Source organism: Leclercia sp. LSNIH8 (assembly GCF_002920195.1).
In the GTDB taxonomy this organism is placed as follows: domain Bacteria; phylum Pseudomonadota; class Gammaproteobacteria; order Enterobacterales; family Enterobacteriaceae; genus Enterobacter.
Genome location: NZ_PQJY01000010.1, coordinates 57,127 through 114,797 on the forward strand (window position 1 = coordinate 57,127; position 57,671 = coordinate 114,797).

The following is a 57,671-nucleotide window of genomic DNA, read 5'->3' on the forward strand; positions in this document are numbered from 1 at the left end:
CTGCCGTGGAGTCAGCACGAAACAATGTACTCCTCGAACGCCCGATTTTGAAGCGTTGGCAGAAGAAGATTTTGTGCATTGCTGACGGTTTGCTCTGAATCTTTTAACTATTTTTAAAGGGGTTAATCACTTTATTGTGTGTATTTTGGGGGATTGCTGGTGTTTTGTCCTGTTGCGGGTGTTTTTATATGGATTTTACGCTGTAAAAAAGGCGTGAATTGAGCGGCTTACGCTGGCGGTGCTACAGTTTACTGTAGTGATTTTTCGTAAAAGCTGAATGAAACTCACTGCTATTCGCTTTCCTGCCTTTTTATATTAACGTTGCTCATGTGAAATTAATGTTAAGTATTATTAATCATTAAGTCCGGTTTCAATTATTGTTTATTTCTAAATAAAGACGAAATCGCAACTTTCGTTAATATAAATAAAATTAGTTTAGCTAGTTACCATTCAGGTTAAATCAAAGGACTTGCAATAAGGCTTATAAAGAAAAAGGTTTTAGGGTAAGATGTATGCCGGGTTTAGCGATGAAAGATAACAGGTCACAGCAGGCCTTGATGCCTGGACCTTTAATAGTTTATTGTAATTGCTAGAATTATCTCTGCCTTGAGAAGTTAAGCGATACCATTGCCGCTCAACCTGTACTGCGATAAAGTTGACGTTGGATATGCATCTTCTTTAATCGAATTTACATCATCCGGCAAATACCTATATATCTCGAACGATTTTGAGAATAAAAATAACGTCAGATAAGTTGTTTCTGACCACTGATATAACCAGCAAAATTACATTATGCAGGCCCCTGCCAGACCGGGACGTCAGCGGATTTCGTTCAGAAGGAACTGTATTACTTTTACGCACACAGCTTAAACCCGGGGCAGCTCCGTACGAGCAACCTGTAAGTGAAAAGATATGATTAATGCAAATCGTCCGATACTGAATCTCGACCTCGATCTGCTGAGAACCTTTGTGGCGGTCGCCGATCTGAACACCTTTGCTGCTGCGGCGGCGGCAGTTTGCCGTACCCAGTCCGCAGTGAGCCAACAAATGCAACGACTGGAGCAACTGGTCGGTAAAGAGCTTTTTGCCCGTCATGGTCGCAATAAGCTGTTAACGGAGCATGGTATTCAGCTCCTGGGTTACGCCAGAAAAATTCTGCGCTTCAATGATGAAGCATGTTCATCATTAATGTTTAGCAACCTGCAGGGTGTCTTAACATTAGGCGCCTCTGATGAGTCGGCCGATACCATTCTGCCGTTCCTGCTCAACCGCATCAGTTCGGTTTACCCGAAACTTGCTCTTGATGTCAGAGTGAAACGCAACGCCTTTATGGTTGATATGTTGCAGGAGCAGGAGGTCGATCTGGTGGTCACCACCCATCGTACCAGCCAGTTCGAATGTCTGACGCTACGCACCTCGCCGACACACTGGTACTGCGCCGCCGAGTTCACGTTGCAGCGCGGCGAGCCGGTGCCGTTAGTCCTGCTGGACGATCCCAGCCCGTTCCGCGACGTTGTGCTGGCTACGCTCAACGCCGCCAATGTGCCATGGCGCCTGGCCTATGTTGCCTCCACGCTGCCTGCGATCCGCGCCGCGGTAAAAGCAGGGCTCGGCGTAACGGCTCGTCCGGTTGAGATGATGAGCCCCGATTTGCGTGTGTTAGGCAAAGCGGATGGATTGCCCGCGCTGCCGGATACGGAATATCTGTTGTGTCATAATCCGGCCAGTAACAACGAGCTTGCGCAGACCATCTTTAGCGCCATGGATGATTACCATAACCCCTGGCAGTACAATACTGTTACTCAACAAGGAGGGGATGACTCGGTAATCATTGAAAGCGATTTCGAGTAAACGAATCCCTAATAATCTGATAACAATTCGCTCAGACGATGACGAACCACTGCCGCTGCCTCTGCGCACAGTGGTTCTTTTTTTGCATGGGCACCAGAGGGGTTTGACTTAAGTCATTGCCAATTTTCTGTTTTATCAATCTGATAGATATCCTGCCTTTCTCTAAAATCCCGCTATACTTGTTCTTTCTAATGTCAATGGGCATGTTAAAAAAGCAGCAAAGATGTTGCCGTTTTTTTGATTGAATTAACAAAAGCGTGTCACAGATCAAGAAAATACTCCTCTTTGGGGGGAGGAATCGACGGCAATTCCTGTCAAAATAGGCGGGTAATCTTTGTATTAGTACATTACGGACACGATTCAACACCCCCACGCAGGTACGCGCCTCACATTTAATGAGGGTTAAGGGCATTAAATGTTAATGAAGTTCGATCAATGTAATTTAATGTGAAGAAACTTTTGTTAAAGTTGACAAAAGGTTATAGAAAGGAGTAAAAAACCACATCATTTTGCTGTCTATGTCTCATTTTCGACAGTTAGTGTACGGTTATTTGTTCCTCCCCATGAATCGATGTGATGCCCATCTGCCAGTAAGAGCAGTGTTCCAGGTATCACTTTTGATGAGTAAGCAATGAGTATGTCAACATCCACAGAAGTCATCGCTCATCACTGGGCATTCGCAATCTTTCTTATCGTTGCCATTGGCCTGTGCTGCCTGATGCTAGTCGGCGGCTGGTTCCTGGGCGGTCGCGCCCGCGCAAGGCACAAAAACACGCCATTCGAATCGGGTATCGATTCGGTAGGTACCGCGCGTTTACGCCTGTCTGCCAAGTTCTATCTGGTAGCCATGTTCTTCGTCATTTTCGACGTGGAAGCGCTTTACCTGTTCGCATGGTCGACCTCCATTCGTGAGAGTGGCTGGGTAGGCTTTGTCGAGGCCGCAATTTTCATTTTAGTGTTACTGGCCGGTCTGGTTTATCTGGTGCGTATTGGCGCGCTGGACTGGACACCTGCACGTTCACGCCGTGAACGTATCAACCCGGAAAACAGTATCCCTAATCGTCAGCAGTAACAGCGAGGCAATAAGATGGATTATACGCTCACCCGCATAGATCCTAACGGTGAGAATGACCGTTACCCCCTGCAAAAGCAGGAGATCGTAACCGACCCCCTGGAGCAAGAAGTCAACAAAAGCGTGTACATGGGCAAGCTCGAGCATGCCATGCACGATATGGTCAACTGGGGTCGTAAGAACTCCATCTGGCCATACAACTTTGGCCTTTCTTGCTGCTACGTTGAAATGGTGACGTCATTCACTGCGGTGCATGACGTTGCGCGTTTTGGTGCAGAAGTACTGCGTGCATCTCCGCGTCAGGCTGACCTGATGGTGGTAGCGGGCACCTGCTTTACCAAAATGGCACCGGTCATTCAGCGTCTGTACGACCAGATGCTCGAGCCGAAATGGGTTATCTCCATGGGCGCTTGTGCCAACTCTGGCGGCATGTACGACATCTATTCCGTCGTACAAGGTGTAGATAAGTTTATCCCGGTTGACGTGTATATCCCGGGCTGCCCACCGCGTCCGGAAGCCTACATGCAGGCGCTGATGCTGTTGCAGGAGTCGATTGGCAAAGAACGCCGCCCGCTCTCCTGGGTTGTGGGTGACCAGGGCGTGTACCGCGCTAACATGCAGTCTGAGCGCGAGCGTAAACGCGGTGAACGTATCGCAGTGACCAATCTGCGGACACCAGACGAAATTTAATTTGCGCCTGTGGGCATGGAGATAACCTTCGCATATCACTATTCAAATAGCGCGAAGCCACGCCCGACAGTCACCACGGACCTTTTGCAATGGTGAACACTATGACCGACTTAACCGCGCAAGACGCCGCCTGGCAAACACGGGATCATCTGGATGACCCGGTCATCGGCGAACTGCGCAACCGTTTTGGGCCGGATGCCTTTACTGTTCAGGCCACCCGCACCGGGGTACCCGTTGTTTGGGTGAAGCGTGAGCAGTTACTGGAAGTGGTTGATTTCCTCAAGAAATTGCCTAAACCTTACGTCATGCTGTTTGACTTACACGGCATGGACGAACGTCTGCGTACTCACCGCCAGGGTTTACCCGCGGCGGATTTTTCCGTTTTCTACCACCTGATCTCAATAGACCGCAACACGGATATCATGCTCAAGGTGGCATTGTCTGAAAACGACATGCATCTGCCGACGATCACCAAACTCTTCCCGAACGCTAACTGGTATGAGCGTGAAACCTGGGAAATGTTTGGCATGACCTTCGATGGCCACCCGCATCTGACGCGCATTATGATGCCGCAGACCTGGACCGGCCACCCGCTGCGTAAAGATTACCCGGCGCGCGCCACCGAATTCGACCCGTTTGAGCTGACCAAAGCCAAGCAGGATCTGGAGATGGAAGCGCTGACCTTCAAGCCGGAAGACTGGGGCATGAAGCGCAGCACCGACAACGAGGACTTCATGTTCCTCAACCTCGGTCCAAACCACCCGTCTGCGCACGGTGCGTTCCGTATTATTCTGCAGCTTGATGGTGAAGAGATCGTCGACTGCGTGCCAGACATCGGCTACCACCACCGTGGCGCTGAGAAGATGGGTGAGCGTCAATCCTGGCACAGCTACATTCCGTACACCGACCGTATCGAGTACCTCGGCGGCTGTGTGAATGAAATGCCGTACGTGCTGGCCGTTGAGAAACTGGCAGGCATCACCGTGCCGGATCGCGTTAACGTGATTCGCGTCATGCTGTCTGAACTGTTCCGTATCAACAGCCACCTGCTCTACATCTCCACCTTCATTCAGGACGTCGGCGCGATGACCCCGGTCTTCTTCGCCTTTACCGACCGTCAGAAGATTTACGATCTGGTGGAAGCGATCACCGGTTTCCGTATGCACCCGGCCTGGTTCCGTATTGGCGGCGTCGCGCATGACCTGCCGCGCGGCTGGGATCGCCTGCTGCGTGAGTTCCTCGACTGGATGCCGAAGCGTCTGGCCTCTTACGAGAAAGCCGCGCTGCGTAACTCCATCCTGAAGGGCCGTTCCCAGGGCGTTGCTGCCTACGGTGCGAAAGAGGCGCTGGAGTGGGGCACCACCGGTGCTGGCCTGCGCGCCACCGGTATCGATTTCGACGTGCGTAAAGCCCGTCCTTACTCCGGCTATGAAAACTTCGACTTTGAAGTCCCGGTTGGCGGCGGTGTTTCCGACTGCTACACCCGCGTGATGCTGAAAGTGGAAGAGCTGCGCCAGAGCCTGCGCATCCTTGAGCAGTGCCTCAACAACATGCCGGAAGGCCCGTTCAAGGCGGATCACCCGCTGACCACGCCGCCACCGAAAGAGCGCACGCTGCAGCATATCGAAACCCTGATCACGCACTTCCTGCAGGTTTCCTGGGGCCCGGTCATGCCGGCACAAGAATCCTTCCAGATGATCGAAGCGACCAAGGGTATCAACAGTTACTACCTGACCAGCGACGGCAGCACCATGAGCTACCGTACCCGTGTACGTACGCCAAGCTTCCCGCACCTGCAGCAGATCCCGTCAGCCATTCGCGGCAGTCTGGTCTCTGACCTGATTGTGTATCTGGGTAGTATCGATTTTGTTATGTCAGATGTGGACCGCTAATTATGCACGAGAATCAACAACCACAAACCGAGGCTTTTGAGCTGAGTGAAGCAGAGCGTGCCGCCATTGAGCACGAGATGCACCACTACGAAGACCCGCGTGCGGCGTCCATTGAAGCGCTGAAAATCGTACAGAAACAGCGTGGTTGGGTGCCGGATGGCGCGATCTATGAGATCGCAAAAGTGCTGGGTATTCCGGCGAGTGACGTCGAAGGCGTGGCTACGTTCTACAGCCAGATCTTCCGTCAGCCGGTAGGCCGTCACGTGATCCGCTACTGCGACAGCGTGGTATGCCATATCACTGGTTATCAGGGCATTCAGGCTGCGATTGAGAAGAAGCTCAATATCAAGCCGGGCCAGACCACCTTTGACGGTCGTTTTACCCTGCTGCCAACCTGCTGCTTGGGTAACTGCGACAAGGGGCCGACCATGATGATTGATGAGGACACTCACAGTTATCTGACGCCGGAAGCCATTCCTGACCTGCTGGAGCAGTACAAATGAAAACTGTAATTCGTACTGCTGAGACACATCCGCTGACCTGGCGTCTGCGTGATGACAAACAGCCGGTATGGCTCGAAGAGTACCAGAGTAAAAACGGTTATGCCGGGGCGCGTAAAGCCCTCTCCGGCATGGCGCCGGATGAGATCGTTAACGCGGTTAAAGACGCTGGCCTGAAAGGGCGCGGCGGCGCAGGCTTTTCCACCGGTCTGAAGTGGAGCCTGATGCCAAAAGACGAATCCATGAACATCCGTTACCTGCTGTGTAACGCCGATGAGATGGAGCCGGGCACCTATAAAGACCGCCTGCTGATGGAGCAGCTGCCGCACCTGCTGGTGGAAGGCATGCTGATCTCCGCCTTCGCCCTGAAAGCCTATCGCGGCTACATCTTCCTGCGCGGGGAGTACATCGAAGCGGCAGAGAACCTGCGTCGCGCGATTGCCGAAGCCACTGAAGCGGGTCTGCTGGGCAAAAATATTCTTGGCACCGGTTTCGACTTCGAACTGTTCGTGCATACCGGGGCAGGGCGTTATATCTGCGGGGAAGAGACCGCGCTGATTAACTCCCTGGAAGGCCGTCGCGCCAACCCGCGTTCTAAGCCGCCATTCCCGGCCAGCTCCGGCGTGTGGGGTAAACCGACCTGCGTAAACAACGTCGAAACCCTGTGTAACGTCCCGGCGATCCTCGCCAACGGCGTGGAGTGGTATCAGGGCATCTCTAAAAGTAAGGATGCCGGTACCAAGCTGATGGGCTTCTCCGGTCGCGTGAAGAACCCTGGCGTCTGGGAACTGCCATTTGGCACCACCGCACGTGAGATTCTGGAAGATTACGCCGGCGGCATGCGCGATGGTCTGAAATTCAAAGCCTGGCAGCCGGGTGGGGCAGGGACTGACTTCCTGACCGAAGCCCACCTCGACCTGCCGATGGAATTCGAAAGCATTGGCAAAGCAGGCAGCCGTCTGGGTACGGCGCTGGCGATGGCCGTCGACCACGAGATTGGCATGGTATCGCTGGTGCGTAACCTGGAAGAGTTCTTCGCCCGCGAGTCCTGCGGCTGGTGTACACCGTGCCGTGACGGTCTGCCGTGGAGCGTGAAGATCCTGCGTGCTATTGAGCGTGGCGAAGGCCAGCCTGGCGATATCGAGACACTTGAGCAACTGTGTCGATTCCTGGGTCCAGGTAAAACCTTCTGTGCGCATGCGCCAGGTGCGGTCGAGCCGCTGCAAAGCGCGATTAAATATTTCCGCGACGAATTCGAAGCAGGCATCAAGCAGCCGTTCAGCAATACCCATTCAATCAATGGTATTCAGCCGAACCTGCTGAAAGCGCGCTGGTAATTCCTTACGCAAAATCATTCAGTCTGCGTCAAGGCGGCGACTGAGTGAGGACCAGGAGCTTACATCAGTAAGTGACTGGTGTGAGCGAGGGAAGCCAACGCAGAGGCAGCCTGAAGGATGAAGCGTAAAAAGAATTTTGATTAACGCTCGATTTATTCGAGACAACTGGAAGCATGCTAATGGCTACGATTCATGTAGACGGCAAAGAATATGAGGTCAACGGGGCGGACAACCTGCTGGAAGCTTGTCTGTCTCTCGGCCTTGATATTCCGTATTTTTGCTGGCATCCGGCGCTGGGCAGCGTCGGTGCTTGCCGCCAGTGTGCGGTGAAGCAATATCAAAACGCGGAAGACACGCGTGGTCGCCTGGTAATGTCCTGTATGACGCCAGCCGCCGAAGGCACATTTATTTCTATCGACGATCTGGAAGCGAAACAGTTCCGCGAAAGCGTGGTGGAGTGGTTGATGACCAACCACCCGCACGACTGTCCGGTCTGTGAAGAGGGCGGTAACTGCCACCTTCAGGATATGACCGTCATGACCGGTCACAGCTTCCGTCGCTATCGCTTTACCAAGCGTACCCACCGTAACCAGGATCTGGGGCCGTTCATCTCTCACGAAATGAACCGCTGCATCGCCTGCTACCGCTGCGTGCGTTACTACAAAGACTACGCGGATGGTCAGGATCTGGGCGTTTATGGCGCGCATGACAACGTCTACTTCGGTCGTCCGGAAGACGGTACGCTTGAGAGTGAATTCTCCGGTAACCTGGTAGAGATCTGCCCGACTGGTGTGTTCACCGACAAAACCCACTCCGAGCGTTACAACCGTAAGTGGGACATGCAGTTTGCGCCAAGCATCTGCCAGCAGTGTTCGCTGGGCTGTAACACCAGCCCGGGTGAACGTTACGGCGAACTGCGTCGTATCGAAAACCGTTACAACGGTACCGTGAACCACTACTTCCTCTGCGACCGCGGTCGTTTCGGCTATGGCTATGTGAACCTGAAAGACCGTCCCCGTCGTCCGGTTCAACGCCGTGGCGACGACGTCATTACCCTGAACGCTGAACAGGCGATGCAGGGCGCGGCAGACATTCTGCGCCAGTCGAAGAAAGTGATCGGTATCGGCTCCCCGCGCGCCAGCATCGAAAGCAACTTCGCGCTGCGCGAGCTGGTGGGTGCGGATAACTTCTACACCGGTATCGCCCAGGGCGAGCAGGAACGTCTGCAGCTGGTGCTGAAAGTGCTGCGCGAAGGCGGTATCCATACCCCGGCGCTGCGCGAAATCGAATCCTATGATGCGGTACTGGTATTGGGCGAAGATTTGACCCAGACCGGCGCTCGCGCAGCCCTGGCGGTTCGTCAGGCGGTGAAAGGGAAAGCGCGTGAAATGGCAGCGGCACAGAAAGTGGCTGACTGGCAGATCGCGGCTATTCTCAACATCGGCCAGCGCGCGAAGCATCCGCTGTTCGTGACCAACGTTGATGACACCCGTCTGGATGACATCGCCGCCTGGACCTACCGCGCGCCGGTGGAAGATCAGGCCCGTCTCGGCTTTGCTATTGCTAACGGCCTCGACAGCAGTGCCCCGGCCGTTGAACTGGATCGCGATCTGCAGAACAAAGTTGACGTGATCGTGCAGGCGCTGGCCGGTGCGAAGAAACCCCTGATTATCTCCGGTACCAACGCTGGCAGCAGCGAGATCATTCAGGCGGCAGCGAACGTGGCCAAAGCGCTGAAAGGCCGTGGCGCCGACGTTGGCGTGACCATGATTGCCCGTGCGGTAAACAGCATTGGTCTGGGTATGATCGGCGGCGGCTCTCTGGAAGAGGCGCTGAGCGAGCTGGAATCTGGCTCTGCGGATGCCGTTGTCGTACTTGAAAACGATCTCCACCGCCATGCTTCTGCCGCACGCGTAGACGCTGCGCTTTCTAAGGCGCCGCTGGTGATGGTTATCGACCATCAGCGCACCGCCATTATGGACAAAGCGCACCTGGTGCTCTCTGCGGCAAGCTTCGCGGAAAGCGACGGGACGGTGATTAACAACGAAGGCCGCGCCCAGCGCTTCTTCCAGGTTTATGACCCGGCCTACTACGACAACACCACCCTGATGCTGGAAAGCTGGCGCTGGCTGCACTCCCTGCACAGCACCGTGCTGAGCCGTGAGGTGGACTGGACGCAACTCGACCACGTGATCGACGCCGTTATTGAAAAGCTGCCGCAGCTGGCAGGCATCAAAGATGCGGCGCCGGAAGCGAGTTTCCGTATTCGCGGCCAGAAACTGGCGCGTGAACCGCATCGCTACAGTGGCCGTACTGCAATGCGCGCCAACATCAGCGTACACGAACCGCGTCAGCCGCAGGATAAAGACACCATGTTCGCCTTCTCGATGGAAGGGAACAACCAGCCGTCTGCGCCACGTTCGCAGATCCCATTCGCATGGGCGCCAGGCTGGAACTCCCCGCAGGCATGGAACAAATTCCAGGCTGAAGTGGGTGGTTCCCTGCGCCACGGCGATCCGGGCGTACGCCTGATTGAAGCCAGCGAAACCGGTCTGGCGTTCTTCTCCACCGTTCCGGCACGCTTCCAGGCAGAAGAAGGCAACTGGCGTATTGCGCCGTACTACCATCTGTTTGGTAGCGACGAGCTGTCACAGCGTTCCCCGGTCTTCCAGACCCGTATGCCGCAGCCGTACATCAAGCTCAACCCGGCGGATGCCGCGAAGCTTGGCGTCAACGCAGGCGCGAACATCAGCTTTAGCTATGAAGGCCAGACAATCAGCCTGCCGCTGATTATCTCTGAAGGTCTGACAGCAGGGCAGGTGGGTCTGCCGATGGGTATGCCTGGCATTGCCCCGGTGCTGGCCGGCGCGCGTCTTGATAACCTGCAGGAGGCAAAAGCATGAGTTGGTTAACGCCTGATCTTATCGACATCCTGCTGAACATCCTGAAAGCGGTTGTTATCCTGCTGGTGGTGGTCACCTGCGGTGCGTTCATGAGCTTCGGTGAACGTCGTCTGCTCGGTCTGTTCCAGAACCGTTACGGACCGAACCGCGTGGGCTGGGGTGGTTCACTCCAGCTGGTCGCGGACATGATCAAGATGTTCTTTAAAGAGGACTGGATCCCACGCTTCTCGGATCGCGTGATCTTTACTCTGGCACCGATGATCGCCTTTACCTCGCTGCTGCTGGCGTTTGCTATCGTTCCGGTCAGCCCGACCTGGGTGGTGGCTGACCTGAACATCGGCATTCTGTTCTTCCTGATGATGGCAGGTCTCGCGGTTTACGCGGTGCTGTTCGCAGGCTGGTCCAGTAACAACAAATACTCCCTGCTGGGTGCGATGCGTGCTTCCGCGCAGACGCTCAGCTACGAAGTGTTCCTGGGTCTCTCCCTGATGGGCGTGGTGGCGCAGGCCGGTTCATTCAACATGACCGACATCGTCAACAACCAGGCCGACATCTGGAACGTCATCCCGCAGTTCTTTGGTTTTGTTACCTTTGCTATCGCGGGCGTGGCGGTGTGTCACCGTCACCCGTTTGACCAGCCAGAAGCCGAGCAGGAACTGGCCGACGGTTACCACATTGAATATTCCGGTATGAAGTTCGGTCTGTTCTTCGTGGGCGAGTACATCGGTATCGTCACCATTTCCGCGCTGATGGTCACGCTGTTCTTTGGTGGCTGGCATGGCCCGTTCTTACCGCCGTTCATCTGGTTCGCGCTGAAAACCGCGTTCTTCATGATGATGTTCATTTTGATTCGCGCTGCATTACCACGTCCGCGTTATGACCAGGTAATGTCCTTCGGCTGGAAAGTGTGCCTGCCGCTGACGCTCGTCAACTTGTTGGTAACGGCGGCTGTCATTCTCTGGCAGCAGCCATAAGGGGCTTTGAGATCATGACCTTGAAAGAATTATTGGTAGGCTTTGGCACCCAGGTACGCAGTATCTGGATGATCGGCCTGCACGCGTTTTCTAAACGCGAAACCCGGATGTATCCGGAAGAACCGGTATATCTGCCGCCGCGCTACCGTGGCCGTATCGTGCTGACGCGCGATCCGGACGGTTCGGAGCGCTGCGTTGCCTGTAACCTGTGTGCGGTAGCCTGTCCGGTTGGCTGTATCTCTCTGCAGAAAGCAGAGACGGTGGACGGTCGCTGGTACCCGGAGTTCTTCCGCATCAACTTCTCACGCTGCATCTTCTGCGGCCTGTGTGAAGAAGCGTGCCCGACCACGGCGATTCAGTTGACCCCCGATTTCGAACTGGGTGAATTCAAACGTCAGGATCTGGTGTACGAGAAAGAGGATCTGCTGATTTCCGGTCCGGGCAAATACCCGGAATATAACTTCTACCGGATGGCGGGTATGGCAATCGACGGCAAAGATAAGGGCGAAGCAGAGAACGAAGCCAAGCCTATCGACGTCAAGAGCCTGTTACCGTAAGGAGAGGGGCAATGGAATTCGCTTTTTATATCTGTGGCCTGATCGCCATCCTGGCTACGCTGCGAGTGATTACGCACACCAACCCGGTGCATGCGCTGCTCTATTTAATCATTTCGCTGCTGGCTATTTCCGGGGTGTTCTTTGCGCTGGGCGCACACTTTGCCGGTGCGCTTGAAATCATCGTTTACGCCGGGGCCATCATGGTTCTGTTCGTCTTCGTGGTGATGATGCTGAACCTGGGCGGCTCTGAAATTGAGCAGGAACGTCAGTGGCTGCAACCGCAGGTGTGGATTGGCCCGGCAATTCTGTCGGCCATCATGCTTGCGGTGATCGTTTATGCCATTCTGGGTGTGAACGACCAGGGTATCGACGGCACGCCAATCAGCGCCAAAGCGGTGGGTGTCACCCTGTTTAGGCCATACGTACTGGCGGTGGAACTGGCCTCGATGCTGCTGCTGGCAGGCCTGGTCGTGGCTTTCCACGTAGGTCGCGAAGAGCGCATGGGTGAAGTGCTGAGCAACCGTAAGGACGACAGCGTGAAAAGAAAAACGGAGGATCACGCATGATCCCTTTACAACACGGACTGATCCTCGCCGCGATTTTATTCGTGCTGGGCTTAACCGGTCTGGTTATCCGCCGCAATCTGCTGTTTATGCTGATTGGCCTGGAGATCATGATCAACGCTTCCGCGCTGGCCTTTGTGGTTGCCGGTAGCTACTGGGGCCAGACCGATGGTCAGGTGATGTACATTCTCGCCATCAGCCTCGCGGCTGCGGAAGCGAGTATTGGCCTGGCGCTGTTGCTGCAGCTCCATCGTCGCCGCCAGAACCTGAACATCGATTCAGTAAGTGAGTTGCGTGGATGAACATGCTTGCCTTAACCATTATTTTTCCGCTGATTGGCTTCCTGCTGCTGTCGTTCTCACGCGGCCGCTGGTCTGAAAATCTCTCTGCGACCATCGGCATGGGCTCTGTGGGCCTGGCCGCACTGGTAACAGCGTATGCGGGGATCGACTTCTTTAACAACGGACGTCAGGCTTTCAGCGTTCCACTCTGGACCTGGATGTCGGTGGGTGATTTCAACATCGGTTTTAACCTGGTGCTGGATGGTCTCTCTCTGACCATGCTCTCCGTGGTTACCGGTGTCGGCTTCCTGATCCACATGTTCGCCTCCTGGTATATGCGCGGTGAAGAGGGTTACTCCCGCTTCTTCGCCTACACCAACCTGTTTATCGCCAGCATGGTGGTACTGGTGCTGGCGGATAACCTGCTGCTGATGTATCTCGGCTGGGAAGGGGTGGGTCTCTGCTCTTACCTGCTGATCGGGTTCTACTACACCGATCCGAAGAATGGCGCAGCGGCCATGAAAGCGTTCGTCGTAACCCGTGTGGGTGACGTCTTCCTCGCCTTCGCGCTGTTCATTCTCTACAACGAACTGGGCACGCTGAACTTCCGCGAAATGGTGGAACTGGCGCCGGCGCACTTCGAAGCCGGCAACAATATGCTGTGGTGGGCAACCCTGATGCTGCTGGGTGGTGCTGTGGGTAAATCTGCACAGCTGCCGTTGCAGACCTGGCTTGCCGACGCGATGGCGGGTCCAACCCCTGTCTCCGCGCTGATCCACGCTGCTACCATGGTTACCGCCGGTGTTTACCTGATTGCGCGTACCCACGGCCTGTTCCTGATGACCCCGGAAATTCTGCATCTGGTAGGTATCGTTGGTGCGGTGACGCTGGTGCTGGCAGGCTTTGCCGCGCTGGTCCAGACCGACATCAAACGCGTTCTCGCATACTCCACCATGAGCCAGATCGGTTACATGTTCCTGGCGCTGGGCGTACAGGCGTGGGACGCGGCGATTTTCCACCTGATGACGCACGCGTTCTTCAAAGCGCTGCTGTTCCTCTCGTCTGGTTCGGTGATCCTGGCCTGCCACCACGAGCAGAACATCTTCAAAATGGGCGGACTGCGTAAGTCCATCCCGCTGGTTTACGTCTGCTTCCTGGTGGGCGGCGCGGCGCTGGCGGCACTGCCGCTTGTTACCGCGGGCTTCTTCAGTAAGGACGAAATCCTGGCGGGTGCCATGGCGAATGGGCATATCAATCTGATGGTTGCGGGTCTGGTCGGTGCGTTTATGACCTCCCTGTACACCTTCCGTATGATTTTCATCGTCTTCCACGGTAAAGAACAAATTCACGCTCACGCAGGGAAGGGGATCACCCACCACCTGCCGCTGATTGTGCTGCTGGTACTCTCCACCTTCGTTGGCGCGATGATTGTGCCACCGCTGCAGGGCGTACTGCCAGACACCACCGAGCTTGAGCACGGTCGCGTTCTGACGCTTGAAATCACCTCCGGTGTGGTCGCTATCGCGGGCATCCTGATCGCGGCATGGCTGTGGCTGGGCAAACGACAGCTTGTGACTGCCGTTGCCAACAGTGCGCCGGGCCGTCTGCTGGGCACCTGGTGGTATAACGCGTGGGGCTTCGACTGGCTGTACGACATGATCTTCGTGAAACCGTTCCTCGGCATTGCGTGGCTGATCAAACGCGATCCGCTGAACGCGGTAATGAACATCCCGGCACTCCTTTCTCGCCTGGCCGGTAAAGGCCTGCTGTTCAGCGAGAACGGGTATCTGCGCTGGTATGTAGCGTCCATGAGCATCGGCGCGGTTGTGGTGCTGGTGCTGCTGATGGTGTTGCGTTGATCGTTAAGTGAATTTTATTCGAATTCGTTGAAAATCAGGCCCCTTCTGGGGGCCTTAAAAAGGAATGCAAATCGCCATGTTACTACCCTGGCTAATATTAATTCCCTTTATCGGTGGGTTCCTGTGCTGGCAGACCGAACGCTTTGGCGTGAAGATGCCGCGCTGGATTGCGCTGATCACCATGGGATTGACGCTCGCGCTTGGCCTGCAACTCTGGTTGCAGGGCGGCTATTCACTGACCCAGTCTGCGGGCATTCCGCAGTGGCAGTCTGAATTCATTTTGCCGTGGATCCCGCGTTTCGGTATTACCATTCACCTGGCGATTGACGGTCTGTCGCTGCTGATGGTGGTGCTGACCGGTCTGCTCGGCGTTCTGGCGGTACTGTGCTCCTGGCGAGAAATCGAAAAATACCAGGGCTTCTTCCACCTGAACCTGATGTGGATCCTGGGCGGCGTAATCGGCGTGTTCCTTGCCATCGACATGTTCCTCTTCTTCTTCTTCTGGGAGATGATGCTGGTGCCGATGTACTTCCTGATCGCGCTGTGGGGCCATAAGGCGTCCGACGGTAAAACGCGTATCACGGCGGCAACCAAGTTCTTCATCTATACCCAGGCGAGTGGTCTGGTGATGTTGATTGCCATCCTGGCGCTGGTGTTTGTGCACTACAACGCGACCGGCGTCTGGACCTTCAACTATCAGGACCTGCTGAAGACCCCAATGTCTCACGGCGTTGAATACCTGCTGATGCTGGGCTTCTTCATTGCGTTTGCGGTGAAAATGCCGGTGGTGCCGCTGCACGGCTGGCTGCCGGATGCGCACTCCCAGGCACCAACGGCGGGTTCCGTTGACCTGGCGGGCATCCTGCTGAAAACCGCGGCCTACGGTCTGCTGCGTTTCGCGCTGCCGCTGTTCCCGAATGCCTCTGCAGAGTTTGCGCCGATTGCCATGTGGCTCGGTGTGATCGGTATCTTCTACGGTGCTTGGATGGCCTTCACGCAGTACGACATCAAGCGTCTGATTGCCTACACCTCCGTGTCCCACATGGGCTTCGTGCTGATTGCTATCTACACCGGCAGCCAGCTGGCCTACCAGGGCGCGGTGATCCAGATGATTGCCCACGGTCTCTCCGCAGCCGGTCTCTTCATCCTGTGTGGTCAGCTGTACGAACGTCTGCACACCCGTGACATGCGTCAGATGGGTGGTCTGTGGAGCAAAATCAAATGGCTGCCAGCGATGTCGATGTTCTTCGCGGTTGCCACGCTGGGGATGCCTGGGACCGGTAACTTCGTTGGCGAATTTATGATCCTGTTCGGCAGCTTTAAAGTGGTGCCGACGATCACCGTGATCTCCACCTTCGGTCTGGTGTTCGCCTCCGTTTACTCGCTGGCGATGCTGCACCGCGCTTACTTCGGTAAAGCGAAGAGTGACATCGCTGCCAAAGAACTGCCGGGGATGTCGCTGCGCGAGCTGTTCATCATCCTGCTGCTGGTCGTACTGCTGGTGCTGCTGGGCTTCTTCCCGCAGCCGATTCTGGATACCTCGCACTCCGCGATGGGTAACATCCAGCAGTGGTTTGTTAATTCTGCTTCTACTACAAGGCCGTAAATCGCCATGACAATAACTCCACAACAACTGATTGCGCTGCTACCGCTGCTGATCGTCGGATTGACGGTGGTGGTTGTGATGCTCTCCATTGCGTGGCGACGCAATCACTTCCTGAATGCCACGCTGGCGGTTCTGGGTCTGAACGCTGCGTTAGTCTCCCTCTGGTTTGTTGGCCAGGCGGGTGCGATGGACGTCACGCCGTTGATGCGCGTTGACGGCTTCGCCATGCTCTACACCGGGCTGGTGCTGTTAGCCAGCCTGGCGACCTGTACCTTTGCTTACCCGTGGCTGGAAGGCTACAACGACAACAGAGAAGAGTTTTACCTGCTGGTTCTGATTGCTGCCCTGGGCGGTATTCTGCTGGCGAATGCTAACCATCTGGCGGCGCTGTTCCTCGGTATTGAGCTCATCTCACTGCCGCTGTTCGGCCTGATTGGTTATGCCTTCCGCCAGAAGCGCTCTCTGGAAGCGAGTATCAAGTATACGATCCTGTCTGCTGCTGCTTCGTCCTTCCTGCTGTTTGGTATTGCGCTGCTCTACGCTCAGTCCGGTAACCTCTCGTTTGAAGCACTCGGCAAGAGCCTCGGCGACGGCATGCTGCACGAGCCGCTGCTGCTGGCGGGTCTGGGCATGATGATTGTTGGCCTCGGCTTTAAACTCTCTCTGGTGCCGTTCCACCTGTGGACGCCAGACGTCTACCAGGGTGCGCCAGCGCCGGTATCTACCTTCCTGGCGACGGCGAGCAAAATCGCTATCTTCGGGGTGGTGATGCGTCTGTTCCTCTACGCACCGGTAGGTGACAGCGAAGCGGTTCGCGTGGTGCTCGGCGTGATCGCCTTCGTCTCCATCATCTTCGGTAACCTGATGGCGCTGAGCCAGACCAACATCAAGCGTCTGCTCGGTTACTCCTCCATCTCGCACCTCGGCTATCTGATGGTGGCGCTGATTGCCCTGCAGAGCGGTCAGATGTCCATGGAGACCGTGGGCGTCTATCTGGCCGGTTACCTGTTCAGCAGCCTCGGCGCCTTCGGCGTGGTGAGCCTGATGTCCAGCCCGTACCGTGGCCCGGATGCCGACTCGCTCTTCTCCTACCGTGGTCTGTTCTGGCACCGTCCGATCCTCTCCGCGGTGATGACCGTGATGATGCTGTCGCTGGCGGGTATCCCGATGACGCTCGGCTTTATCGGTAAGTTCTACGTGCTGGCAGTGGGTGTGCAGGCCGGTCTGTGGTGGCTGACGGCGGGTGTCGTTATCGGCTCCGCGATTGGTCTCTACTACTACCTGCGCGTTGCCGTGAGCCTCTATCTGAGTGCGCCTCAGCAGCTCAACCGCGATGCGCCAGGCAACTGGCAGTACAGCGCGGGCGGTATTGTGGTGCTCATCTCCGCGCTGCTGGTGCTGATCTTCGGTATCTATCCGCAGCCGCTGATCACCATCGTGCAGCATGCGATGCCGCTGATGTAAAAACGCCAGAAACAAAAAAACCCGCTTCGGCGGGTTTTTTTATTGCCGGGTGGCGCTGCGCTTACCCGGCCTACAAAACCGTAGGCCCGTGCAAGCGAAGCGCCGCCGGGCTTAAGCCAGCTGCTTACGGCTAATCAGCGGCCCGTCAATTTTTTTGTTTGCGCGCTCCAGCACCTCTTCAATCACCGAAGAGAGCTCGTTCAGCTCGAACTTTGCCACGTAGCCATCGGCTTTCACCTTGCGGATATGATCTTCGTTGGCGTTGCCGGAAAGGGAAGAGTGGATCACCACCGGGATCTCCTTCAGGATGGCGTCGGTTTTGATTTTGCGCGTCAGGGTAAAGCCGTCCATCTCCGGCATCTCAAGGTCGGTCAGCACCAGCGAGATCTTATCGGTAATGGGCACCCCTTCCGCCTGGGCCTGCGCGGCCAGCACGCCGATCTTCTCCCATGCCTCTTTACCGGTGATATGCAGCTGCGCCGGGATCTGCATCGCCTGCAGCCCTTTTTCCAGCATTGAGCGCGCCACTTTGGAGTCTTCTGCCACAATCGCCACTGCACCCGGCTTGATATTGAATTTGGTGATCTGCAGATCGGTAGCATGCAGGTCGTGGTTGGCCGGGGTGATGTCATAGAGGATCTGCTCAACGTCCAGCACCATCGCCAGATCGTTGGTATCCGTTTTCTCATCCAGACAGGCGATACTGGTGATATAGCGTCCGCTGACCGCGGTTTCCGCCGCATGCACCTGCTTCCAGTCCAGGCGCATGATATTTTCGACCGACTCCACGGCAAATGCCTGGACGCTACGGGCATACTCGGTGATCAGCAAAATGTTCAGCCCCGTCGTTGGCTTGCAGCCTGCCACCGCGGCCAGGTCGATAACCGGGATCACCTGATCGCGAATATTAACCATACCCATCAGGGGCGACTTCATCCCCGCCGGTTTGGTGAACGAGGGCATGGGCACAATCTCGCGAAGCTTAAAGACGTTGATGCCGAACAGCTCAGATTTGTTTTCATTCATTGAGCGGCCAAGACGAAACAGCAGCAGCTCAAATCGGTTCGACAGAGTAAGATTTGCCCTGTCATCAATGTCTTTCTGGAAGTTATCCATGTTTGCCCCTCAGTGAAAAATACCGGCCTGATAGGGTTATCGGCAGTTTCGGGGAAAACCAGAGCATTAAACGCGCACGGTAGCAAAATCTTCTGCCAACTGGCTGTCGGCAAACAGAGCGCGGCACTCGGCCAGCAGCATGGCGCAGCCTTCGGCGTCGTAACGGGAACTGACGTGGGTGACGATCAGTTTTTTTACCTGCGCGTCGCGGGCAAGCCTGGCCGCCTGATGCGTTGAGCTGTGGCCGCGGCTGTTGGCTTTTTCCTCCATCGCTACCTCCAGCGTGGCCTCATGCACCAGCAGATCGACGCCCTGAGCCAACGCAAGGGCGTTCTCGCAGGGGGCGGTATCCCCGAAGATAGCCAGCTTCTTACCCGGACGGGGTGGGGAGAGATACGCCGCGCCGTTGATAGTCCGGCCATCTTCCAGGGTGATGCTTTCGCCGCGTTTTAGCTGCTGAAACAGCGGGCCGAAGGGCACTCCCGCGGCGATCAGCGCGGCACCGTCCAGCGCGCCGGGTTTATCCCGCTCTTCAATGCGAAAACCGTAACACTCCACGGGGTGATTGAGCGCCGCAGCGGTCACCGTGTAGGCATCATCTTTGAACACCACGCCCGGTTTGATCTCAATAATCTCGAGGGAATAATCTGTCCATGAGCCGCTGATCCGCAGGCTGGTTTCAACAAACTCCCGGATACCGGGCGGGCCGTAAATGGTCAGCGGCTGGATATTTCCCGCCATCGAGCGGCTGCAGAGCAGCCCCGGCAGGCCAAAAAGATGGTCGCCGTGCAGGTGAGTGATGAAAATTTTATCCAGCTTGCCGGGATGCGCGGCGGTGCGCAGCAGCTGGTGCTGCGTGCCTTCGCCGCAGTCAAACATCCACAGCCCGCCGCGGGTGGGGTGCTGGAGATCCAGCAATATTGAGGTGACGTTGCGCGTACGGGTCGGTACGCCAGCGGATGTTCCTAAAAAAAACAGCTCCATAATGCACTCAGCCTCTGCACCGGGGACGAAAAGTCATTAGTATAACGGCTCCCCTCACGATAAGGAGACCTCAATGATCCAGTGGCAAGATCTGCACCATAGCGAGCTGACCGTTCCTGTGCTTTACGCCTTACTTCAACTGCGCTGTGAGGTGTTTGTTGTTGAACAAACCTGCCCCTATCAGGACATTGACGGCGAAGACCTGGTGGGGGAGAACCGCCATATCCTCGGCTGGAAAGATAACCAGCTGGTGGCGTATGCGAGGATTCTGAAAAGTGACGACGATTTCTCCCCCGTTGTGATTGGCCGCGTGATTATCAGCCGCGAGGTGCGGGGCGAGAAGCTGGGCTATGCCCTGATGGAGCACGCGCTGCGTTCCTGCGAAAATAACTGGCCCGACAAGGCGTTATACCTCGGAGCGCAGGCGCATCTGCACGCCTTTTATGCCCGTTTTGGCTTTGTGCAGGTGACGGATATCTACGACGAAGATGGCATACCGCACATGGGTATGGCGAAAGAGGTACAACAAGCGTAGCAGGCGGAATCGTCAAGCATTGTCTATAGTTACGGAACTGATGCAACCACATGGAGAACACTATGTCTTATCAATCATCGGATAACCATGTAGATGACGATCTGACCCTGCTGAGTGAAACCCTGGAGGAGGTCTTACGCTCTTCCGGCGATCCGGCCGATCAGAAATACATTGAACTAAAAGCGCGTGCTGAGCAGGCTCTGCATGATGTGAAAACGCGCGTGGGTCATGCGTCCGATCAATACTATTACAAGGCCAAAAAAGCGGTCTATCGTGCGGATGATTATGTCCGTGAAAAGCCATGGCAGGGGATTGGCGTAGGCGCCGCCGCTGGTCTGGTGTTGGGTATTTTACTCGCCCGCCGTTAACAACACAGCACGAACGCTTCTCCCTGCCAACTCGGGGGTACTGCTTTTTCTAATTAGTACCCCTTATAATGTGAGGTTTTTGAGCTGGGAGAAGTTCGCGTGCACTCGATTTCCACCGCGCTGAAAGGCCTTTGCCAACAATTAGCCGACGATTTTCCCGATACCCCTGGCCTGCATTATCTCGATGTCTCCTTTGCCCTCAACGACGCGTTTGATCCGCTCGGCTGGCTGAATGCTCAACACATCTACCCGCAGTTCTACTGGCAGCAGCGCAATGGCGATGAAGAGTATGCTGCTCTCGGAGCGATAACGCATTTCCCCTCGTTATCCGCCGCCCGTCAGTTTTTAAACCGTTATCCGCACGCACCCGACCTGAAAGTGGTGGGCGTTAATGCCTTCGACCCAAAGCAGGGCAATCTGTTCCTGCCGCGCCTTTTGTGGCAGCGCTTCGGCGGGACCGCAACGTTGCGCCTGGTGCTCTGGAGCGACACCTCCCTGAAAGCGGAGGTCCAGCGCGCGCGGGAGTTTATGCAGACCCTGGCGGAGAGCCAGCCTGTCGCCCCGGTCACGCAAGCGGTGGTGAGCGAAACGCATCTCCCTGACCGGGCCGGCTGGCTTCAGCTGATTACCCGGGCGACAGAGGCTATCAGCCGGGGGGCATTCGATAAAGTAGTGCTGGCCCGGGCGACAGATTTGCAGTTTAACGAGGCGGTAAACCCCGCCGCGCTGATGGCGGCCAGCCGCCAGGTCAACTTCCAGTGCTACCACTTCTTTATGCGCACTGATGCCAGCCGGGCGTTTCTCGGCTCGTCGCCGGAACGGCTGTGGCGGCGGCGCGGTTTGCTGCTGCGCACCGAAGCGCTGGCCGGAACCGTTGCCAGCCACCCGGACGATGCCCATGCCGCGCGGCTGGGTAACTGGCTGATGAACGACGATAAAAACCAGCGGGAAAATATGCTGGTGGTTGAGGATATCTGCCAGCGCCTGCAGCGGGAAAATGGGGTACTTGATGTCCTCCCGCCGCAAATCGTGCGTTTGCGTAAGGTTCAGCATTTACGCCGCTGCATCTGGACCGCGCTGGAACAGCCGGACGATGAACAGTGCCTGCTGCGCCTGCAGCCCACCGCGGCAGTTGCCGGTCTGCCGCGCCAGGCGGCGTGGGATTTCATCGCCCACAATGAACCCTTCGACCGGAAGTGGTATGCCGGTTCTGCCGGGTATCTCTCGTTAGCACAAAGCGAGTTCTGCGTGGCGCTGCGTTCGGCAAGCGTTGAGGCGTGCTGTGTGCGCCTGTATGCCGGGGCGGGGATCGTCAGCGGTTCTGACCCCGATCAGGAGTGGCAGGAGATTGAAAATAAAGCTGCCGGGCTGCGCTCTCTGCTCCTAAAGGATTAATACTGAGTCATACATTCCCGATTCATATCAAAATTACATCTTTCTCTATTATTTATACTACGTCGCAATATTGATACCGGACAATTCCATGTCAGTGAGTTCCTTTAACCGGCGCTGGGCGGCGGTGATCCTTGAAGCCCTGACCCGCCATGGCGTCAGGCATGTTTGCATTGCGCCCGGCTCGCGCTCAACGCCGTTGACCCTGGCCGCCGCCGAAAACCGCGCCTTTATTCATCACACCCATTTTGATGAGCGCGGTCTCGGCCATCTGGCGCTGGGGCTGGCAAAAGCCAGCCATGAGCCGGTAGCGGTGATTGTCACCTCCGGCACGGCGGTGGCGAACCTCTATCCCGCATTGATCGAAGCCGGTCTGACCGGTGAAAAACTGGTGCTGCTGACGGCGGATCGTCCTCCGGAGCTGATCGACTGCGGCGCCAATCAGGCCATTCGCCAGTTGGGGATTTTTGCCTCCCATCCGACAGAAACCCTGTCGCTGCCGCGTCCGACCCGCGATATTCCCGCCCGCTGGCTGGTTTCGACGGTAGATAACGCCCTGGGCGGGCTGCGTGTCGGGGCGCTGCACATCAACTGTCCGTTTGCCGAGCCGCTGTATGGCGAAATGGATGAGACCGATCTTGAGTGGCAGCAGGCGCTGGGCGACTGGTGGCAGAGCGATAAGCCCTGGCTGCGCGCCCCGGCGGCGCTTTCTAGCCCGCAACAGCGCGACTGGTTCTTCTGGCGGCAGAAACGCGGTGTGGTTATCGCGGGCAGGATGAGCGCCGAGGAAGGTAAGCAGGTAGCGCAGTGGGCGCAACGGCTTGGCTGGCCGCTGATTGGCGACGTGCTCTCCCAGACCGGCCAGCCGCTGCCGTGCGCGGATCTCTGGCTCGGCAACGCCAGAGCCGTGACCGAACTGGAGCAGGCACAGATTGTGGTGCAGCTTGGCGGCAGCCTGACGGGTAAACGTCTTCTGCAGTGGCAGGCCACCTGCAGGCCGGAAGAGTACTGGCTGGTCGATCCGCGGGAAGGGCGGCTGGATCCCGCGCACCATCGTGGCCGTCGGCTGGTATCCAGCGTGGCCGAGTGGCTGGAGCTGCATCCGGCGGAAAAACGCGCCCCTTGGGCAACCGACATTCCTGAACTCTCTCGCCAGGCCTGGGAACTGACGGCGCAACACAGCGACGCATTCGGTGAATCGCAGCTGGCCCACCGTATCCATCGCTATCTGCCCGAACAGGGGCAGTTGTTTGTGGGCAACAGCCTGGTAGTGCGTCTGATTGACGCCTTCTCCCGTCTGCCAGCGGGCTACCCGGTATACAGTAACCGTGGCGCCAGCGGTATCGATGGGCTGATTTCAACCGCAGCAGGGGTTCAGCGCGCGAATGCCCGTTCGACGCTGGCGATCGTCGGCGATCTCTCGGCGCTCTACGATCTGAACGCGCTGGCGCTGCTTCGTCAGGCTTCGGCGCCCTTTGTGCTGATGGTGATCAACAACAACGGCGGCCAGATTTTCTCCCTGCTGCCGACGCCGCAGAGCGAACGGGAACGCTTTTATCTGATGCCGCAGAACGTGCAGTTTGAACATGCGGCGGCGATGTTCAGCCTCAAGTATCAGCGCCCGGAAAACTGGGCGGAGCTGGAGAGCGCGCTCAGCACGGCGTGGAGCAAACCCGGCGCCACGCTAATCGAGGTGGTGGTAAACGACAGCGACGGGGCGCAGATGCTGCAAAACCTGCTGGCGCAGGTAAGCCATCTATGATCCTCGCGGGAACCCAGCGTAAAGGTCAGTTGGATAAACCCTGGCTGGTTTTCCTGCACGGTTTTTCCGGCGATTGCCGCGAATGGCAGGTGTCAGGAGAGCGCCTGAGCGATTATTCCCGCCTCTATCTCGATCTGCCGGGACACGGAGAGTCGGCCTCCATTGTGGTGAGTGATTTCCATCATCTCAGCGGCTTGCTCAATCGCACCCTTATTAGTTACAACATACTAAATTACTGGCTGGTGGGGTACTCCCTCGGCGGCCGCATTGCGATGTATCACGCCTGCCAGCGGCCCGCGGGGCTACAGGGGCTGATTGTGGAGGGGGCGCATCCGGGGTTGAGCGATGAAGACGCGCGGACGAGCCGTCGCGCCTCCGATGCGCAGTGGGCGGCACGCTTGCGCCATGAACCTCTGGCGTCGGTGTTTGCCGACTGGTATCAGCAGCCGGTATTTGCCTCGCTAACCCCCGCGCAGCGCGAACAGCTTGTCGCCCTGCGTAGCCAGAATAATGGTCCAGCTCTGGCCGCCATGCTCCAGGCGACGTCGCTTGCCGAACAAGCCGATTTACGCCCTGAGCTCGCCTCGTGCGCACTTCCTTTTTTCTATCTCTATGGCGAGCAGGACCCTAAGTTTCGGGATATTGCCCGGCAGCTTACCGCCACCCGCCATGAAATTCCCCACGCCGGACATAACGCCCATCGGGAAAACCCCGCTGCGGTGGCTGAGCGTCTGGCCCAGATACTCCGTCTTTCAATTAAGGACACTCTATGATCTACCCTGATGAAAACATGCTCTATGCACCGGTGGAATGGCTGGACTGCTCCGAAGGCTATACCGACATTCGCTACCACAAGTCCACTGACGGCATCGCCAAAATCACCATTAACCGTCCTGAGGTGCGTAACGCGTTTCGCCCGTTAACCGTTAAAGAGATGATTCAGGCCCTGGCGGATGCCCGTTACGACGACAACATCGGCGTTATCGTCCTGACCGGCGAAGGCGAAAAAGCGTTCTGCGCCGGGGGCGACCAGAAAGTGCGCGGCGACTACGGCGGATATCAGGATGACTCCGGTGTTCACCACCTAAACGTGCTCGACTTCCAGCGTCAGATCCGCACCTGCCCGAAACCGGTTGTCGCAATGGTGGCGGGCTTCTCTATCGGCGGTGGTCACGTGCTGCATATGATGTGTGACCTGACCATTGCCGCGGAGAACGCCATCTTCGGCCAGACCGGACCAAAAGTCGGTTCCTTCGACGGCGGCTGGGGTGCCTCTTATATGGCGCGCATCGTCGGGCAGAAAAAAGCCCGTGAGATCTGGTTCCTCTGCCGTCAGTACAACGCTCAGGAAGCGCTGGACATGGGCCTGGTGAACACCGTGGTGCCGATTGCCGACCTCGAAAAAGAGACCGTTCGCTGGTGTCGTGAAATGCTGCAGAACAGCCCGATGGCGCTGCGCTGCCTGAAGGCTGCCCTGAACGCCGACTGCGATGGTCAGGCGGGGCTGCAGGAGCTGGCAGGCAATGCCACTATGCTCTTCTACATGACCGAAGAGGGCCAGGAAGGACGTAACGCCTTCAACGAGAAGCGCCAGCCGGACTTCAGCAAATATAAACGAAATCCGTAATGCGCAGCGTGCAGATCTACCGCTGGCAGATACCGATGGATGCGGGTGTGGTACTGCGCGAGCGGCGGTTAAAAACCCGCGACGGTCTGTTCGTCCATCTGCAACTGGACGGTCGGGAAGGGTGGGGAGAGATCGCCCCCTTACCGGGCTTCAGCCGTGAAACGCTGGAGGAAGCCGAAACGGCAGTGCGGGCATGGTCTGGCGCGTGGCGCAACGGCGAGGCGCCGCTGTTGCCAGGTTTGCCTTCGGTAGACTTTGGCATCAGCTGTGCGCTGGCGGAACTGGACGGCAGCCTGCCGGAACAGGCGGACTATCGCGCCGCACCGCTCTGCACCGGCGATCCCGATGAGCTGTTTGCTGCACTGGCGGCGATGCCGGGCGAAAAAGTGGCGAAAATCAAGGTGGGTCTGTATGAAGCGGTGCGCGACGGGATGGTGGCGAACCTGCTGCTGGAAGCCATCCCGGATCTGCGCCTGCGTCTGGATGCTAACCGCGCCTGGACGCCGCTGAAGGCGCAGCAGTTCGCGAAGTATGTCAATCCGGCCTGGCGCGATCGCATTGCCTTTCTGGAAGAGCCCTGTAAAACCCGCGCGGACTCGCTGGCCTTCGCCCGCGAGACAGGGATCGCCATCGCCTGGGATGAAAGCCTGCGCGAGGACGATTTTGCATTCGTTGCCGAGCCGGGAGTCAGAGCGGTGGTCATAAAACCCATGCTCACTGGCAGCCTGACGAAGGTGCATGAGCAGGTAAACGCGGCCCATGCCCTGGGGCTGACCGCGGTGATCAGCTCGTCCATTGAGTCGAGCCTCGGTCTGACCCAACTGGCGCGCATTGCCGCGCAGTACACGCCGGATACAGTACCCGGGCTGGACACCCTGAGCCTGATGCAGGCGCAGCTGCTGCGATCCTGGCCGGGCAGCGCCTTGCCATGTCTGGGCCGTGAAGCGCTGGAGCCGCTGCTATGACTTTTTCTGACTGGCCATGGCGGCACTGGTGCGCGTACAAGGCTGACCAACCGGCGCTGCGGCTTAACGGCGAATGCCTGAGCTGGCGCGAGCTCTGCCAGCGTACCGATGCGCTGGCGAGCGGCTTTGTGCAGCAGGGGGTAAGGGAAGGCGATGGGGTGATGCTGCAGGCACATAATCATCCCGACACGCTGCTGGCCTGGCTGGCGCTGTTGCAGTGCGGAGCGCGGATCCTGCCGGTGAACCCGCAACTGCCGCGATCGCTGCTGGAGATCATGCTTCCGCCCCTGACGCTGCGGTTTGCATTGATTCTCAACGGTGCGGGCGGTTATGCCAGCCTTTCTGATCTGACGCTTACCCCGCAGCAGGGAACCGCAGGCGCCCTGTGGCAACCAGATCGGCTGGCGACGATGACCTTAACCTCAGGCTCGACCGGGCTGCCGAAAGCGGCGGTGCATACCTGTGCTGCCCACCTTGCCAGCGCCGAAGGGGTGCTGTCCCTTCTGCCCTATACCGGCGAGGACGACTGGCTGCTCTCCCTGCCGCTGTTTCACGTTTCCGGACAGGGGATCCTCTGGCGCTGGCTGCTGGCCGGTGCCCGCCTGACCGTCTGTGAAAAACAGCCTCTGGAGCAGATGCTGCAGGGCTGCACCCACGCCTCGCTGGTTCCGACGCAGCTCTGGCGCCTGCTCAACGGCGGGGACGAGGTGGCGTTAAAAGCGGTGCTGCTGGGCGGCGCGGCGATCCCCGTTGAATTAACCCAGCGAGCCGCAAGCCGGGGCATTCGCAGCTGGTGCGGCTACGGCCTGACGGAGTTTGCCTCCACGGTGTGTGCCAAAGAGGCGGATGGCCTGGCGGATGTCGGCTACCCGCTGCCGGGTCGGGAAGTGAAGCTGGTGGAGGGCGAAGTGTGGCTGAAGGCCCCCAGCATGGCCAGCGGCTACTGGCGTGACGGCAAGCTGGTCAGTATCACCAACGCGCAGGGTTGGTTCGCTACCCGCGATCGCGGTGAAATGGTTGACGGACGCCTGACGATCCTTGGTCGCATGGATAACCTCTTTTTCAGCGGCGGGGAAGGGATCCAGCCGGAAGAGCTGGAGCGGGTGATCGTGACCCATCCGCAGGTGAGCCAGGTGTATGTGGTTCCCCTGGATGATGCCGAGTTTGGCCAGCGGCCGGTGGCGGTGGTCGAATGCGAGGCGGGAGCGGATATCAAACAGCTTCCGCACTGGCTCAGCGACAAACTGGCGCGCTTTCAGCAGCCAGTGCACTGGCTGGTGCTCCCGGCAGAGTTGAAAAATGGCGGGATTAAGATCTCCCGTCGCGCCCTGCAACAGTGGGTTCACCAGTCGTTAAGAGGCTGATTTGCGAGCCTGCTCGGGAAAGGAGGTCAACAATCTTACCTGCAGCAGGCGCTGTGCTATTTTCCGGCAAAAGGAACTGGCGCAAGGGAAAATATGCACAGCCCATCAACACCCAACCCGCATGACGCGGTGTTTCGTCATATTCTGTCGCAGCCGGAGACGGCACGTGATTTTTTAACGATCCACTTGCCTGAACAATTACGCGCACTCTGTGATTTATCATCATTGCGGCTGGAGTCTGGCAGCTTTGTCGAAGAGGATCTTCGCCAAAGCCATGCCGATCTCCTCTGGTCCGTTAATACTTCTAACGGCGAGGGGTATATTTATGTGCTGATCGAGCATCAAAGCTCCCCGGATCGGCACATGGCCTTTCGCCTGATGCGCTACGCGATTGCCGCCATGCAGCGACATCTCGACAAAGGCCACCGCGAGCTGCCGCTGGTGATCCCGCTGCTGTTTTATCATGGTCGGATCTCACCTTATCCAGGGTCGTTGCGCTGGCTCGATGGCTTTCTGATGCCTGAACAGGCCGAATCTCTTTATACCGGCCCCTTTCCCTTGGTTGACATCACCTGCCTGCCGGACGAAAGCATCATGCAGCACCGCCGGATTGCGATGCTGGAACTGCTGCAAAAGCATGTTCGGCAACGGGACATGCTGGAACTTCATGAGCATCTGGTCAGGATCCTGGCGCTGGGATACACTGGCAACGCCCAGCTAAAAACGTTGCTGAACTATCTTCTTCAGGCCGGTCATACCGCCGATCCCGCAGCGTTTTTGCAGGCATTAGCACACAGGACGAAGGATCATCAGCATAAGGAGACATTAATGAATATCGCGCAATATCTCCGGGAAGAGGGCATGGCTCAGGGATTAAGTCAGGGCATAGCTCAGGGATTAAGTCAGGGCAGAGCGGAGGGCGTTGAACAGGAAGCGCTTCGTATCGCGAAGACCATGCTGGAGAAGGGCCTGCAGCCTGAGATGGTCACCCAACTCACCGGGCTGGCACCCGAGATTGTCGAGCAGGCCAGACATTATTTTTGAAAAACGGGAGCCTGGGCTCCCGTTAGTTTTTTACTTCTCTTCCGCCAGGCGCACGAGTGCCGCCTGGACACCTGCTCCATAGTGCGGGTGGACTTCGCTGAAAAGGGCAATCTGACGCGCCTGAATGAACGCTGGCACATCCTTCATATCCCCGGCGATGCGGTCAAACATACGCTGATGCTCTTCCGGGCTCAGGAGTTCAAACAGCTTGCGCGGCTGGCTGAAGTAGTCGGTATCTTCCCGATGGTTCCAGTGGTCAGCGGCACCTTCAAGGGACAATGGCGGTTCACTGAAGTCAGGCTGTTCCTGGAAGACGCCAAAGCTGTTTGGCTCATAGGTGGCGCCGTTGCCGCTGTTGCCGTCCACACGCATGGCACCGTCACGATGATAGTTGTGGAACGGGCAGCGCGGGGCGTTAACCGGAATTTGATGGTGGTTGACGCCTAAGCGGTAGCGGTGTGCATCACCGTAGGAGAAGAGGCGCCCCTGCAACATACGATCCGGTGAGAAGCCAATCCCCGGCACCACGTTAGCAGGCGACATCGCCACCTGCTCAACTTCCGCAAAGTAGTTATCCGGGTTACGGTTCAGCTCCAGCACACCCACTTCCATCAGCGGATAGTCGCCGTGCGGCCAGACCTTGGTCAGATCGAACGGGTTGTAAGGCACCTTCGCGGCATCGCTTTCCGGCATGATTTGCACATAAAAGGTCCAGCGCGGGAAGTCCCCTTTTTCGATAGCGGTGAACAAATCACGCTGCGAGCTCTCGCGATCTTCCGCGACCAGGCGTTTGGCTTCATCGTCCTGCAGGTTCTCAATACCCTGCTGCGATTTGAGGTGGAATTTCACCCAGAAGCGTTCGTTGTTATGGTTGATAAAGCTGAATGCGTGGCTGCCGAAGCCGTGCATGGTGCGATAGGAGCGCGGCAGGCCGCGATCGCTGAAATCAATGGTCAGCTGGTGCAGCGTTTCCGGCAGCTGGGAGAAGAAATCCCATTTGTAAGTCGGGTTACGCAGGTTGGTACGCGGATCGCGTTTCACGACGTGGTTAAGATCCGGGAACTTTAGCGGATCCCGCAGGTAGAAAATCGGCGTGTTATTCCCGACCAGATCCCAGTTGCCTTCCTCGGTGTAAAACTTGATCGAGAAACCGCGGATATCACGTTCCGCATCCGCAGCGCCACGTTCGCCAGCCACAGTGGAGAAGCGCACAAAAAGATCGGTTTTTTTACCGACGGTGGAGAACAGCTTCGCACGGGTAAAGGCGGTGATGTCCTGGGTGACGGTAAAGGTGCCGTATGCGCCTGAGCCTTTAGCGTGCATGCGACGTTCCGGGATCACTTCCCTGTCGAAATGGGCCAGTTTTTCCAGGAACCAGACATCCTGCAGCAGCATCGGTCCACGCGGGCCTGCGGTGGCAACGTTGTTGTTATGGGGGACGGGGCAACCGGATGCGGTGGTTAAACCTTTTTTGCTCATATTGTCTTCCTTCTTTATCAGTATTGGTGGGTAATTCCGTTTTGAGCGCAGATTAATCTAAGTAAATTAGGGTGGGTGATTATTGATCGAGCACAATGTTACCGGGTGTAACCTGTTTCCCTGGCTTTAACATTGTTAAAACCTGTAAGTATCAACTCGTTACAATCTAATTTTTTATTACATCACGTCGTCGTTGATCGCTGGCCCACGCACGTTAAAATCACGCGCTTTGGGGCTTTCTATAAAATTGTGCGGGATCACGACAATGAAAAAAGTGGCATTACTGGGCTTAGGCCTGATGTGTGTATCGGCAGCGGCCAACGCTATTTCCTTCAACGGCTCGGCGGGCGAGGATTATACCCACCTGGGCTTTGGTCTTGGCACGGATAGCGCAGGCCTGGCGATGACCGGCGGCTGGACGCATAACGACGACGATGGCGATGCGGCAAGCCTGGGCCTCGGTTTTAACGTTCCGCTTGGTCCATTCCTGGCGACCGTCGGCGGTAAAGGCATTTACACCAACCCGAACGACGGTGACGAAGGTTACGCGGCGGCTGTGGGCGGCGGACTGCAGTGGAAAATTGGCGACAGCTTTGGTCTGTTCGGCGAGTACTACTACTCTCCGGACTCCCTCTCCAGCGGCATCGACAGCTATGAAGAGGCGAATGCTGGTGCGCGCTGGACCATTATGCGTCCGATTACCATCGAAGCGGGTTATCGCTACCTGAACCTGGCGGGCAAAGAGGGCAACCGCGACAACGCCCTTGCTGATGGCCCGTACGTGGGCGTGAGCGCAGGCTTCTGATCCCCCGGCGCGGCCTCCTGCCGCGCCTGTTTCTCTTTCTCCCTCCGCCGATTGCGTTATAGTGTTTTCACCACCTAAGCGGGAGAACACAATGATAAACGTGGAGATGCTGTCCACTGGCGATGAAGTGCTGCATGGACAAATTACCGATACCAATGCGGCCTGGCTGGCTGATATTTTCTTTGAACAGGGATTACCGTTAACGCGCCGTAATACGGTGGGCGATTCGCTGGACGCACTGGTCAATATTTTGCGCGAGCGCAGCGAACAGGCGGATGTCCTGATTGTGAATGGCGGGCTTGGCCCAACCAGCGATGACCTGAGCGCGCTGGCCGCCGCCACGGCAAAAGGTGAAGAGCTGGTGCTGCACACCGAGTGGCTCAGCCATATGGAGCGTTTCTTCAGCGATCGCGGCAGGGTGATGGCTCCCAGCAACCGCAAGCAGGCGGAAATCCCGGCCAGCGCGGAGCTGGTGGATAACCCGGTCGGCACCGCCTGTGGTTTTGCCATTCAGCTTAACCGCTGCCTGATGTTCTTTACCCCCGGCGTCCCGTCCGAATTTAAGGTGATGGTGGAAAAAGAGATCCTGCCGCGTCTGCGCCAGCGTTTTACCTTACCTGAACCCCCGATCTGTTTACGTCTCACTACTTTTGGCCGCTCGGAGAGCGACCTGGCGCAGAGCCTGGATCACCTGAGCTTACCGGCAGGGGTGACGATGGGGTATCGCTCTTCCATGCCGATTATCGAGTTAAAGCTCACCGGCCCGGCCACGGAAAAAGCCGCGATGCTGGCCTTGTGGCCTGAGGTGCAGCGCGTGGCGGGCGAAAGCCTGATCTTTGAAGGCACCGAAGGGCTCCCGGCGCAGATTGCCCGCGATCTGCAGGCCCGTCAGTTGAGCCTGACCCTGAGCGAGCAGTTCACCGGTGGCCTGCTGGCGTTACAGCTCTCGCGAGTAAGCGCTCCGCTGCTGGCAAGCGAAGTGGTGCCGTCCCAGGAGGAGACCCTGGCACAAACTGCCCACTGGGTTGCCGAGCGGCGCGTAAAACATTTTGCCGGTCTGGCACTGGCGGTGTCGGGTATGGAAGAGGATCATCTTAACGTTGCCCTGGCTACCCCGGAAGGCACCCATGCCCTGCGCGTTAAGATGAGCGCGGCGCGCTACAGCCTGGCGGTGCGTCAGGAAGTCTGCGCCATGATGGCGCTAAACATGCTGCGTCGCTGGCTGGCAGGTAAAGAGGTGGCCAGCGAGCACGGCTGGATCAATGTGGTGGAATCGCTGTTCGTTGAGTAACCGGTTTGCCGGGGCGGCGGCCCCGGCGATACCTAACCCAGCGCCTTCGCCAGCAGCGTGATGGGATGTTCGCAGCGCTTGCGGGTGGACATCTCTATCTGCCACTTGCAGGTTTCGCAGTCGGACACCACGATATCGGCGCCGCTCTCATCAATCTGGCGGAACAGCGGCGCGCCAATCGCCTGTGATGTTTCGTAGTTTTCACGCTTAAAGCCGTACGTCCCCGCAATGCCGCAGCAGCGCGAATCCAGCACCGTCAGCGCCAGCCCCGGAATTAACCGCAACAGTTCCAGCGTGTAAAGCGACCAGCCCATTTTTTCCATATGGCACGGCGTATGGTAGACCACTTTCAGGGGTAAATTTTTCAGCGGTAGCGTCTGTCCGCTGTCCAGCTTGCGCCACAGGAAACGGGTTGCCAGCTCGATATGTTCGCGCAGGCCGGTATTATCTACGTCCAGCAGGTGCGGATACTCATCCCGCAGCGTGAAGGTGCAGGTCGAAGAGGTGGCCAGCACCGGAATGCCTTTATCGACGATGGCCTCGCGCAGCGACGAGACGTTGCTTCTGGCCTGCCTGCGCGCTTTATCGGTAAACCCGTTGGCGATCAGCGGCACGCCGCAGCATTTCTCCTTGCTCAGTAACTGCACCCCTGTACCCATGGCGTTGAGTACCTTCAGCAGATCTTTGCCCAACTGCGGGTGGTTGTAGTTCACGTAGCAGCCGTGGAAGAACGCCACCTGATCGGCGTACCGCGCCTGTTCTGCCGCCACCGATTTGTACCAGCGGCGGAAGGTGCCGTGAGAATATTTGGGCAGACTGCGGTGATGGTCGATCTTCAGCGTGGCATCCAGCAGCTGGCGCACCGGTTTCAGCGAGGTCGCGGTGTTCACCAGCGGGGCAAACGGCGTGGAGACGCTGCCCATCAGATCGGTATGGCTGAGGATGGCATCGCGCAGCGACGGTTTTTGCGTACTGTAGCGCGCGCGGGCACGCTGAATAATATCGCCGATTTTCACATCCGACGGGCAGGCGACTTCACAGCGTTTGCAGTTGATGCAGTATTTCAGCGCGTCATCGTACAGCGCGCCGTCCTTCAGACGCAGGCGCTCGCCGTCCGGCCCGGCCTGTTTCGGCCCCGGATAGCGTGGGTTAACGCCGCTGACCGGGCAGACGGTGGTGCAGACCGTGCATTTGATGCAGCTTTCAAAGCGGGTGTCGTTCATTGTGCAGCCTCCGTGCGCTGGCAAATCTGCTCTGCCACAGAGAGCGCCGTTATGGCGCAGACGCCACCGCCGCAGCCCTGGGCGATAGGATCGTATCCGCCCAAAAGCGAGCCGATGGCGTAAAGATTTGGAACTGACTTTCCTGAAAGTTGCGGATGCAGCTGGTTATCCACGATTACGCCGAACTGCTGCCAGGGCTGCGGGGTGAAGAAATCGCTCTGATACCAGTCCGAGCGAGAGGCGCTCTGGCGGACGTCCAGCCCCATAATCGCCTCGCGAATGCCGTCCCGGCTGCTCAGCAGGCCGTTGCTGAAGAAACTGCCGCTTGCCAGCACCGCGTAACGCGTACGAAGCGGAATGTCGTCGTGGTTGCGGGTCCAGATTTCGCTCACCGCGCCGTCAGTCAGGGTGATTTTTTTCACCTCATCGCCCGCCATCCATACGCCACCCTGGGCCACAAACTGGCGCTGAAGCTGGGTATGCAGGCGAATGCCGGGCACGGACGGGGGAAGCGTTGGCAGCAGGCCGAGCGAACAGGGCAGGCGGTCGGAGAGCCAGCGCCACAGAAGGTTGTCCTGTAAGCCAAAACAGGCGGGCATAAAGAGCGCATCGTATCCCTCTGCAAGCGGTTTGAGCGCCTCAAGCAGCTGGGGCCATTTCTCTTCGTTATCGAGGAAACGGGCAATATTTACCGCGCGAAACTCGCTGGGGTTATCGCGCAGAACATCCAGCTCAGGAAGGTCAATCTCTGCCGTTTCAGCGTTGATACCCTGACGGCTGAGCGAGGCGGCCGCCAGATGGGGCTGAAAATCCAGAAAACCGCTAATACCCACCACCCGCACACGCGTGGCATTGAACGGGGCAACGGGGATCTCTTCCGGGCTGAGCCAGGCGGAGCGGAGCGTACCGAGCGGGGTCACCCGCTGGTGATTGCGCTGCGCGCTGCCCTGCATTCGGGCGCCACACTCAGCCAGCAGCGCTTCGGCTTCCAGCGCAAAGCGCTCAACATTATGCACGCCTGTCAGATGATAGGGGTGCTCCGGCGGCAGCGTATCGCGGTAAGTTTCGTCCAGCAGATCCAGCGAGCCCGACGAGAAGTGCAGGGCGCTCTGGCCCCGGGTGATAATGGCGCAGCGTAGCCCCTGCTTCGTGAGTTTGATGCCACAGAGCAGACCCGCCAGCCCGCCGCCGACGATCACGGTGTCAAATTTCATCGCGTTGCTCCTTCTCCAGACCGCAAAGCCCCTGGTACACCCAACGGGTAAATTCGCTTTCACGCAGGGCATCGCCCCAGGCGACAGGCTGAATGCCTTTCCAGCGCTCGTTTAAAAAATCGCTGAGCTGATCGAGCGACTGGGTGGCGGTGGTGGTATGAAAACGCTGCAACAGCCCGGCGGCACGGCAGGCACACAGCTCCCCCTGACAGGTGCCCATCCCGACGCGGGTGCGGCGGCGGAGATCGAGCAGGCTATTCACCGTCAGATTCTCTACCGCGTATTGCACTTCCCCGGCGGTAACGGCTTCGCATTCGCATACCAGACTGCGGCTCAGCCGTCCTTCGCCCAGCCAGACAGGTGTTCTGTCGCCATGGCGATAGACAGCCGAACCACGCAGGGGGGCGGGCAGGGAGATAATTTTTTGCAGCGTTTTCTCGGTGGACTGGCGCGAGCCGGGCAGGGGCTGGTCTGCGGTCACGCACGGTGCGGTATTGCCCAGTTTGCGGCAGACGGCATCCGTCGCCCATTCGGCCATCAGACGGTAGGTCATCAATTTGCCCCCGGTGATGGTGATAAACCCGTCCAGCCCGTCGCGCGCGGCATGGTCAAGCATCACGATGCCGCGGCTGACGTTGCGTCCGCTCGGATCGTCATCGCTGGCGACAAGCGGACGCACACCCGCGTAGGCGCGCAGAATACGCGTCTGGGCCATCACCGGCGCCAGTTTTTCCCCTTCACGCAGCAGGATGTCCACCTCTTCTGCGGTGACCCGATTGTAATCAATCTCGCTGTAGTCCACGTGCGTGGAGGTGGTGCCGATTAACGAAATGGTATCGCCCGGTACGAGGATGTCGGCATCAGACGGTTTGCGGCAGCGGTTGATGACATGGTTATTAATGCGGTGGTCGAGGATTAACAGCGAGCCTTTGGCCGGAAACATGCGCACAGATAAATCGGCGTATTCCGCAATGCGCTGCCCCCAGATCCCCGCCGCGTTGACCACCACGGCGGCATACAGCTCGCTCTGTTCGTTGTAGTGCATATCCAGGACCCGCACGCCTTTGATGCGATGCCCCTCACGGATAAGCCCGGTGACCTGATGGCCGGTCAGGATCCGCGCGCTATGCTCGCGGGCGTCCAGCATGTTGGCCGCCGTCAGGCGAAACGGATCTACGGTGCCGTCCGGGACCTTTACTGCACCCGTCAGTGCCGGATTAACCGAAGGCTCGATACGGCGCGCGAGGGCTGGGTCAATGGCTTGCGCCTGAATGCCTGCGGCCTGGCAGGCGGTAATGAAGGTTGACTGAAAGGCAAGATCGTCTTCGGGAAGCGTAATAAAGAGCCCGTCGGTGGGCTCAATGCAGTGACGGGCAATGCGCCGGAGGATCTGGTTTTCGGCGATACATTCGCCTGCCGATTCGCCGTCGGTGACGGCGTAGCGGGCGCCGCTGTGCAGCAGACCATGATTGCGTCCGGTTGCGCCCGTTGCAATATCATGGCGCTCCAGAAGCGTGACGCTCAGCCCCCTGAGCGCGCAGTCGCGGGCGATGCCTGCGCCGGTCGCGCCCCCGCCAATGATAATCACATCGCTATAGCGTGGATCGTGAATTGTCATTGCCAACCCTCTGTGTTCGTTTTATCTCATTTAGCCACATAAAAACTGTGGTTTGTTTGATATCGAACACAAACGAGCGAAATTCGAAAGTGAAACGTGATTTCATGCGCTTTTTTGCGCATTCTGTCATATTTCTGTAACAATCTGTGCGTTGATTCACAGTAACAATTACCGTGATTTCTTAACATCCCCGCCTCTCTGGCCGGGCGCGTGTTGTCCGGTCATTTTTTGAAAGGCCACGGAGGCTGTTATGCTCAGTATCTTTAAACCTGCGCCACATCGGGCGCGACTGCCAGAGGCAGAGATAGACCCTCTTTACCGCCGTCTGCGTTGGCAAATCTTCATGGGGATTTTCTTTGGCTATGCGGCGTACTATCTGGTACGTAAAAACTTCGCGCTTGCCATGCCGTACCTGGTGGAACAGGGCTTCTCACGCGGCGATCTCGGTTTCGCGCTGTCGGGGATCTCTATCGCCTACGGTTTTTCGAAATTCATTATGGGGTCAGTGTCGGATCGCTCCAATCCGCGCGTGTTCCTGCCCGCCGGTCTGATCCTGGCGGCAGCGGTCATGCTGTTCATGGGCTTTGTGCCGTGGGCGACCTCCAGTATCGCCATTATGTTTGTGCTGCTGTTCCTCTGCGGCTGGTTCCAGGGGATGGGGTGGCCACCGTGCGGACGCACCATGGTGCACTGGTGGTCGCAGAAAGAGCGCGGCGGTATCGTGTCGGTATGGAACTGCGCCCATAACGTGGGCGGCGGGCTTCCGCCGCTGCTGTTCCTGCTGGGGATGGCCTGGTTCAACGACTGGCACGCCGCGCTCTATATGCCAGCCTTTGGGGCAATCCTGGTGGCGATTATCGCCTTTGCGCTGATGCGCGACACGCCGCAGTCCTGCGGTTTGCCGCCGATTGAAGAGTACAAAAACGACTATCCGGATGATTACAGCGAGAAGCATGAAGAAGAGCTGACGGCAAAGCAGATCTTCATGAAATACGTGTTGCCGAACAAACTGCTGTGGTACATCGCGGTGGCGAACGTGTTCGTCTACCTGCTGCGTTACGGCATCCTCGACTGGTCACCGACCTACCTGAAAGAGGTGAAGCACTTTGCGCTGGATAAATCTTCCTGGGCCTACTTCCTCTACGAATACGCCGGGATCCCGGGGACGCTGATTTGCGGCTGGATGTCGGACAAAGTGTTTAAGGGCAACCGTGGGGCGACGGGCGTCTTCTTTATGACCCTCGTGACCATTGCCACCGTCGTCTACTGGCTCAACCCGCCGGGCAACCCGGGCGTGGACATGGCCTGTATGATCGTCATCGGCTTCCTGATTTATGGCCCTGTTATGCTGATTGGTCTGCATGCCCTGGAACTGGCACCGAAAAAAGCGGCAGGTACGGCGGCAGGCTTTACCGGTCTGTTCGGCTACCTGGGCGGTTCAGTGGCGGCGAGCGCCATTGTGGGCTATACCGTTGACTTCTTCGGCTGGGATGGCGGCTTTATGGTGATGATCGGCGGCAGCGTGCTGGCGGTACTGCTGCTGATTGTGGTCATGATCGGTGAAAAACGTCACCACGCGGAAGTGCTGGCGCGTCGTCAATAAGGAGCATTGCCATGAAAGTAACGCAAATCGCGACCGGTCTGCTGCTGGCGGGCCTGATGACCGGCTCCGCCCTGGCGGCGGATAAAATCGTTATTGCCCATCGCGGCGCAAGCGGCTATCTGCCGGAGCATACGCTGCCGGCGAAAGCGATGGCCTATGCGCAGGGGGCTGATTATCTGGAGCAGGATCTGGTGATGACGAAGGACGACCAGCTGGTCGTCCTGCATGACCACTATCTTGACCGGGTGACCGATGTGGCGGATCGTTTCCCGTACCGCGCCCGAAAAGATGGCCGTTTTTACGCCATTGACTTCACTCTGGATGAAATCCGCTCTCTGAATTTTACCGAGGGCTTTGAGATTGAAAACGGCAAGAAGGTGCAGGTTTACCCCGGACGTTTCCCGATGGGTAAATCGGACTTTCGCATCCATACCTTCCAGGAGGAGATTGAGTTTGTTCAGGGACTGAACCACTCGACCGGCAAACATATCGGTATCTACCCGGAAATCAAAGCGCCGTGGTTCCACCATCAGGAAGGGAAGGATATCGCCACGAAAACGCTGGAGGTGCTGAAACAGTACGGCTACACCAGCAAGAAGGACAAAGTTTACCTCCAGTGTTTTGACGCCGCGGAACTGAAGCGCATCAAAACCGAGCTGGAGCCAAAGATGGGGATGGATCTCAATCTGGTCCAGCTGATCGCTTATACCGACTGGAATGAAACCCAGGAGAAACAGGCAGACGGCAAGTGGGTAAACTACAACTACGACTGGATGTTTAAGCCGGGCGCGATGAAGCAGATCGCGCAGTACGCTGACGGGATCGGGCCGGATTACCACATGCTGGTAGCGGAAGGTTCAACCCCGGGCCACGTGAAGCTGACGGCGATGGTGAAAGAGGCTCACGCCAACAAGATGCAGGTGCATCCGTATACGGTGCGTGCTGACCAGTTGCCGCCGTATGCCACGGATGTGAATCAGCTTTACGAGGTGTTATATAAGCAGGCGGACGTGGACGGGTTGTTTACGGACTTCCCGGATAAAGCGGTGAGCTTTTTGAAGAATTAACGCTGAAATTGCCGGGTGGCGGCTGCGCCTTACCCGGCCTACGGACTGCGGTTTTGTAGGCCGGGTAAGCGAAGCGCCAACCAGCACAATCACATCTCGATCTCTATATCCCCTTTTGCCCGGCAGCAGCAGGGCAAAATTTCACCGTCGCTGATGAAGGCCAGCGGTTCGGTTATCCAGTCAACCTGACCGGTCACCAGACGACAGCGGCAGGAGCCGCAATAGCCCTCGCGGCACTGGTATTCAACGGCAATCTGGTGGGATTCCAGCGCAATAAGCAGGGAGGGGTGCTCTTCCTGGCACAGAAGCTCTGTGCCAGAAAGACGAAGCGTTACGCGGCTCATCAGAGCTGGAAGTCGCTCAAATCGTCGGTGTTGACTTCGGAGTCAATCTGACCGACCAGGTAGGAGCTCACTTCCACTTCCTGTGGGGCAACCTGCACGTTGTCAGAGACCAGCCAGGTGTTGATCCACGGGATTGGGTTGGAGCGGGTCTGGAACGGCAGATCCAGGCCGACCGCCTGCATGCGGATATTGGTGATGTACTCTACGTACTGGCAGAGAATATCTTTGTTCAGGCCGATCATGGAGCCGCCCTGGAACAGGTATTCCGCCCACTCTTTCTCCTGCTGTGCCGCCTGAACAAACAGGTCATAGCTCTCCTGCTTGCACTCTTCCGCAATCTCGGCCATCTCCGGATCGTCAGCGCCGCTGCGCAGCAGGTTCAGCATATGCTGGGTGCCGGTCAGATGCAGGGCTTCATCGCGGGCGATGAGGCGAATGATTTTGGCGTTGCCTTCCATCAACTCGCGTTCCGCGAAGGCGAAGGAGCAGGCGAAGCTGACGTAGAAGCGGATCGCTTCCAGCGCGTTCACGCTCATCAGGCACAGGTAGAGCTTTTTCTTCAGTTCACGCAGGTTCACGGTGACGGTTTTGCCGTTCACGCTGTGCGTACCTTCGCCCAGCAGGTGCCAGTAGCTGGTCATCTCGATCAGATCGTCGTAGAAGTGGGAGATGCCTTCCGCACGCTTCAGGATCTGTTCGTTGGTGACGATATCATCGAAGACAATCGCCGGATCGTTGACGATGTTACGGATGATGTGGGTATAGGAGCGGGAGTGGATCGTCTCGGAGAACGCCCACGTCTCGACCCAGGTCTCCAGCTCCGGGATGGAGATCAGCGGCAGCAGCGCCACGTTCGGGCTACGTCCCTGAATGGAGTCCAGCAGCGTCTGATACTTCAGGTTGCTGAGGAAGATGTGCTTTTCGTGTTCCGGCAGCGCCTGGAAATCGATGCGGTCGCGTGAAACGTCAACTTCTTCCGGACGCCAGAAGAAAGAGAGTTGCTTTTCAATCAGCTTTTCGAAGATGTCATATTTTTGCTGATCGTAGCGCGCCACGTTGACCGGCTGGCCGAAGAACATCGGCTCTTTGAGCTGGTCGTTTTTCGTCTGTGAAAAGGTGGTGTATGCCATGAGTATGTCCTGTGAGAGATTTTGTAGATCGGGCAAACAAAATCGTAGGCCGGGTAAGCGTAGCGCCACCCGGCATTTACATTAAATCTTACATGCGCCGCTTTCGCAGCCATCATCCTGAATAGAGGGTGCCAGATCGTCCTGCGCATCTTCCGCACCGTCGCGGGTGTTTTGATAGTACAGGGTCTTCACGCCAAATTTGTAGGCGGTGAGCAGGTCTTTCAGCAGCTGCTGCATCGGCACTTTTCCGGACGGGAAGCGTGACGGATCGTAGTTGGTGTTGGCAGAGATCGACTGGTCGATAAACTTCTGCATGATCCCCACCAGTTGCAGGTAGCCGTCGTTATTTGGCATCTCCCACAGCAGCTCGTAGTTGTTTTTCAGCAGCTCATAATCCGGCACCACCTGGCGCAGGATCCCATCTTTCGACGCTTTGATGCTGACATGACCGCGCGGCGGCTCAATACCGTTGGTAGCGTTGGAGATCTGCGAGGAGGTCTCGGACGGCATCAGGGCAGAGAGCGTGGAGTTACGCAGGCCGTGGGTCTTGATGGACTCGCGCAGGCCTTCCCAGTCAAGGTGCAGCGGCTCGTTGGCGATCGCATCCAGGTCTTTCTTATAGGTGTCGATCGGCAAAATGCCTTTGGAATAGGTGGTTTCATTGAACCACGGGCAGGCGCCTTGCTCGATAGCCAGTTCGTTCGAGGCTTTCAGCAGGTAGTACTGAATGGCTTCGAAGGTCTGGTGCGTCAGGTTGTTGGCGCTGCCGTCTGAATAACGCTTGCCATTTTTTGCCAGCCAGTAGGCGTAGTTGATCACGCCGATGCCGAGGGTACGACGACCCATTGCACCGCGTTTTGCCGCCGGGATTGGGTAATCCTGGTAATCCAGCAGCGCATCCAGGGCACGAACCGCCAGCACCGCCAGCTCTTCCAGTTCGTCCAGGCTATTGATCGCACCCAGGTTGAACGCGGAGAGCGTACACAGCGCGATTTCGCCATTTTCGTCGTTCACATCTTCCAGCGGTTTGGTCGGCAGGGCGATCTCCAGACACAGGTTGGACTGGCGCACTGGCGCAACGACCGGATCGAACGGGCTGTGGGTGTTGCAGTGGTCAACGTTCTGGATGTAGATACGGCCGGTAGAGGCGCGTTCCTGCATCATCAGGGAGAACAGTTCAACCGCTTTCACACGCTGTTTACGGATGCTGTCGTCTTTTTCATATTTGCTGTACAGACGCTCGAACTCATCCTGATCGGCAAAGAAGGCGTCATACAGGCCCGGGACGTCGGACGGGCTGAAGAGGGTAATATCTTCACCTTTCAGCAGACGGGTATACATCAGCTTGTTGATCTGTACGCCGTAGTCCATGTGACGCACGCGGTTGCCTTCCACGCCACGGTTGTTTTTCAGCACCAGCAGGCTTTCTACTTCCAGATGCCACATCGGGTAGAAGAGGGTGGCTGCACCGCCACGCACGCCGCCCTGAGAGCAGGATTTTACCGCGGTCTGGAAGTGTTTGTAGAACGGGATACAGCCGGTGTGGAACGCTTCGCCGCCACGAATCGGGCTGCCCAGCGCACGAATGCGACCGGCGTTAATGCCGATACCGGCACGCTGGGAAACGTATTTCACAATGGCGCTGGAGGTCGCGTTGATGGAGTCCAGGCTGTCGCCGCACTCGATCAGCACGCAGGAGCTGAACTGGCGGGTTGGGGTGCGAACGCCGGACATGATTGGCGTTGGCAGAGAAATCTTGAACGTGGAAACCGCATCGTAGAAACGCTTCACGTATTCCAGACGGGTTTCACGCGGGTAGTTCGAGAACAGGCAGGCCGCCACAAGAATGTAGAGGAACTGGGCGCTTTCGTAGATCTCGCCGGTCACGCGGTTCTGGACCAGGTATTTCCCTTCCAGCTGTTTCACCGCGGCGTAGGAGAAGTTCATATCACGCCAGTGATCGATAAACCCGTCCATCTGCTTGAACTCTTCTTCCGTATAGTCTTCCAGCAGATGCGTGTCGTACTTGCCAAGCTCGACCATCTTCACCACATGATCGAACAGCGCTGGCGGCTCAAACTGACCGTAGGCTTTTTTACGCAGGTGGAAAATCGCCAGACGGGCAGCGAGGTACTGATAATCCGGCGCGTCGCGGGAGATGAGATCCGCCGCGGCTTTGATAATGGTTTCGTGGATATCAGACGTTTTGATGCCGTCATAGAACTGGATATGGGAGCGCAGTTCAACCTGGGAGATCGATACGTTATTCAGCCCTTCTGCTGCCCAGTCGAGAACTCGATGGATTTTGTCCAGATTGATACGCTCGGTGGTACCGTCGCGCTTTGTCACCAGCAGACTCTGATTCATGTGGGTTTTTACCTGTCCGTGAAAAAAAGAAATATCCCCCGTTTATCCACAGGTTGTTGTGGATAAATACTATATATAGGGGTTTCGCATTAAGCATAACGCAAGATGGTGAGTATTCTAGTAAGGATTCTTTTGAGTACAAGAGTTGATTTTGAGGTTAAATTGAGGTTGTCAAAGCGTAAAAAAGCGTAAGTCCTCGTACCGTAAGGCCTGGACGACATGTCAATATTCCAGAAAAAAAAATGAAAATTTGATCGACTGCTGATTTCTTCAACGGGTGGTCAAAAATGCGCAACAAACTGCTGCGCATTCGTCAGAAAAAGAGTAATTACTCTTGCTCATTTTTGGCGGTGGTATGGAGCATATAGTTAACGTCCACGCCTGGCGCCAGTTTGAATTTGTCGGTCAGGGGATTGTAGTGCAGGCCGGTCATATGCTGCTCTTTCAGGCTGGTGCCGTCGACCCAGCTCAGTAATTCCGCCGGCTTGATGAATTTTTTCACATCGTGCGTGCCTTTTGGCACCATCCGCAGCACATACTCCGCGCCGACCACCGCCATCAGCCAGGCCTTGCCGTTGCGGTTGATGGTAGAGAAGAACACCTGACCGCCCGGCTTCACCAGCGCGGCACAGGCTTTCACCACCGATTGCGGATCGGGAACATGCTCCAGCATCTCCATGCAGGTGACAACGTCGTACTGGTGGGCGTGCTCCGCCGCATGGGCTTCAACCGTTTCCTGCACGTACTCCACCTGGATACCGCTCTCCAGCGCGTGTAGACGCGCCACCTGTAGCGGCTCGAAGCCCATATCCAGCCCGGTCACCGTGGCGCCTTCGCGCGCCATGCTCTCGGCCAGGATGCCGCCACCGCACCCCACATCGAGCACCTTTTTACCGAACAGGCCGCCGGAACGCTCCGCGATATAGCCCAGGCGCAGGGGGTTAATGCGGTGCAGCGGTTTGAACTCACCTTCAAGATCCCACCAGCGCGAGGCCACGGCTTCAAATTTGGCGATCTCTTCGTGGTCGACGTTGTCAGCCATCGGGGATTTTTCCGCATTCATGGACGCTTTTACTCCGTAATTTAAAGACGAGGAAGTATATCAGGATAACAAAGCAAATTAGTTTAAACCTAAGCGGGTGTGTTATAATTTCCGACCTTTGAATCCGGGATACAGTAGAGGGATAGCGGTTAGATGAGCGACCTTGCGAGAGAAATTACACCGGTTAACATCGAGGAAGAGCTGAAGAGCTCCTATCTGGATTATGCGATGTCGGTCATTGTTGGCCGTGCGCTGCCGGATGTCCGCGATGGACTTAAGCCGGTACACCGTCGCGTACTATACGCCATGAACGTATTGGGCAATGACTGGAATAAAGCGTACAAAAAATCTGCCCGTGTCGTTGGTGACGTAATCGGTAAATACCATCCTCATGGTGACTCCGCGGTGTACGGCACCATCGTCCGTATGGCGCAGCCGTTCTCGCTGCGTTACATGCTGGTTGATGGTCAGGGTAACTTCGGTTCTATCGACGGCGACTCCGCTGCGGCAATGCGTTATACGGAAATCCGCCTGGCGAAGATTGCCCATGAGCTGATGGCCGATCTGGAAAAAGAGACGGTAGATTTTGTCGACAACTATGACGGCACGGAAAAAATTCCTGACGTTATGCCGACGAAGATCCCTAACCTGCTGGTAAACGGTTCGTCCGGTATCGCCGTAGGTATGGCGACCAACATTCCACCGCACAACATCACCGAAGTGATTAACGGCTGCCTGGCCTATATCGACGATGAAGAGATCAGCATTGAAGGGCTGATGGAACACATCCCGGGCCCGGACTTCCCGACCGCAGCGATTATTAATGGCCGTCGCGGTATCGAAGAAGCGTACCGTACCGGTCGCGGCAAGATCTATATTCGTGCCCGCGCCGAAGTGGAAGCGGATGCCAAATCTGGCCGTGAGACCATTATCGTCCACGAAATTCCGTATCAGGTGAACAAAGCGCGCCTGATCGAGAAGATTGCCGAGCTGGTTAAAGAGAAACGTATTGAAGGTATCAGCGCGCTGCGTGATGAGTCTGACAAAGACGGCATGCGTATCGTGATTGAAATCAAACGCGACGCGGTAGGGGAAGTGGTGCTTAACAACCTCTACTCCCTGACGCAGCTTCAGGTCTCCTTTGGCATCAACATGGTTGCGCTGCACCATGGTCAGCCGAAGATCATGAACCTGAAAGATATTCTGAGCGCGTTCGTGCGTCACCGCCGCGAAGTGGTGACCCGCCGGACTATTTTCGAACTGCGTAAAGCCCGCGATCGTGCGCACATCCTTGAAGCGCTGGCGGTTGCGCTGGCGAACATCGACCCGATCATCGAGCTGATCCGTCGTGCGCCAACCCCTGCCGAAGCGAAAGCGGGCCTGATCGCGCAGCCGTGGGATCTGGGCAACGTCTCTGCGATGCTGGAACGTGCCGGTGACGATGCCGCGCGTCCTGAGTGGCTGGAGCCGCAGTACGGTATTCGCGAGGGCAAATACTGGCTGACCGAACAGCAGGCCCAGGCGATTCTGGATCTGCGTCTGCAGAAACTGACCGGCCTTGAGCATGAAAAACTGCTCGACGAGTACAAAGAGCTGCTGGAGCAGATCGCTGAGCTGCTGCACATTCTGGGCAGCGCCGATCGTCTGATGGAAGTCATCCGCGAGGAGCTGGAGCTGGTCCGGGATCAGTTCGGTGACGAGCGTCGCACGGAAATCACCGCCAACTCCGCGGATATCAACATCGAAGACCTGATCAACCAGGAAGACGTTGTTGTTACCCTGTCTCACCAGGGCTACGTGAAGTACCAGCCGTTAACCGACTATGAAGCACAGCGCCGTGGCGGCAAAGGCAAGTCAGCGGCACGTATTAAAGAAGAAGACTTTATCGACCGCCTGCTGGTGGCCAACACCCACGACACCATCCTCTGCTTCTCCAGCCGGGGCCGTCTGTACTGGATGAAGGTTTATCAGCTGCCAGAAGCGAGCCGTGGCGCCCGTGGACGTCCAATCGTCAACCTGTTGCCGCTGGAACAAAACGAACGTATTACGGCGATCCTGCCGGTTCGCGAATACGCTGAAGGGGTGAACGTCTTTATGGCGACCGCCAGCGGCACGGTGAAGAAAACCGCTCTGACCGAGTTCAGCCGCCCACGTTCTGCCGGCATTATCGCCGTCAACCTGAACGAAGGCGATGAACTGATTGGCGTGGATCTGACCTCCGGCTCCGATGAAGTGATGCTCTTCTCTGCCGCCGGTAAAGTGGTGCGCTTCAAAGAGAACGCGGTGCGCGCCATGGGCCGTACGGCGACCGGTGTCCGCGGGATCAAACTGGCGGGCGAAGACAGCGTGGTCTCCCTGATTGTTCCACGTGGCGAAGGCGCAATCCTCACCGTCACCCAGAATGGTTACGGTAAGCGTACTGCCCAGGACGAATATCCAACCAAGTCCCGTGGCACCCAGGGCGTTATCTCGATCAAAGTCACCGAGCGCAACGGTTCCGTTGTTGGCGCGGTACAGGTCGATGATGCCGACCAGATCATGATGATCACCGATGCCGGTACGCTGGTGCGTACCCGCGTGTCGGAAATCAGCGTGGTGGGCCGTAACACCCAGGGCGTGATCCTCATCCGTACCGCGGAAGATGAAAACGTGGTGGGTCTGCAGCGTGTTGCTGAGCCAGTGGATGACGAAGAGCTCGACTCTATCGACGGTAGCGTGGCAGAAGGTGACGATGAAATCGCGCCGGAAGCGGAAATCGACGATGATGCGGCAGATGATGCCGAAGAGTAATCTCTTCTGATGACAAAGGGCCGGTTTCCGGCCCTTTTCTTTTGTCGCGGCGCTGAATTGCAGACAACCGAACGTTGCGACGGCGGCGATTTACCGCTACCTTAACCCATTCCTTGTGAACCTGACGGCGGAGCCTCGCCCCCTTGAAATACCTCGTCTCCTTTCGAACCACGCTGAAAGTTTCTCGCTATCTTTTTCGGGCGCTGGCGCTCCTGATTTGGGTGCTTATCGCGCTATTTTCGGTGTTTTACATCGTCAATGCGCTGCACCAGAAGGAGGCGGAGATCCGTCAGGAGTTTAGCCTCAGCTTCGATCAGTCCCAGCGCTATATTCAGCGCACCGCGGACGTCATGAAGGAGCTCAAATATATCGCCGAAAACCGTCTGACGGCGGAAAATGGTGTGCTGGCTATCCGCGGGCGCGACAGTAAGGCAGATGTCCCCAACTTTGAACCGCTTTTCCCCGACTCTGACTGCTCGGCGATGGGCTCAGCGTGGCGGGGATCGCTGGAGTCGCTGGCCTGGTTTATGCGCTACTGGCGCGATAACTTCTCGGCAGCCTATGACCTGAACCGCGTCTTCCTGATTGGCAGCGAAAATCTCTGTATGGCCGATTTTGGCCTGCGCGATGTGCCGGTGGACCGCGACAGCGCGCTGAAAAGCCTGCACGAGCGGATCATCAAATACCGTAACGCGCCTCAGGATGAGCGCGGTAATAATCTGTTCTGGATAAGCCAGGGTCCGCGTTCAGGAGTAGGGTACTTCTATGCCCTAACGCCGGTCTATCTGGGCAACCGTCTGCAGGCGATGCTCGGTATTGAGCAGACTATCCGCATGGAGAACTTTTTCACCCCGGGTAATCTGCCGATGGGCGTGACCATTCTCGATGAAAACGGTCACTCTCTCATTTCACTGGCCGGGCCGGAATCGCGGCTGAAGGTTGATCCTCGCTGGATGCAGGAGCGCTCATGGTTTGGCTACAGCGCCGGTTTTCGTGACCTGGTGTTGAAAAAAAGCCTGCCGCCTTCGTCGCTGAGCATTGTTTACTCCGTACCAGTGGATATGGTGCTGGAGCGTATTCGGATACTGATCCTCAACTCGGTACTGCTAAACGTGCTGGTGGGGATTGCGCTGTTTACCCTCGCGCGGATGTACGAGCGTAAAATCTTTATTCCGGCGGAGAACGATGCCCAGCGTCTTGAAGAGCATGAGCAGTTTAACCGCAAGATTGTTGCCTCTGCGCCAGTGGGGATCTGTATTTTACGCACCCTTGACGGGACCAACATCCTCAGTAACGAGCTGGCGCATAACTATCTCAATATGCTCACCCATGAGGACCGACAGCGGCTGACGCAGATTATCTGTGGGCAGCAGGTCAACTTCGTCGATGTCCTGACCAGTAACAATACCAACCTGCAGATAAGCTTTGTCCATTCGCGCTATCGCAATGAGAACGTGGCGATCTGCGTGCTGGTGGATGTCTCCGCCCGCGTCAAAATGGAAGAGTCTTTGCAGGACATGGCCCAGTCCGCCGAACAGGCCAGCCAGTCGAAATCGATGTTCCTTGCCACCGTCAGTCACGAACTGCGTACTCCGCTCTACGGGATTATCGGTAACCTCGATCTACTGCAGACCAAAGAGCTGCCGCGCGGCGTTGACCGTCTGGTGACGGCGATGAACAACTCCTCCAGCCTGCTGCTGAAAATCATCAGCGACATTCTCGACTTCTCTAAAATTGAGTCCGAGCAGCTGAAAATTGAACCGCGCGAATTCTCGCCGCGCGAGGTGATGAACCATATCAGCGCCAACTACCTGCCGCTGGTGGTGCGTAAGCAGCTGGGGCTGTACTGCTTTATTGAGCCGGACGTGCCGCTAACGCTGCAGGGCGATCCGATGCGCCTGCAGCAGGTGATCTCCAACCTGCTCAGCAACGCCATTAAGTTCACTGACATGGGTTGCATTGTAATGCATGTCGCCAAAGCGGGGGACTACCTGAGCATTCGCGTGCGCGACACCGGGGTGGGAATTCCGGCCAAAGAGGTGGTCAAATTGTTCGACCCGTTCTTCCAGGTGGGGACGGGGGTTCAGCGTAACTTCCAGGGCACCGGGCTGGGGCTGGCGATCTGTGAAAAACTGATCAGCATGATGGACGGCGATATCTCGGTGGATACCGAACCGGGCATGGGCAGTCAGTTTACTATCCGTATTCCACTTTATGCGGCGCAGTCACCGGCTAACATGCTGATTGAGGGATTAAGTGATAAACGCTGCTGGCTGGCGGTCAATAATGCCTCGCTGTATGCCTACCTGGAATCCCTGCTGACCTCATACGGCATCCGGGTGGCGCGCTACGCCGGACAAACCCCGGACGCGGAAGATATGCTTCTCACCGACGATGAGCTGACGAAACCGTGGCAGGGTAAAGCGGCGGTGATCTTCTGCCGGCGCCATATCGGTATCGCCCTGGAGCGTGCGCACGGCGAGTGGGTGAACAGCGTGGCCTCGCCGCACGAGCTGATTACGCTGCTGGCGCGTATCTATCGTGTGGAAATGGACAGCGCAGACGGGACAACGTCGCTGCCGTCGCCGGAATCCGAGCAGTCGTTGAATGAGGACATGATGATCCTGGTGGTGGACGACCATCCGATTAACCGTCGCCTGCTGGCCGATCAGCTCGGCTCGCTGGGCTATCAGTGCAAAACGGCGAATGACGGCGTGGATGCCCTCAATGTGCTGAGCAAAAACCGTATCGACATTGTCCTGAGTGATGTGAACATGCCGAATATGGATGGCTATCGCCTGACTCAGCGCATCCGTCAGCTCGGTCTGACGCTGCCGGTGGTGGGTGTCACCGCTAACGCGCTGGCAGAGGAGAAGCAGCGTTGTCTGGAATCGGGGATGGATAGCTGTCTTTCCAAGCCGGTGACGCTGGATGTCCTGAAACAGACGCTGTCGGTATATGCGGAGCGGGTGAGAAGAGCGCGGGGATAAAAAAAAGCCCAGAAATGGGCTTTTTTATTATTGCCGGGTGGCGCTGACGCTTACCCGGCCTACGCTACCTGTAGGCCCGTGCAAGCGAAGCGCCGCCGGGCATGTAGCTCATTACTCTTTATCCGCAGGACTCAGGGTCACGGAGGAGAGGTAGTTCAGCAGGGCGATGTCGTTCTCCACGCCCAGCTTCATCATCGCCGATTTTTTCTGGCTACTGATGGTCTTGATGCTGCGGTTCAGCTTCTTGGCAATTTCGGTCACCAGGAAACCTTCGGCAAACAGACGCAGGACTTCGCTCTCTTTTGGCGACAGGCGTTTGTCGCCGTAACCGCCAGCGCTGATTTTTTCCAGCAGGCGAGAGACGCTTTCCGGCGTGAATTTTTTCCCTTTCTGCAGCGCGGCCAGCGCTTTCGGCAGATCGGTCGGCGCGCCCTGTTTCAGGACGATGCCTTCGATATCGAGATCCAGAACCGCGCTTAAAATCGCTGGGTTATTGTTCATGGTCAGCACGATGATCGAAATGCTTGGGAAATGACGCTTGATGTATTTGATCAGCGTAATCCCGTCACCGTACTTATCTCCAGGCATGGAAAGGTCGGTGATGAGCACGTGCGCATCAAGCTTTGGCAGGTTATTAATCAGTGCTGTGGAATCTTCAAATTCACCGACTACATTCACCCACTCGATCTGTTCAAGTGATTTGCGAATACCGAACAGTACAATCGGATGGTCATCGGCAATAATTACGTTCATATTGTTCATGTATAGGGCTACCTTGCTACAGCAAGCTTTTGACGTAGGCGTCAATGTCGCTGATGTATTTTTCTATGCTGGCGGCATCTTTCTCACGAATAAGATGTTCCAGCGTTTCACATAATTGCTTGCCTGGAACCAGATTAAGCATGGCAAACACCCCTTTGAGCCGGTGTGCTGTCTGAGCCAGCGCCGCGAAGTCGTTCACGGCCGATTCAGTATACAACCTCTTAACATCATCTGGAACTGTGTCTACAAAGAGCGAATAATATCCGCTGGCATGAAGTTCAGCATTTTCATTGCCACCCAGTGGGGATTCCGGGATCGTTTCCTGCGCCAGTTGCTCTTCTATTAGTTGTAGTACAGCTTCCTGCATAGCATTGCTCATATTAAAGTTGACGCGCACCTGGCCGGGGCCAATTTTCCGCACGCCTGGCTCATCATCGCTTAAAAGCAAGCCCGAGGCAGTAAGATTAGACGGATTATCTGTTAAAAAGAGATCATATTCTTGACTTGCCAGCCGTTCGTCAGGGGATATACAGGTTGCACCCCAGTTTTCCAGCTGACGAACCACAATATTGCGGATCTCGTTTGAGGTTACATCCACCATTATTACCACATCATCCAGCAGGCGTTCATCCTCCTCCGCGTCCTGCGGGCTTGCCGCCATTTTGACGTGAAGCGAGTAGCGGGTGCCCAGCGACTCACGCGCTTTGATATTCAGATGGCCGCCAAGCTTACGCGCCAGCTGATCGCAGAGCCAGAAGGTGAGGGCATTGGCTTTGCCATAGTTGTCGCCCTGGGTCTCGTTGAGGAACGGGAAGTGCAGATTATCAATTTCGCTGGCGGTAACCCCTTCGCCGGTATCCAGAATGCGGAAGGTGAGACGGTCTTCAGCCGATTCATCGCTGCTCACTTCAAGGGTAATTTTGCCGATCTGGGTGGTGGTGACTGCGTACTGGATCAGCATCAATAGAATGCGGCGCAGGGCGTCGCGGTCGCCATGACGCTCATCGTTCGCGCGCAGCGGGTTGTTAATCAGCAGCTGCAGCCCTTTACGCTTGATGACCGGCAGCACTTCCGGCACTACTTCATCAATCAGATCCTGAATGGAAAACAGCGAGGCCGTGCTCTTCCAGGTGTCATTTTCCAGCATGTTGGCAAGCTGGATCTCATCCACCAGCCGTACCAGCGTATCGGCATGAGCGGAAAGCTGCATGCTCTCCGGGGTGGATAAATGGGCGGCTTCGCTGGCAAGCGCCTTCAGCGGCAGCTTGAACGCTTCGCCGATATTTTGCATAAACGCCGCGCGGCCCTGCTGGTTTTTCTCATACAGCCTTTGCGCCTGCTTGAGCTTTTTATTGACCAGCACCTCGCGATCCTGATCGCGAATAATGAAAATCTGCGTGCGCGATGCCACCTGGCTGCGGAACTGGCGGATCTCGTACAGCTCATTATTAATCGTGGCCTGAATCACCCCCTGGTGCTGATCCGCCATGCTGGTGATGTTTTGCAGATTCAGGTGGGGCAGCAGATGGTCGGCAATTTTGTTGCTGATCACCGTACGGTTAGCCTCCTGGTCGTGGACCAGCAGGCCGAGCGGCAGCACAGAGACAATCTCTTCATTGAGGGCGCGCAGGACACGCAGCTCGTTGTTGGTACCGGCTGCCACAGGAACATCGCTCTGGCGACCTGGCTGCGAACGGAAGGTACTGTAACCGAACAGCGCCAGCGCCAGCAGACCAATATTAAGCAGCAGGGGCAACAGGATGTTTTGCAGCGTATCCAGCAGCAGCGTACCGAAAGGCACCTGCCAGACCAGACGCATGCCGGTGGTGTTCAGGGTGGAAGCAATTTCGATTTTCGAACCATTAAAGGTGATAGAGACGCTGTCAGGGCTCTCTTTATCCGTCGGCGCGCGCAGGTTTTGCGCTCCGTTGTCCTGCTCCAGGCGGAAGCTTTCCAGCGGCATATCCGGCGGGATCAGATCGTTGATGGGCAGATCGAAGGCCACCACCGTGGCCAGGTGGCCTGGCTGATTGAATGTTGTACGCAGGGTGAAGTAGTGGCCATTTTGCCAGGCCAGTCGGCGCAGGGAGGAGAAACTTTCGCGCTCATCCAGGGCGTTAGCCTGCTGCAGCATCTCCGCGCGACGGGAATCGACAATATTACCCACCGTAGACTCTTTGAACCCGGAGGAGAGATCTTTGAGTGGCAGGGTGGAGATCAGGATCATGCTGTTGTCCTGACCGTTGAGATAGTACATCGACCAGGGAACGGTCTCCGCGCCCCACAGCGTATCCAGATAGGTCGACATGCGCTGGGTCATCTCCAGCGTAGCGCTGTCGTGGGAACCAAAAATCAGGGCTTCGGTTTTGCGTCGCGTTTTCTCAAGATAGTAGACGTCCTGCTTCAGGCGCGTCTCCTGCAAACCTTCAGCAGAGGAGGTGGTAGGTGTTGCCGCGATATTGTCGTAAATCTGCCAGGTGGCGTAGCGCCAGGTATCGATGCGCTTATGCAGCGCGTGGCTGATATCGACAATCTGATAGCTGCGGTCTTTGAGCCAGGTGTTCACGGCGCTTTGCACCATTACGCCCATGGTCACTAACAGCACAACGATCAATAGAAGAAAGAAACGAGTAATGCTGCCCGGAAGCAGGGAGAACTTGTTCGCGGCTGTGGTTTCAGACTGACTCATTGATGTGTTTAACCCGTTATGGCTGCGCTTCAGGCGAGTAGGGCAGTATAAAGCGTAATAATCGAATTTCCAGCCTCACGCCACGGATGAGGCTGACTTTTTCACGTCGTTGCAGGACGAAAAAGGATTGTCTTAAATTTGTACGCCCAGGTAAAAATTGTACAAATAACTCACAAAAGTTGAAAAAAAATAGCACGAATAAACAAGAAATTAAATTCACCACGCAATTTATGAGCCTAAAAATAGCAAGCGAAGATTTAATTAATAGTCGTTATAGTTACAGGTGAGTAGCACAAATTATATAAAATTGCGTAAGGATGAGTAAAAAAAACCGAATGCATTGCATTCGGTTCAATTCTGGATAAACAGACATTCAAATTTGAATGACGGTAATAAATAAAGTTAATGATGATAGCGAGAGATATTTTAGTAGCCGCTGCGGTTTTTGTTTTGTCAATCAGTGCTATAATTTATTTTTGTATATGTCTTTGATTTGTATAATTAATTTTAGAAATTTGATTTTTAGTGCGCTATTTTTTAGCTAAATGTGCGAACAAAAAGTTCCCTGAAATTTACAATTTGAAACATCTATACGGTAATATGAAACATCTTAAAAGTTTTCGTATCATATTCTTATTGGATTATTCTGTATTTTTGAGGAGAATGAACTTGCCGACTGGTTAAGAGGGTTAATCAGTAAGCAGTGGTAATAAAAGACATATAACAGAGGGTTAAAATAATGAAAGTTAAAGTACTGTCCCTCCTGGTGCCAGCACTGCTGGTAGCAGGCGCAGCGAATGCGGCTGAAATTTATAACAAAGACGGCAACAAATTAGATCTCTACGGTAAAGTAGACGGTCTGCACTATTTCTCTGATGACGACGGCGCTGATGGCGATCAGACTTACATGCGTCTCGGCTTCAAAGGCGAAACTCAGGTTAACGATCAGATCACCGGCTACGGTCAGTGGGAATACCAGATTCAGGGCAACACCACCGAGAGCGACAACCAGTCCTGGACACGTGTGGCCTTCGCGGGTCTGAAGTTCGCTGAAGCAGGTTCTTTCGACTACGGTCGTAACTACGGCGTAATCTACGACGTCACCTCCTGGACCGACGTTCTGCCAGAATTCGGCGGCGACACCTACGGTTCCGACAACTTCCTGCAATCCCGTGCTAACGGCGTTGCAACCTACCGTAACCAGGACTTCTTCGGTCTGGTTGATGGCCTGAACTTTGCTCTGCAGTATCAGGGTAAAAACGGCAGCGTCAGCGGTGAAAACGACACCGGTCGTAGCCTGCTGAAACAGAACGGCGACGGCTTCGGCGGCTCCCTGACTTACGATCTGGGCGAAGGCTTCAGCGTAGGTGCGGCAGCAGCCTCTTCTAAACGCACCGCAGACCAGAACGCTGCAGGCGTTTACGGCGACGGCGACCGTGCTGAAGTGTACAGCGGCGGCCTGAAATATGACGCGAACAACCTGTACCTGGCAGCGCAGTACTCCCAGACCTACAACGCCACCCGTTTCGGCAACTCTCAGAACGGCAGCGACATTTACGGCTTCGCTAACAAAGCACAGAACTTCGAAGTGGTTGCACAGTACCAGTTCGACTTCGGTCTGCGTCCATCCGTGGCTTACCTGCAGTCTAAAGGTAAGGACATTGATAACTACGGCGACCAGGATCTGCTGAAATATGTTGATGTTGGCACGACTTACTACTTCAACAAAAACATGTCCACCTACGTGGATTACAAAATCAACCTGCTGGATAATAACTCCTTCACCCGTCAGGCTGGCATCAGCACCGATGACATCGTAGCACTGGGTCTGGTTTACCAGTTCTAAGTCTTACGTACTATTGCGAAAGGGGCCAAAGGGCCCCTTTTTTTTGTTTTACCATCAGGCCCTTACAAAGCCTGTTTTTTGGTGTACTCTTGCCGGTCTCAGGCTTGAGGATAATAACGAATGGAAATTACTTTTTTGCGTGTCGGCTTGCTGGCGACGCTGTTTATGCTGGCTGCGTGTGACGCACCTGCTCCCTCTGCAAAGAGCGAAACCGCCGCCGCGACGGTGCTGGAAGGGAAAACGATGGGTACCTTCTGGCGCGTCAGCGCCATCGATCTCTCCGCTGCCCGGGCTGAAGAGCTGCGCGGGAAGATCCAGGCTCAGCTGGACGGCGATGACCAGTTAATGTCCACTTATAAAAACGACTCCGCGCTGATGCGCTTTAACCAGTCGAAGAGTACCTCGCCCTGGCCGGTGAGCGAAGCGATGGCTGACATTGTCACCGAATCGCTGCGGGTGGGCTACAAAACGAACGGCGCGATGGACATTACCGTCGGCCCACTGGTTAACCTGTGGGGCTTTGGCCCGAATAAGCAGCCGGTGAAAACCCCCGATCAGGCGCAAATTGACGATGCCCGGGCGAAAACGGGGCTGCAGCATCTGTCCGTGATTAATCAGTCCGGCCAGCAGTATCTGCAAAAAGATATTCCCGATCTGTTTGTCGATCTCTCAACGGTGGGCGAAGGTTACGCCGCCGATCACCTGGCCCGGCTAATGGCCGAAGAGGGGATCTCGCGCTATCTGGTATCGGTAGGCGGGGCGCTGGTCAGCCGGGGCATGAACGCCAGCGATAAACCCTGGCGCGTGGCGATCCAGAAGCCGACCGATGAGCAAAACGCCGTGCAGGCCATTCTCGATATCAACGGCCACGGTATCAGTACCTCCGGCAGCTACCGCAACTATTATGAGCTGGACGGAAAACGCATTTCGCACGTAATCGATCCGCAGACCGGTCGTCCGATTACCCACAACCTGGTGTCGGTGACGGTGATCTCCCCGACGGCTCTGGAGGCCGATGCCTGGGATACCGGCCTGATGGTGCTGGGGACGGAAAAAGCCAAAGAGGTTGTACGTCAGCAAGGACTGGCTGTCTATATGATCACCCGCGAAGGGGAGGGCTTCAAAACCTGGATGTCCCCGCAGTTTGCCAGTTTCCTCGTTAACGGGAAGAATTAAAAAGCAAGGTTGCGGGTTTTTTGTCGGCTGGCGCTCAGGCAGGCTATGAGTATGCTTACAGAAGGAGCCGATCATGAAAAAGCCGAACCTGAATAATGATGATGAATGCTGGCTGGCGGTGCTGGCCCGCGATCGCCATGCCGATGGTCAGTTTGTGTTTGCTGTGCAGACCACCGGCATCTTCTGCCGCCCCTCCTGCCGGGCGCGCCACGCCCTACGTGAAAACGTTCGCTTTTACCCCGATGCCCGCCATGCGGCGCAGGCGGGGTTTCGTCCCTGCAAACGCTGCCGCCCGGATCAACAGGACCCGCAGGCGCAGCGCGTCGCCACCATCGAAAAAGCCTGCCGGTTGCTGGAGCAGGAGCAGCCTTTGACCCTTGAGCAGCTGGCGCAGCAGGTGGCGATGAGCCCGTATCATCTTCATCGTCTGTTCAAAACCGCCACCGGGATGACCCCGAAAGCCTGGCAGCAGGCGGCGCGGGCAAAACGGCTGCGCCATGCCCTTGCGCAGGGGGATAAAATTACTGACTCCGTGCTGGCGGCAGGTTTCCCCGACAGCAGCAGCTATTATCGCAACGCGGACGCCACGCTGGGGATGACCGCGAAGCAGTACCGCAGCGGCGGGGAAGAGACCACCGTGCGCTACGCCCTGAGCGACTGTACGCTGGGGCGCTGCCTGGTGGCGGAAAGCGCGCGGGGGATCTGCGCTATTTTACCCGGCGATGACGACAGCACGCTGGTTGCCGAGCTGGCGACCCTTTTTCCGCACGCCCGGCGGGAACAGGCAGATGCCGCCTTTGCCGCCCGCGTCGCCCGGGTGATCGCCAGCGTGGATAACCACGCCGTGGCGCTCGCCCTGCCGCTGGATATTCGCGGCACCGCCTTTCAGCGTCAGGTCTGGCAGGCCTTGCGCGCCATTCCCGGCGGCGAAACGGCAAGCTATCAACAGGTGGCAAACGCCATTGGACATCCTGGCGCGGTGCGGGCAGTGGCCCGGGCCTGTGCTGCCAACAAACTGGCGGTTATCATCCCTTGTCATCGTGTGGTGCGAAGCGATGGCGGGATCTCGGGCTACCGCTGGGGTACGGCCCGCAAAGCGGCGCTGCTGCGTCGGGAAGCGAAAAAAGAGGAGGTGTGATGCTCGATCTCTTTGCAGATGAACAACCCTGGCAGGAGCCGCTTGCGCCCGGTGCGGTGATCCTGCGCCGCTTTGCCCGGGCTGGAGCGCCTGCATTAATGCAGGCAATCGAACAGGTGGCTACCGTCTCGCCGTTCCGCCAGATGGTCACCCCCGGGGGCTACACCATGTCGGTGGCAATGACCAACTGTGGCGGGCTGGGCTGGACCACCAATCAGCGGGGCTATCTCTACTCCCCAAAAGACCCGCTTACCGACGCCCTCTGGCCACCGATGCCGGAGGCGTTTGCCACCCTGTGCCACGATGCTGCCTGCGCGGCGGGCTACCCTGAGTTCCAGCCGGACGCTTGTCTTATCAACCGTTACGCGATTGGGGCTAAGCTCTCACTGCA

45 protein-coding genes (1 of these 45 running past the window's edge) are annotated in these 57,671 nt (G+C 56.8%); 33 read left to right on the forward strand and 12 right to left on the reverse strand.

The window, feature by feature from the left end:
- Positions 1 to 912 precede the first annotated feature (912 nt).
- From lrhA to nuoN, 14 genes are all read left to right on the forward strand, one after another.
- Positions 913 to 1,851 carry a transcriptional regulator LrhA gene (gene lrhA / locus C3406_RS21705; RefSeq protein WP_103825147.1) on the forward strand — a complete coding sequence of 313 codons (939 nt, stop codon included), beginning with the start codon at positions 913 to 915 and terminating at the stop codon, positions 1,849 to 1,851.
- Between the two features lie 631 nt (positions 1,852 to 2,482).
- Positions 2,483 to 2,923 (forward strand): NADH-quinone oxidoreductase subunit NuoA, encoded by a 441-nt coding sequence (nuoA, locus tag C3406_RS21715; protein ID WP_103825145.1) that lies wholly within the window; start codon positions 2,483 to 2,485, stop codon positions 2,921 to 2,923.
- A 15-nt stretch (positions 2,924 to 2,938) separates the two neighbouring features.
- Positions 2,939 to 3,613, forward strand: a complete 675-nt coding sequence (gene nuoB / locus C3406_RS21720; RefSeq protein WP_003861482.1) for an NADH-quinone oxidoreductase subunit NuoB — start codon at positions 2,939 to 2,941, stop codon at positions 3,611 to 3,613.
- Between the two features lie 89 nt (positions 3,614 to 3,702).
- Complete coding sequence (nuoC, locus tag C3406_RS21725) at positions 3,703 to 5,505, forward strand: NADH-quinone oxidoreductase subunit C/D (protein ID WP_103825144.1); 1,803 nt, start codon at positions 3,703 to 3,705, stop codon at positions 5,503 to 5,505.
- A 2-nt stretch (positions 5,506 to 5,507) separates the two neighbouring features.
- Positions 5,508 to 6,008, forward strand: coding sequence for an NADH-quinone oxidoreductase subunit NuoE (gene nuoE / locus C3406_RS21730; RefSeq protein WP_014170998.1), 501 nt, complete (start codon positions 5,508 to 5,510; stop codon positions 6,006 to 6,008).
- Positions 6,005 to 7,342, forward strand: coding sequence for an NADH-quinone oxidoreductase subunit NuoF (gene nuoF, locus C3406_RS21735; RefSeq protein WP_103825143.1), 1,338 nt, complete (start codon positions 6,005 to 6,007; stop codon positions 7,340 to 7,342). The genes nuoE and nuoF overlap by 4 nt, the downstream gene beginning before the upstream one ends.
- Positions 7,343 to 7,521: 179 nt before the next feature.
- Positions 7,522 to 10,245 carry an NADH-quinone oxidoreductase subunit NuoG gene (gene nuoG, locus C3406_RS21740; RefSeq protein ID WP_103825142.1) on the forward strand — a complete coding sequence of 908 codons (2,724 nt, stop codon included), beginning with the start codon at positions 7,522 to 7,524 and terminating at the stop codon, positions 10,243 to 10,245.
- A complete protein-coding gene (gene nuoH, locus C3406_RS21745) occupies positions 10,242 to 11,219 on the forward strand; it encodes an NADH-quinone oxidoreductase subunit NuoH (protein ID WP_103825141.1) in 978 nt (325 codons plus the stop codon). The genes nuoG and nuoH overlap by 4 nt, the downstream gene beginning before the upstream one ends.
- A gap of 14 nt (positions 11,220 to 11,233) precedes the next feature.
- Positions 11,234 to 11,776 (forward strand): NADH-quinone oxidoreductase subunit NuoI, encoded by a 543-nt coding sequence (gene nuoI / locus C3406_RS21750; RefSeq protein WP_103180465.1) that lies wholly within the window; start codon positions 11,234 to 11,236, stop codon positions 11,774 to 11,776.
- An 11-nt stretch (positions 11,777 to 11,787) separates the two neighbouring features.
- Entirely contained in the window at positions 11,788 to 12,342 is a 555-nt protein-coding gene (gene nuoJ / locus C3406_RS21755) for an NADH-quinone oxidoreductase subunit J (protein WP_103825140.1), read from the forward strand.
- The gene (gene nuoK, locus C3406_RS21760; RefSeq protein WP_049841347.1) at positions 12,339 to 12,641 is read left to right on the forward strand and encodes an NADH-quinone oxidoreductase subunit NuoK; all 303 of its coding nucleotides are present in this window, start codon (positions 12,339 to 12,341) and stop codon (positions 12,639 to 12,641) included. Before nuoJ ends, nuoK begins: the two co-directional genes overlap by 4 nt.
- Positions 12,638 to 14,479 carry an NADH-quinone oxidoreductase subunit L gene (gene nuoL, locus C3406_RS21765; protein ID WP_103825139.1) on the forward strand — a complete coding sequence of 614 codons (1,842 nt, stop codon included), beginning with the start codon at positions 12,638 to 12,640 and terminating at the stop codon, positions 14,477 to 14,479. Before nuoK ends, nuoL begins: the two co-directional genes overlap by 4 nt.
- A 76-nt stretch (positions 14,480 to 14,555) precedes the next feature.
- The gene (gene nuoM / locus C3406_RS21770) at positions 14,556 to 16,085 is read left to right on the forward strand and encodes an NADH-quinone oxidoreductase subunit M (RefSeq protein ID WP_103825138.1); all 1,530 of its coding nucleotides are present in this window, start codon (positions 14,556 to 14,558) and stop codon (positions 16,083 to 16,085) included.
- Positions 16,086 to 16,091: 6 nt separating this feature from the next.
- On the forward strand, positions 16,092 to 17,549 hold the full coding sequence (nuoN, locus tag C3406_RS21775) for an NADH-quinone oxidoreductase subunit NuoN (RefSeq protein WP_103180457.1): 1,458 nt from the start codon (positions 16,092 to 16,094) through the stop codon (positions 17,547 to 17,549).
- Positions 17,550 to 17,660: 111 nt separating this feature from the next.
- Here the strand turns inward: nuoN and C3406_RS21780 are convergent, their stop codons facing one another.
- Entirely contained in the window at positions 17,661 to 18,665 is a 1,005-nt protein-coding gene (locus C3406_RS21780; RefSeq protein ID WP_103825137.1) for a chemotaxis protein, read from the reverse strand.
- Between the two features lie 66 nt (positions 18,666 to 18,731).
- The gene (gene rnz / locus C3406_RS21785; protein WP_103825136.1) at positions 18,732 to 19,649 is read right to left on the reverse strand and encodes a ribonuclease Z; all 918 of its coding nucleotides are present in this window, start codon (positions 19,647 to 19,649) and stop codon (positions 18,732 to 18,734) included.
- Between the two features lie 73 nt (positions 19,650 to 19,722).
- Here rnz and C3406_RS21790 point away from each other — a divergent pair, with 73 nt between their 5' ends.
- The 9 genes from C3406_RS21790 to C3406_RS21830 all read left to right on the forward strand — a co-directional run bounded on the left by C3406_RS21790 (position 19,723) and on the right by C3406_RS21830 (position 28,706).
- Positions 19,723 to 20,184 (forward strand): GNAT family N-acetyltransferase, encoded by a 462-nt coding sequence (locus C3406_RS21790; protein ID WP_103825135.1) that lies wholly within the window; start codon positions 19,723 to 19,725, stop codon positions 20,182 to 20,184.
- A gap of 62 nt (positions 20,185 to 20,246) precedes the next feature.
- On the forward strand, positions 20,247 to 20,552 hold the full coding sequence (gene elaB / locus C3406_RS21795) for a stress response protein ElaB (RefSeq protein WP_103180450.1): 306 nt from the start codon (positions 20,247 to 20,249) through the stop codon (positions 20,550 to 20,552).
- A gap of 99 nt (positions 20,553 to 20,651) precedes the next feature.
- Positions 20,652 to 21,947, forward strand: coding sequence for an isochorismate synthase MenF (gene menF, locus C3406_RS21800; RefSeq protein ID WP_103825134.1), 1,296 nt, complete (start codon positions 20,652 to 20,654; stop codon positions 21,945 to 21,947).
- Between the two features lie 88 nt (positions 21,948 to 22,035).
- Complete coding sequence (menD, locus tag C3406_RS21805) at positions 22,036 to 23,706, forward strand: 2-succinyl-5-enolpyruvyl-6-hydroxy-3-cyclohexene-1-carboxylic-acid synthase (protein ID WP_103825133.1); 1,671 nt, start codon at positions 22,036 to 22,038, stop codon at positions 23,704 to 23,706.
- Positions 23,703 to 24,479, forward strand: a complete 777-nt coding sequence (menH, locus tag C3406_RS21810) for a 2-succinyl-6-hydroxy-2,4-cyclohexadiene-1-carboxylate synthase (protein WP_103825132.1) — start codon at positions 23,703 to 23,705, stop codon at positions 24,477 to 24,479. The genes menD and menH overlap by 4 nt, the downstream gene beginning before the upstream one ends.
- Positions 24,476 to 25,333: a 1,4-dihydroxy-2-naphthoyl-CoA synthase gene (gene menB, locus C3406_RS21815; RefSeq protein WP_103825131.1), complete on the forward strand. Its 858-nt coding sequence runs from the start codon at positions 24,476 to 24,478 to the stop codon at positions 25,331 to 25,333. The genes menH and menB overlap by 4 nt, the downstream gene beginning before the upstream one ends.
- The gene (gene menC, locus C3406_RS21820) at positions 25,333 to 26,298 is read left to right on the forward strand and encodes an o-succinylbenzoate synthase (protein ID WP_103825130.1); all 966 of its coding nucleotides are present in this window, start codon (positions 25,333 to 25,335) and stop codon (positions 26,296 to 26,298) included. The genes menB and menC overlap by 1 nt, the downstream gene beginning before the upstream one ends.
- Positions 26,295 to 27,662, forward strand: a complete 1,368-nt coding sequence (gene menE / locus C3406_RS21825) for an o-succinylbenzoate--CoA ligase (RefSeq protein WP_103825129.1) — start codon at positions 26,295 to 26,297, stop codon at positions 27,660 to 27,662. Before menC ends, menE begins: the two co-directional genes overlap by 4 nt.
- 93 nt (positions 27,663 to 27,755) lie before the next feature.
- A complete protein-coding gene (locus tag C3406_RS21830; RefSeq protein WP_103825128.1) occupies positions 27,756 to 28,706 on the forward strand; it encodes an Rpn family recombination-promoting nuclease/putative transposase in 951 nt (316 codons plus the stop codon).
- A gap of 30 nt (positions 28,707 to 28,736) precedes the next feature.
- Here the strand turns inward: C3406_RS21830 and C3406_RS21835 are convergent, their stop codons facing one another.
- Positions 28,737 to 30,185 (reverse strand): catalase, encoded by a 1,449-nt coding sequence (locus tag C3406_RS21835; RefSeq protein WP_103825127.1) that lies wholly within the window; start codon positions 30,183 to 30,185, stop codon positions 28,737 to 28,739.
- A gap of 265 nt (positions 30,186 to 30,450) precedes the next feature.
- On the opposite strand from C3406_RS21835, the gene C3406_RS21840 reads away from it, so the two are divergent.
- Together C3406_RS21840 and C3406_RS21845 are read left to right on the forward strand one after the other, a co-directional pair.
- Entirely contained in the window at positions 30,451 to 30,990 is a 540-nt protein-coding gene (locus tag C3406_RS21840) for a YfaZ family outer membrane protein (RefSeq protein WP_103825126.1), read from the forward strand.
- Positions 30,991 to 31,081: 91 nt separating this feature from the next.
- On the forward strand, positions 31,082 to 32,281 hold the full coding sequence (locus C3406_RS21845; RefSeq protein ID WP_103825125.1) for a nicotinamide mononucleotide deamidase-related protein YfaY: 1,200 nt from the start codon (positions 31,082 to 31,084) through the stop codon (positions 32,279 to 32,281).
- A 32-nt stretch (positions 32,282 to 32,313) separates the two neighbouring features.
- On the opposite strand, the gene glpC is transcribed toward C3406_RS21845, so the two are convergent.
- From glpC to glpA, 3 genes are read right to left on the reverse strand one after another with little or no spacing between them, the layout of a single operon-like run.
- Complete coding sequence (gene glpC, locus C3406_RS21850; RefSeq protein ID WP_103825124.1) at positions 32,314 to 33,504, reverse strand: anaerobic glycerol-3-phosphate dehydrogenase subunit GlpC; 1,191 nt, start codon at positions 33,502 to 33,504, stop codon at positions 32,314 to 32,316.
- Positions 33,501 to 34,718 (reverse strand): glycerol-3-phosphate dehydrogenase subunit GlpB, encoded by a 1,218-nt coding sequence (gene glpB, locus C3406_RS21855; RefSeq protein ID WP_103825123.1) that lies wholly within the window; start codon positions 34,716 to 34,718, stop codon positions 33,501 to 33,503. Before glpB ends, glpC begins: the two co-directional genes overlap by 4 nt.
- A complete protein-coding gene (glpA, locus tag C3406_RS21860) occupies positions 34,708 to 36,336 on the reverse strand; it encodes an anaerobic glycerol-3-phosphate dehydrogenase subunit A (RefSeq protein ID WP_103825122.1) in 1,629 nt (542 codons plus the stop codon). Before glpA ends, glpB begins: the two co-directional genes overlap by 11 nt.
- 250 nt (positions 36,337 to 36,586) lie before the next feature.
- On the opposite strand from glpA, the gene glpT reads away from it, so the two are divergent.
- Both glpT and glpQ read left to right on the forward strand, forming a co-directional pair.
- Positions 36,587 to 37,939: a glycerol-3-phosphate transporter gene (glpT, locus tag C3406_RS21865; protein WP_103825121.1), complete on the forward strand. Its 1,353-nt coding sequence runs from the start codon at positions 36,587 to 36,589 to the stop codon at positions 37,937 to 37,939.
- Between the two features lie 11 nt (positions 37,940 to 37,950).
- Positions 37,951 to 39,006: a glycerophosphodiester phosphodiesterase gene (gene glpQ / locus C3406_RS21870; RefSeq protein ID WP_103825120.1), complete on the forward strand. Its 1,056-nt coding sequence runs from the start codon at positions 37,951 to 37,953 to the stop codon at positions 39,004 to 39,006.
- An 89-nt stretch (positions 39,007 to 39,095) separates the two neighbouring features.
- Here glpQ and yfaE read toward each other — a convergent pair whose 3' ends face one another.
- From yfaE to ubiG, 4 genes are all read right to left on the reverse strand, one after another.
- Positions 39,096 to 39,350 (reverse strand): class I ribonucleotide reductase maintenance protein YfaE, encoded by a 255-nt coding sequence (yfaE, locus tag C3406_RS21875; RefSeq protein WP_103825119.1) that lies wholly within the window; start codon positions 39,348 to 39,350, stop codon positions 39,096 to 39,098.
- Positions 39,350 to 40,480, reverse strand: a complete 1,131-nt coding sequence (gene nrdB, locus C3406_RS21880) for a class Ia ribonucleoside-diphosphate reductase subunit beta (protein WP_103825118.1) — start codon at positions 40,478 to 40,480, stop codon at positions 39,350 to 39,352. Before nrdB ends, yfaE begins: the two co-directional genes overlap by 1 nt.
- Positions 40,481 to 40,561: 81 nt before the next feature.
- The gene (gene nrdA / locus C3406_RS21885) at positions 40,562 to 42,847 is read right to left on the reverse strand and encodes a class 1a ribonucleoside-diphosphate reductase subunit alpha (protein ID WP_103825117.1); all 2,286 of its coding nucleotides are present in this window, start codon (positions 42,845 to 42,847) and stop codon (positions 40,562 to 40,564) included.
- 328 nt (positions 42,848 to 43,175) lie between these two features.
- The gene (gene ubiG, locus C3406_RS21890) at positions 43,176 to 43,910 is read right to left on the reverse strand and encodes a bifunctional 2-polyprenyl-6-hydroxyphenol methylase/3-demethylubiquinol 3-O-methyltransferase UbiG (RefSeq protein ID WP_103825116.1); all 735 of its coding nucleotides are present in this window, start codon (positions 43,908 to 43,910) and stop codon (positions 43,176 to 43,178) included.
- Between the two features lie 132 nt (positions 43,911 to 44,042).
- Here ubiG and gyrA point away from each other — a divergent pair, with 132 nt between their 5' ends.
- Positions 44,043 to 46,679 carry a DNA topoisomerase (ATP-hydrolyzing) subunit A gene (gene gyrA / locus C3406_RS21895; RefSeq protein WP_103829365.1) on the forward strand — a complete coding sequence of 879 codons (2,637 nt, stop codon included), beginning with the start codon at positions 44,043 to 44,045 and terminating at the stop codon, positions 46,677 to 46,679.
- A gap of 143 nt (positions 46,680 to 46,822) precedes the next feature.
- Positions 46,823 to 49,669, forward strand: a complete 2,847-nt coding sequence (gene rcsC, locus C3406_RS21900) for a two-component system sensor histidine kinase RcsC (RefSeq protein WP_103825114.1) — start codon at positions 46,823 to 46,825, stop codon at positions 49,667 to 49,669.
- A gap of 111 nt (positions 49,670 to 49,780) precedes the next feature.
- Here the strand turns inward: rcsC and rcsB are convergent, their stop codons facing one another.
- Complete coding sequence (gene rcsB, locus C3406_RS21905) at positions 49,781 to 50,431, reverse strand: response regulator transcription factor RcsB (RefSeq protein ID WP_032612710.1); 651 nt, start codon at positions 50,429 to 50,431, stop codon at positions 49,781 to 49,783.
- Between the two features lie 16 nt (positions 50,432 to 50,447).
- Positions 50,448 to 53,120 (reverse strand): phosphotransferase RcsD, encoded by a 2,673-nt coding sequence (rcsD, locus tag C3406_RS21910; RefSeq protein WP_103825113.1) that lies wholly within the window; start codon positions 53,118 to 53,120, stop codon positions 50,448 to 50,450.
- A 739-nt stretch (positions 53,121 to 53,859) separates the two neighbouring features.
- On the opposite strand from rcsD, the gene C3406_RS21915 reads away from it, so the two are divergent.
- The 4 genes from C3406_RS21915 to alkB form a co-directional block, all read left to right on the forward strand.
- The gene (locus C3406_RS21915) at positions 53,860 to 54,966 is read left to right on the forward strand and encodes a porin OmpC (RefSeq protein ID WP_103825112.1); all 1,107 of its coding nucleotides are present in this window, start codon (positions 53,860 to 53,862) and stop codon (positions 54,964 to 54,966) included.
- Between the two features lie 120 nt (positions 54,967 to 55,086).
- Positions 55,087 to 56,142, forward strand: coding sequence for an FAD:protein FMN transferase ApbE (gene apbE, locus C3406_RS21920; RefSeq protein WP_103825111.1), 1,056 nt, complete (start codon positions 55,087 to 55,089; stop codon positions 56,140 to 56,142).
- Between the two features lie 73 nt (positions 56,143 to 56,215).
- Positions 56,216 to 57,280, forward strand: a complete 1,065-nt coding sequence (gene ada, locus C3406_RS21925) for a bifunctional DNA-binding transcriptional regulator/O6-methylguanine-DNA methyltransferase Ada (protein WP_103825110.1) — start codon at positions 56,216 to 56,218, stop codon at positions 57,278 to 57,280.
- A protein-coding gene (gene alkB, locus C3406_RS21930; protein ID WP_103825109.1) for a DNA oxidative demethylase AlkB crosses the window boundary here: on the forward strand, positions 57,280 to 57,671 show its 5' portion. It continues 259 nt past the right edge of the window; 392 of the gene's 651 nt are visible here — the first part of the coding sequence; its start codon is at positions 57,280 to 57,282; the stop codon falls past the right edge of the window. The genes ada and alkB overlap by 1 nt, the downstream gene beginning before the upstream one ends.

What these genes read in the sequence shown, in the direction of transcription:
- menB (WP_103825131.1), top strand. Translation starts at nt 24,476, where the DNA reads ATGATCTACCCTGATGAAAACATGCTCTATGCACCGGTGGAATGGCTG.
- glpA (WP_103825122.1), bottom strand. Translation starts at nt 36,336, where the DNA reads ATGACAATTCACGATCCACGCTATAGCGATGTGATTATCATTGGCGGG.
- nuoL (WP_103825139.1), top strand. Translation starts at nt 12,638, where the DNA reads ATGAACATGCTTGCCTTAACCATTATTTTTCCGCTGATTGGCTTCCTG.
- lrhA (WP_103825147.1), top strand. Translation starts at nt 913, where the DNA reads ATGATTAATGCAAATCGTCCGATACTGAATCTCGACCTCGATCTGCTG.
- C3406_RS21780 (WP_103825137.1), bottom strand. Translation starts at nt 18,665, where the DNA reads ATGGATAACTTCCAGAAAGACATTGATGACAGGGCAAATCTTACTCTG.
- ubiG (WP_103825116.1), bottom strand. Translation starts at nt 43,910, where the DNA reads ATGAATGCGGAAAAATCCCCGATGGCTGACAACGTCGACCACGAAGAG.
- nrdA (WP_103825117.1), bottom strand. Translation starts at nt 42,847, where the DNA reads ATGAATCAGAGTCTGCTGGTGACAAAGCGCGACGGTACCACCGAGCGT.
- nuoH (WP_103825141.1), top strand. Translation starts at nt 10,242, where the DNA reads ATGAGTTGGTTAACGCCTGATCTTATCGACATCCTGCTGAACATCCTG.
- nuoI (WP_103180465.1), top strand. Translation starts at nt 11,234, where the DNA reads ATGACCTTGAAAGAATTATTGGTAGGCTTTGGCACCCAGGTACGCAGT.
- glpT (WP_103825121.1), top strand. Translation starts at nt 36,587, where the DNA reads ATGCTCAGTATCTTTAAACCTGCGCCACATCGGGCGCGACTGCCAGAG.
- nuoG (WP_103825142.1), top strand. Translation starts at nt 7,522, where the DNA reads ATGGCTACGATTCATGTAGACGGCAAAGAATATGAGGTCAACGGGGCG.
- nuoE (WP_014170998.1), top strand. Translation starts at nt 5,508, where the DNA reads ATGCACGAGAATCAACAACCACAAACCGAGGCTTTTGAGCTGAGTGAA.
- C3406_RS21840 (WP_103825126.1), top strand. Translation starts at nt 30,451, where the DNA reads ATGAAAAAAGTGGCATTACTGGGCTTAGGCCTGATGTGTGTATCGGCA.
- glpQ (WP_103825120.1), top strand. Translation starts at nt 37,951, where the DNA reads ATGAAAGTAACGCAAATCGCGACCGGTCTGCTGCTGGCGGGCCTGATG.
- C3406_RS21845 (WP_103825125.1), top strand. Translation starts at nt 31,082, where the DNA reads ATGATAAACGTGGAGATGCTGTCCACTGGCGATGAAGTGCTGCATGGA.
- menH (WP_103825132.1), top strand. Translation starts at nt 23,703, where the DNA reads ATGATCCTCGCGGGAACCCAGCGTAAAGGTCAGTTGGATAAACCCTGG.
- nuoM (WP_103825138.1), top strand. Translation starts at nt 14,556, where the DNA reads ATGTTACTACCCTGGCTAATATTAATTCCCTTTATCGGTGGGTTCCTG.
- glpC (WP_103825124.1), bottom strand. Translation starts at nt 33,504, where the DNA reads ATGAACGACACCCGCTTTGAAAGCTGCATCAAATGCACGGTCTGCACC.
- yfaE (WP_103825119.1), bottom strand. Translation starts at nt 39,350, where the DNA reads ATGAGCCGCGTAACGCTTCGTCTTTCTGGCACAGAGCTTCTGTGCCAG.
- C3406_RS21790 (WP_103825135.1), top strand. Translation starts at nt 19,723, where the DNA reads ATGATCCAGTGGCAAGATCTGCACCATAGCGAGCTGACCGTTCCTGTG.
- C3406_RS21835 (WP_103825127.1), bottom strand. Translation starts at nt 30,185, where the DNA reads ATGAGCAAAAAAGGTTTAACCACCGCATCCGGTTGCCCCGTCCCCCAT.
- nuoA (WP_103825145.1), top strand. Translation starts at nt 2,483, where the DNA reads ATGAGTATGTCAACATCCACAGAAGTCATCGCTCATCACTGGGCATTC.
- nrdB (WP_103825118.1), bottom strand. Translation starts at nt 40,480, where the DNA reads ATGGCATACACCACCTTTTCACAGACGAAAAACGACCAGCTCAAAGAG.
- rcsB (WP_032612710.1), bottom strand. Translation starts at nt 50,431, where the DNA reads ATGAACAATATGAACGTAATTATTGCCGATGACCATCCGATTGTACTG.
- nuoK (WP_049841347.1), top strand. Translation starts at nt 12,339, where the DNA reads ATGATCCCTTTACAACACGGACTGATCCTCGCCGCGATTTTATTCGTG.
- ada (WP_103825110.1), top strand. Translation starts at nt 56,216, where the DNA reads ATGAAAAAGCCGAACCTGAATAATGATGATGAATGCTGGCTGGCGGTG.
- menC (WP_103825130.1), top strand. Translation starts at nt 25,333, where the DNA reads ATGCGCAGCGTGCAGATCTACCGCTGGCAGATACCGATGGATGCGGGT.
- rnz (WP_103825136.1), bottom strand. Translation starts at nt 19,649, where the DNA reads ATGGAGCTGTTTTTTTTAGGAACATCCGCTGGCGTACCGACCCGTACG.
- nuoC (WP_103825144.1), top strand. Translation starts at nt 3,703, where the DNA reads ATGGTGAACACTATGACCGACTTAACCGCGCAAGACGCCGCCTGGCAA.
- menE (WP_103825129.1), top strand. Translation starts at nt 26,295, where the DNA reads ATGACTTTTTCTGACTGGCCATGGCGGCACTGGTGCGCGTACAAGGCT.
- nuoB (WP_003861482.1), top strand. Translation starts at nt 2,939, where the DNA reads ATGGATTATACGCTCACCCGCATAGATCCTAACGGTGAGAATGACCGT.
- nuoJ (WP_103825140.1), top strand. Translation starts at nt 11,788, where the DNA reads ATGGAATTCGCTTTTTATATCTGTGGCCTGATCGCCATCCTGGCTACG.
- gyrA (WP_103829365.1), top strand. Translation starts at nt 44,043, where the DNA reads ATGAGCGACCTTGCGAGAGAAATTACACCGGTTAACATCGAGGAAGAG.
- nuoN (WP_103180457.1), top strand. Translation starts at nt 16,092, where the DNA reads ATGACAATAACTCCACAACAACTGATTGCGCTGCTACCGCTGCTGATC.
- apbE (WP_103825111.1), top strand. Translation starts at nt 55,087, where the DNA reads ATGGAAATTACTTTTTTGCGTGTCGGCTTGCTGGCGACGCTGTTTATG.
- elaB (WP_103180450.1), top strand. Translation starts at nt 20,247, where the DNA reads ATGTCTTATCAATCATCGGATAACCATGTAGATGACGATCTGACCCTG.
- C3406_RS21830 (WP_103825128.1), top strand. Translation starts at nt 27,756, where the DNA reads ATGCACAGCCCATCAACACCCAACCCGCATGACGCGGTGTTTCGTCAT.
- nuoF (WP_103825143.1), top strand. Translation starts at nt 6,005, where the DNA reads ATGAAAACTGTAATTCGTACTGCTGAGACACATCCGCTGACCTGGCGT.
- menD (WP_103825133.1), top strand. Translation starts at nt 22,036, where the DNA reads ATGTCAGTGAGTTCCTTTAACCGGCGCTGGGCGGCGGTGATCCTTGAA.
- glpB (WP_103825123.1), bottom strand. Translation starts at nt 34,718, where the DNA reads ATGAAATTTGACACCGTGATCGTCGGCGGCGGGCTGGCGGGTCTGCTC.
- C3406_RS21915 (WP_103825112.1), top strand. Translation starts at nt 53,860, where the DNA reads ATGAAAGTTAAAGTACTGTCCCTCCTGGTGCCAGCACTGCTGGTAGCA.
- rcsD (WP_103825113.1), bottom strand. Translation starts at nt 53,120, where the DNA reads ATGAGTCAGTCTGAAACCACAGCCGCGAACAAGTTCTCCCTGCTTCCG.